The 57,671-nt window shown below is 66.7% G+C and carries 40 protein-coding genes, 2 tRNA genes and 3 rRNA genes (1 of these 45 cut by a window edge); 27 read left to right on the forward strand and 18 right to left on the reverse strand.

All coding sequences use genetic code 11. The annotated features are described in order from the left end of the window. Nucleotides 1-163: 163 nt before the first annotated feature. The gene (locus AK36_RS01210; protein ID WP_011880904.1) at nucleotides 164-1,300 is read right to left on the reverse strand and encodes a branched-chain amino acid ABC transporter substrate-binding protein; all 1,137 of its coding nucleotides are present in this window, start codon (nucleotides 1,298-1,300) and stop codon (nucleotides 164-166) included. Nucleotides 1,301-2,221: 921 nt separating this feature from the next. Here AK36_RS01210 and AK36_RS01215 point away from each other — a divergent pair. Beyond that, complete coding sequence (locus AK36_RS01215; RefSeq protein ID WP_045577671.1) at nucleotides 2,222-3,016, forward strand: AraC family transcriptional regulator; 795 nt, start codon at nucleotides 2,222-2,224, stop codon at nucleotides 3,014-3,016. Nucleotides 3,017-3,089: 73 nt separating this feature from the next. Here the strand turns inward: AK36_RS01215 and AK36_RS01220 are convergent, their stop codons facing one another. Then, entirely contained in the window at nucleotides 3,090-3,353 is a 264-nt protein-coding gene (locus AK36_RS01220; protein WP_011880902.1) for a hypothetical protein, read from the reverse strand. A 305-nt stretch (nucleotides 3,354-3,658) separates the two neighbouring features. After that, the gene (locus AK36_RS01225; protein ID WP_045578383.1) at nucleotides 3,659-5,551 is read right to left on the reverse strand and encodes a bifunctional sugar phosphate isomerase/epimerase/4-hydroxyphenylpyruvate dioxygenase family protein; all 1,893 of its coding nucleotides are present in this window, start codon (nucleotides 5,549-5,551) and stop codon (nucleotides 3,659-3,661) included. 253 nt (nucleotides 5,552-5,804) lie between these two features. On the opposite strand from AK36_RS01225, the gene aroQ reads away from it, so the two are divergent. Genes aroQ through AK36_RS01240 form a run of 3 tightly spaced genes read left to right on the forward strand, consistent with a single transcriptional unit; the run spans nucleotide 5,805 to nucleotide 8,489 of the window. After that, a complete protein-coding gene (gene aroQ / locus AK36_RS01230) occupies nucleotides 5,805-6,260 on the forward strand; it encodes a type II 3-dehydroquinate dehydratase (RefSeq protein ID WP_011880900.1) in 456 nt (151 codons plus the stop codon). Continuing rightward, nucleotides 6,257-7,111 (forward strand): shikimate dehydrogenase, encoded by an 855-nt coding sequence (locus AK36_RS01235; protein WP_014724070.1) that lies wholly within the window; start codon nucleotides 6,257-6,259, stop codon nucleotides 7,109-7,111. Before aroQ ends, AK36_RS01235 begins: the two co-directional genes overlap by 4 nt. Nucleotides 7,112-7,154: 43 nt before the next feature. After that, nucleotides 7,155-8,489 (forward strand): MFS transporter, encoded by a 1,335-nt coding sequence (locus AK36_RS01240; RefSeq protein WP_011880898.1) that lies wholly within the window; start codon nucleotides 7,155-7,157, stop codon nucleotides 8,487-8,489. An 89-nt stretch (nucleotides 8,490-8,578) separates the two neighbouring features. Here the strand turns inward: AK36_RS01240 and AK36_RS01245 are convergent, their stop codons facing one another. Further along, nucleotides 8,579-9,688 carry a 2-aminoethylphosphonate--pyruvate transaminase gene (locus AK36_RS01245; RefSeq protein ID WP_045577672.1) on the reverse strand — a complete coding sequence of 370 codons (1,110 nt, stop codon included), beginning with the start codon at nucleotides 9,686-9,688 and terminating at the stop codon, nucleotides 8,579-8,581. Between the two features lie 254 nt (nucleotides 9,689-9,942). Between AK36_RS01245 and phnS the strand changes: the two genes are divergently transcribed. The 12 genes from phnS (at nucleotide 9,943) to rrf (ending at nucleotide 23,006) form a co-directional block, all read left to right on the forward strand. Then, entirely contained in the window at nucleotides 9,943-11,034 is a 1,092-nt protein-coding gene (gene phnS / locus AK36_RS01250; RefSeq protein WP_011880896.1) for a 2-aminoethylphosphonate ABC transporter substrate-binding protein, read from the forward strand. Between the two features lie 34 nt (nucleotides 11,035-11,068). After that, nucleotides 11,069-12,172, forward strand: a complete 1,104-nt coding sequence (phnT, locus tag AK36_RS01255; protein ID WP_045577673.1) for a 2-aminoethylphosphonate ABC transport system ATP-binding subunit PhnT — start codon at nucleotides 11,069-11,071, stop codon at nucleotides 12,170-12,172. Beyond that, nucleotides 12,150-13,070: a 2-aminoethylphosphonate ABC transporter permease subunit gene (phnU, locus tag AK36_RS01260; RefSeq protein ID WP_045577674.1), complete on the forward strand. Its 921-nt coding sequence runs from the start codon at nucleotides 12,150-12,152 to the stop codon at nucleotides 13,068-13,070. The genes phnT and phnU overlap by 23 nt, the downstream gene beginning before the upstream one ends. Then, entirely contained in the window at nucleotides 13,060-13,920 is an 861-nt protein-coding gene (gene phnV / locus AK36_RS01265; RefSeq protein ID WP_045577675.1) for a 2-aminoethylphosphonate ABC transport system, membrane component PhnV, read from the forward strand. Before phnU ends, phnV begins: the two co-directional genes overlap by 11 nt. Continuing rightward, nucleotides 13,917-15,227: a phosphonoacetate hydrolase gene (gene phnA / locus AK36_RS01270; RefSeq protein ID WP_045577676.1), complete on the forward strand. Its 1,311-nt coding sequence runs from the start codon at nucleotides 13,917-13,919 to the stop codon at nucleotides 15,225-15,227. Before phnV ends, phnA begins: the two co-directional genes overlap by 4 nt. Then, nucleotides 15,224-16,678 (forward strand): phosphonoacetaldehyde dehydrogenase, encoded by a 1,455-nt coding sequence (gene phnY / locus AK36_RS01275; RefSeq protein WP_045577677.1) that lies wholly within the window; start codon nucleotides 15,224-15,226, stop codon nucleotides 16,676-16,678. The genes phnA and phnY overlap by 4 nt, the downstream gene beginning before the upstream one ends. Nucleotides 16,679-16,682: 4 nt before the next feature. Continuing rightward, on the forward strand, nucleotides 16,683-17,234 hold the full coding sequence (locus AK36_RS01280; protein ID WP_034193339.1) for a phosphonate degradation HD-domain oxygenase: 552 nt from the start codon (nucleotides 16,683-16,685) through the stop codon (nucleotides 17,232-17,234). 508 nt (nucleotides 17,235-17,742) lie between these two features. Next, nucleotides 17,743-19,275, forward strand: a 16S ribosomal RNA gene (locus AK36_RS01285). A gap of 64 nt (nucleotides 19,276-19,339) precedes the next feature. Continuing rightward, nucleotides 19,340-19,416 (forward strand) — tRNA-Ile (locus AK36_RS01290). A gap of 89 nt (nucleotides 19,417-19,505) precedes the next feature. Continuing rightward, a tRNA-Ala gene (locus tag AK36_RS01295) sits at nucleotides 19,506-19,581 on the forward strand. A 275-nt stretch (nucleotides 19,582-19,856) separates the two neighbouring features. After that, nucleotides 19,857-22,738 (forward strand): 23S ribosomal RNA (locus tag AK36_RS01300). A gap of 155 nt (nucleotides 22,739-22,893) precedes the next feature. Continuing rightward, nucleotides 22,894-23,006: ribosomal RNA gene (rrf, locus tag AK36_RS01305) — 5S ribosomal RNA — on the forward strand. The 16S, 23S and 5S rRNA genes sit together here with 2 tRNA genes alongside, the layout of an rRNA operon. A 746-nt stretch (nucleotides 23,007-23,752) precedes the next feature. On the opposite strand, the gene istB is transcribed toward rrf, so the two are convergent. Then, entirely contained in the window at nucleotides 23,753-24,526 is a 774-nt protein-coding gene (gene istB, locus AK36_RS01310) for an IS21-like element ISBcen13 family helper ATPase IstB (RefSeq protein WP_011881749.1), read from the reverse strand. Beyond that, nucleotides 24,523-25,551 carry an IS21 family transposase gene (gene istA / locus AK36_RS01315; protein ID WP_041494180.1) on the reverse strand — a complete coding sequence of 343 codons (1,029 nt, stop codon included), beginning with the start codon at nucleotides 25,549-25,551 and terminating at the stop codon, nucleotides 24,523-24,525. Before istA ends, istB begins: the two co-directional genes overlap by 4 nt. Nucleotides 25,552-25,694: 143 nt before the next feature. Here istA and AK36_RS01320 point away from each other — a divergent pair, with 143 nt between their 5' ends. Then, complete coding sequence (locus tag AK36_RS01320; RefSeq protein WP_045577678.1) at nucleotides 25,695-27,122, forward strand: DHA2 family efflux MFS transporter permease subunit; 1,428 nt, start codon at nucleotides 25,695-25,697, stop codon at nucleotides 27,120-27,122. Between the two features lie 533 nt (nucleotides 27,123-27,655). Here the strand turns inward: AK36_RS01320 and AK36_RS01325 are convergent. The 3 genes from AK36_RS01325 to AK36_RS01335 all read right to left on the reverse strand — a co-directional run bounded on the left by AK36_RS01325 (nucleotide 27,656) and on the right by AK36_RS01335 (nucleotide 31,359). Then, nucleotides 27,656-28,399, reverse strand: coding sequence for a 2OG-Fe(II) oxygenase (locus AK36_RS01325; RefSeq protein WP_045578384.1), 744 nt, complete (start codon nucleotides 28,397-28,399; stop codon nucleotides 27,656-27,658). Nucleotides 28,400-28,704: 305 nt separating this feature from the next. Beyond that, nucleotides 28,705-30,297 carry an inorganic phosphate transporter gene (locus AK36_RS01330; RefSeq protein WP_014724061.1) on the reverse strand — a complete coding sequence of 531 codons (1,593 nt, stop codon included), beginning with the start codon at nucleotides 30,295-30,297 and terminating at the stop codon, nucleotides 28,705-28,707. A gap of 153 nt (nucleotides 30,298-30,450) precedes the next feature. Further along, on the reverse strand, nucleotides 30,451-31,359 hold the full coding sequence (locus tag AK36_RS01335; protein ID WP_034194758.1) for a LysR family transcriptional regulator: 909 nt from the start codon (nucleotides 31,357-31,359) through the stop codon (nucleotides 30,451-30,453). Nucleotides 31,360-31,468: 109 nt separating this feature from the next. On the opposite strand from AK36_RS01335, the gene metE reads away from it, so the two are divergent. Next, complete coding sequence (metE, locus tag AK36_RS01340) at nucleotides 31,469-33,772, forward strand: 5-methyltetrahydropteroyltriglutamate--homocysteine S-methyltransferase (RefSeq protein ID WP_045577679.1); 2,304 nt, start codon at nucleotides 31,469-31,471, stop codon at nucleotides 33,770-33,772. 117 nt (nucleotides 33,773-33,889) lie between these two features. Here the strand turns inward: metE and speB are convergent, their stop codons facing one another. Continuing rightward, nucleotides 33,890-34,846: an agmatinase gene (gene speB / locus AK36_RS01345; protein WP_034194754.1), complete on the reverse strand. Its 957-nt coding sequence runs from the start codon at nucleotides 34,844-34,846 to the stop codon at nucleotides 33,890-33,892. A gap of 139 nt (nucleotides 34,847-34,985) precedes the next feature. Between speB and AK36_RS01350 the strand changes: the two genes are divergently transcribed. Next, nucleotides 34,986-35,897 carry a LysR family transcriptional regulator gene (locus tag AK36_RS01350; RefSeq protein ID WP_045577680.1) on the forward strand — a complete coding sequence of 304 codons (912 nt, stop codon included), beginning with the start codon at nucleotides 34,986-34,988 and terminating at the stop codon, nucleotides 35,895-35,897. Between the two features lie 57 nt (nucleotides 35,898-35,954). Here the strand turns inward: AK36_RS01350 and AK36_RS01355 are convergent, their stop codons facing one another. Then, nucleotides 35,955-36,419 (reverse strand): Lrp/AsnC family transcriptional regulator, encoded by a 465-nt coding sequence (locus AK36_RS01355; protein ID WP_045577681.1) that lies wholly within the window; start codon nucleotides 36,417-36,419, stop codon nucleotides 35,955-35,957. 133 nt (nucleotides 36,420-36,552) lie between these two features. Between AK36_RS01355 and AK36_RS01360 the strand changes: the two genes are divergently transcribed. The 3 genes from AK36_RS01360 to AK36_RS01370 all read left to right on the forward strand — a co-directional run bounded on the left by AK36_RS01360 (nucleotide 36,553) and on the right by AK36_RS01370 (nucleotide 40,770). Continuing rightward, nucleotides 36,553-37,176, forward strand: coding sequence for a LysE family translocator (locus tag AK36_RS01360; RefSeq protein WP_045577682.1), 624 nt, complete (start codon nucleotides 36,553-36,555; stop codon nucleotides 37,174-37,176). A gap of 258 nt (nucleotides 37,177-37,434) precedes the next feature. Next, entirely contained in the window at nucleotides 37,435-39,021 is a 1,587-nt protein-coding gene (locus AK36_RS01365; protein ID WP_045577683.1) for a S53 family peptidase, read from the forward strand. Nucleotides 39,022-39,093: 72 nt separating this feature from the next. Next, the gene (locus AK36_RS01370; protein WP_045577684.1) at nucleotides 39,094-40,770 is read left to right on the forward strand and encodes a S10 family peptidase; all 1,677 of its coding nucleotides are present in this window, start codon (nucleotides 39,094-39,096) and stop codon (nucleotides 40,768-40,770) included. 87 nt (nucleotides 40,771-40,857) lie between these two features. Here AK36_RS01370 and nadE read toward each other — a convergent pair whose 3' ends face one another. The 3 genes from nadE to AK36_RS01385 form a co-directional block, all read right to left on the reverse strand. Further along, nucleotides 40,858-41,706 carry an ammonia-dependent NAD(+) synthetase gene (gene nadE, locus AK36_RS01375; RefSeq protein WP_045577685.1) on the reverse strand — a complete coding sequence of 283 codons (849 nt, stop codon included), beginning with the start codon at nucleotides 41,704-41,706 and terminating at the stop codon, nucleotides 40,858-40,860. A gap of 437 nt (nucleotides 41,707-42,143) precedes the next feature. Beyond that, nucleotides 42,144-43,013: a DMT family transporter gene (locus AK36_RS01380; RefSeq protein WP_014724055.1), complete on the reverse strand. Its 870-nt coding sequence runs from the start codon at nucleotides 43,011-43,013 to the stop codon at nucleotides 42,144-42,146. Nucleotides 43,014-43,179: 166 nt separating this feature from the next. Then, entirely contained in the window at nucleotides 43,180-43,365 is a 186-nt protein-coding gene (locus AK36_RS01385) for a hypothetical protein (RefSeq protein WP_011880876.1), read from the reverse strand. 200 nt (nucleotides 43,366-43,565) lie between these two features. Between AK36_RS01385 and AK36_RS01390 the strand changes: the two genes are divergently transcribed. Then, entirely contained in the window at nucleotides 43,566-44,324 is a 759-nt protein-coding gene (locus AK36_RS01390) for a DeoR/GlpR family DNA-binding transcription regulator (RefSeq protein ID WP_014724053.1), read from the forward strand. Nucleotides 44,325-44,428: 104 nt separating this feature from the next. Continuing rightward, nucleotides 44,429-46,213 (forward strand): phospholipase D-like domain-containing protein, encoded by a 1,785-nt coding sequence (locus AK36_RS01395; protein WP_045577686.1) that lies wholly within the window; start codon nucleotides 44,429-44,431, stop codon nucleotides 46,211-46,213. Between the two features lie 133 nt (nucleotides 46,214-46,346). Here the strand turns inward: AK36_RS01395 and AK36_RS01400 are convergent, their stop codons facing one another. Next, nucleotides 46,347-47,021 carry a TetR/AcrR family transcriptional regulator gene (locus tag AK36_RS01400; protein ID WP_034194751.1) on the reverse strand — a complete coding sequence of 225 codons (675 nt, stop codon included), beginning with the start codon at nucleotides 47,019-47,021 and terminating at the stop codon, nucleotides 46,347-46,349. Nucleotides 47,022-47,137: 116 nt separating this feature from the next. Continuing rightward, nucleotides 47,138-48,406 (reverse strand): NAD(P)/FAD-dependent oxidoreductase, encoded by a 1,269-nt coding sequence (locus AK36_RS01405; RefSeq protein ID WP_045577687.1) that lies wholly within the window; start codon nucleotides 48,404-48,406, stop codon nucleotides 47,138-47,140. Between the two features lie 623 nt (nucleotides 48,407-49,029). Between AK36_RS01405 and amaB the strand changes: the two genes are divergently transcribed. Further along, a complete protein-coding gene (gene amaB, locus AK36_RS01410) occupies nucleotides 49,030-50,541 on the forward strand; it encodes an L-piperidine-6-carboxylate dehydrogenase (protein WP_011880871.1) in 1,512 nt (503 codons plus the stop codon). Nucleotides 50,542-50,671: 130 nt separating this feature from the next. Here amaB and AK36_RS01415 read toward each other — a convergent pair whose 3' ends face one another. Continuing rightward, nucleotides 50,672-53,131, reverse strand: a complete 2,460-nt coding sequence (locus AK36_RS01415) for a DUF3772 domain-containing protein (RefSeq protein ID WP_045577688.1) — start codon at nucleotides 53,129-53,131, stop codon at nucleotides 50,672-50,674. Nucleotides 53,132-53,571: 440 nt separating this feature from the next. Here AK36_RS01415 and AK36_RS01420 point away from each other — a divergent pair, with 440 nt between their 5' ends. Next, nucleotides 53,572-54,990 carry an MFS transporter gene (locus tag AK36_RS01420; RefSeq protein ID WP_045577689.1) on the forward strand — a complete coding sequence of 473 codons (1,419 nt, stop codon included), beginning with the start codon at nucleotides 53,572-53,574 and terminating at the stop codon, nucleotides 54,988-54,990. A 261-nt stretch (nucleotides 54,991-55,251) separates the two neighbouring features. After that, the gene (locus tag AK36_RS01425) at nucleotides 55,252-56,499 is read left to right on the forward strand and encodes a hypothetical protein (protein WP_043291950.1); all 1,248 of its coding nucleotides are present in this window, start codon (nucleotides 55,252-55,254) and stop codon (nucleotides 56,497-56,499) included. Nucleotides 56,500-56,509: 10 nt separating this feature from the next. Here the strand turns inward: AK36_RS01425 and AK36_RS01430 are convergent, their stop codons facing one another. After that, on the reverse strand, nucleotides 56,510-57,671 hold the 3' portion of the coding sequence (locus tag AK36_RS01430; RefSeq protein WP_045577690.1) for a penicillin-binding protein 1A. 1,034 nt of this gene lie beyond the right edge of the window; only the last 1,162 of its 2,196 coding nucleotides appear in the window; its start codon lies off the right edge, out of view; it ends in the stop codon at nucleotides 56,510-56,512.

The following is a 57,671-nucleotide window of genomic DNA, read 5'->3' on the forward strand; positions in this document are numbered from 1 at the left end:
CGAAGCGTCAAAAGCGGGTGGGGGGATTCTACAGGAGCGCGAAATGCGTGCGCGGAGCGCGTGTCGACGAATGCTTCGGACGCCGTGACGCCGCAAGGCACGCGGCGCGGCACACGGGGGAGCGTGCCGCGCCGCGGGGGACAGGGGCGGGGATGTCGTCGAATCAGTTGCCGGCGATCGTGTCGACCGGCTTGAAGGCGCCATGCTCGACCTTGTAGATCGTCACCGGCGCGTCCTTCAGGTCGCCCTTCGCGTCGTACGCGATGCTCGGCGCCGACACGCCCTTGATCGACACCTTGCCGAGATACGGCGTATAGACCTTCGGATCGGTCGAGTTCGCGTCCTTCATCGCGGTGAGCAGCGCGATCGTGCCGTCGTACGAGTAAGGCGAATAGGTGATCACGTCCTCGTTGAAGCGCGCCTTGTAGCGCGACGCATAGCTGGCGAAGCCGGGCATCTTCTCCTTCGGCAGCCCGCCCATGTAGACGATCGCGCCTTCGGCCGCTTCGCCGCCGACCTTCAGGAACGTCGGCGAACGCGACATCTCGCCGGTCACGAACGCCGCCTTGATGCCGAGCTGGCGCATCTTGCGGATCATCGGCGACGATTGCGCGTCGCCGCCGCCGTAGAAGATCGCATCCGGATTGACGCCCTTCAGGTTGGTCAGGATCGCGGAGAAATCGAGCGCCTTGTCGTTCGTGAAGTCGCGCTTGATGATCGTGCCGCCCGCGGCCTGCACGGCCTTCGCGAACTCGTCGGCGATGCCCTGGCCGTACGCGGTGCGGTCGTCGATGATCGCGATGCGCTTGAAGCGCAGCGTCTTCACCGCATAGGTGCCGACGATGCGGCCCGCCTGCGCGTCGCTCGTCAGCAGCCGGTAGGTCGTCTTGTAGCCGCGTGCGGTGTACTGCGGCGACGTCGCCATCGAGATCTGCGGCAGGCCCGCGCGATCGTACAGATCGGACGCCGGAATGCTGGTGCCCGAGTTGAAATGGCCGATGATCCCGCGGACGTTGTCGTCGATCAGCCGCTGCGCGACCGTCGTGCCGGTGCGCGGATCGGCCTGGTCGTCCTGCGAGTCGAGCTGGAACGTCACCGGCTTGCCGCCGATCGTCGGATGCGTCGCGTTGAAATCGGCGATCGCGAGCTGCACGCCTTTCTGCATGTCGGTGCCGTAGTTCGATTGCGGCCCGGTCAGCGGCGCGGCGAAACCGATCTTGACGACGTCGGCGGCGAGGGCGTGGGCGCCCGACAGTGCGCAGGCGGCAGCCAGCGCGACGTGCGATACCTTCAGCTTCACTTTCACTTCCCCTTGATGGCGTGGTTGGGCCGCGACCGACCCTGCGACCGGTGCGGTAAACCGGGCGAGACGTGTCGACCCTGCGTGGTGCGGAACGCGCCGCCACGGCGATGCGAATGCGCGGCACGCAGCGCATGCTGTGCCGGAATCGGCGTGGGCTGCGGGGGGCGGATGGACGTCTCGTAACCGTTCATTAAAGTCTAGATAGTGAAAATTCCCGCGTCTTGCGCGTTCGATGCGTGGCGCGCGACGATTTCGGCATATCGTAGATAACCCTGATATATGCTGAAATCGTCATGGGTGATGCGCAGACGGGCCAAGACGCGGGACGTCGTCGTTCCTAGGATGGCGGGTTTGGGTTGCAGGCGGCGGTGGGCGTGGCGATGGGGCGGCGTCGGGGGATGTGTGATGCCGATGAGGGCCTTGCGAGTCTTGCAGCGGTTGCGCGTACAACCTCCTGCTGCGCGGCGCGTTGTGAGCTCCCTGCAACCGGCGATTTGCGAATTGCGACGGGCGACGGGCGACAGGCGACAGGCGACAGGCGACAGGCGACAGGCGACAGGCGACAGGCGACAGGCGACAGGCGACAGGCGACAGGCGGACAGGCGGACAGGCGGACAGGCGGACAGGCGGACAGGCGGACAGGCGGACAGGCGGACAGGCGGACAGGCGGACAGGCGGACAGGCGGACAGGCGGACAAGCGGACAAGCGGACAAGCGGACAAGCGGGCAGGCGACAGTCCGCCCCACGCCCTCCACCCGCCAATCCCGTAGCGATAACGTTCCGCGACGCGAAGCGTGGCGCCCCGGCCCTCGCCATCACCTCCACCGCGAGAACCACCGCACCGCGAACCTTGCGCCGCGCCGGACCGCCCGCTTCTATAATCGACGCCATCAGCCACCCCCTTCGCCGACGCCGGGATGACGACCTTGCTTGCCGCACCGCCCATGAGCCTGTCCGATACGTTGCGCTACCAGCCCGACAACGCCGATCTCGGCGCGATGCTCGCGCATTTCCGGCTGCTCGAGCCGGTGTTCGACGCGCTGCCCGACGTCGCGTTCTTCGTGAAGGATGCGAGCGGCCGCTATGCGCTCGTCAACCGGACGCTGGCGCTGCGCTGCGGCTACAAGGACAAGCGCGACCTGCTCGGCAAGACGACCGACGAGGTGTTTCCGCGCCGCTTCGGCCGCACCTATTTCGAGCAGGACATGGCGACGATCAATGCCGGCCTGCAGTTGATGGATCAGCTCGAGCTGCATCTGTATCCGGGCCGGCTGCCGGGCTGGTGCCTGACCTGCAAGGAGCCGCTGCGCGACGCGTCCGGCAAGGTGGTCGGCCTCGCGGGCATCTCGCGCGACCTGAAGGCGCACGAAGGTTCGCATCCGGCCTACAGCCGGCTCGCCGACGTGGTGCAGCACATCCAGGACCATTACGTGCAGCCGCTGAACCTGAAGCAGCTCGCGCAGATGGCCGGGATGTCGGTCGCGCAGCTCGAGCGTTACTTCCACAAGGTGTTTCATCTGACGCCGCGCCAGGTGCTGCTGAAGACGCGGCTCGAAGCCGCCACCGCGTTGCTGGTCACGCACGACAGGGTGACCGACGTGGCGGCGCTATGCGGTTATACGGATCACAGCGCGTTCACGCGCCAGTTCAAGGCGACCGTCGGCGTGACGCCGAGCGAATATCGGCTGATGCTGCAGGAACGCGCCGGTTGAAACGACGCGCGCGCCGGGGCGGCGGCGCGCAATGACGGGCGTGGGGCGGGTGGGGGAAGGGGAAGCTGACGGCTCAGCGGTAGCCAAGCCCTTTCAGGACGGCCGTGCCGTCCTCGGTCAACCGGAAGCTCGGCGCGGTATCGGGATCGAGCTTGACCATCTCGACGAGGCCAGCCTCCTGCAGCGCCGGCAATTCGGGTTTCGCGTTCGCGCCGATCGGCGCATGCAGCAGCACAAGCAGCGTCGCGATTTCGTGATGGCTGAGCAAGCGGCGCAGCATCGTCTTTTTCGCAGGTGGGGCGGCCGGGCGGCCGGCGGGTGCATCTACGGCGCTCATCGCTGTCCTCCTATTCGAGATGACCATCGGGTAACTGGTTGCGGATGGTGCCGTCGAAGACTTAAGCGATTATTAAAACTGCCGCCGGGCCGCTCATGCTGCGATGCCGCATCCGTTACTGGACGTAACGGCCGCCGTGTGCCGGCCGCCGGGCGCGCGCGTTCGGGCCTTGCCGGACGGGCGTCCGCCGCCGTATTGCTCACATAGATGAGTCCGCGCCGCCGAGCCGGGCCGTGGTATGCCGTGCCACAGCGGCACGCTGGCGATCATGCGATCCGGCGCCGAGCCGGAATCTCGCCGCGTCGCTATTTCCGGCGCTGGGCCTGCGCGGCCAGCCGCACGGCCGCATTGGCCGCGCCGTAGCCGTCGTAGCCGCCGCGCCGCTCGACGATCTCGAACGAGAAGCGGTTGTCGACCAGCTCGGTATACGCATGCAGGAATTCGCCGCCGTGCTCGTCGCGGTCGTACAGCAGATGGTGAGCGCTCAGCGTGTCGATCAGCGCGTCGGGCAGCGCGTAGCGCGCGGCGAGATCGTCGTAGTAGTTGGGCGGAATCCGCAGGAACGGCACGCCGTCGGCCGCGAACGCGGCGATCGTCTTGACGATGTCGTCGGTCCGGAACGCGACGTGGTTCAGCCCCGTGCCGTGATAGCGGTCGAGCGATTCGGCCACGGCCGTATGACGGTCGAGCGACGCATTCAGCGCGATCCGCACCGAGCCGTCGGCGCTGCGCACCGCGCGGCTGCGCATCAGCCCGTACGGATCGGGCACCAGCCAGCTGCGCTCCGCTTCGAAGCCGAACGCGGTCTTGAAGAACAGGATCCACGTATCGAGCGCGTCGGCCGGCAGCGCGAGGCACACGTGGTCGATGCCCGTCAGCGGGCCGACCTCGGTCGGGCCGTCGATGTCGGTCAGCAGGAAGTCCGACTCGTAGAGCGTCGGCGCGTTCGGCGCCTCGTCGACGAAATACTCGAGGCTGCCGTCCGGCGCCTGCACGCTGGGCAGCACGCGCTCGTTCGGGCCGACGCGCCCGGAGAACGGCGCATAGCCGAATCCGGCCGCGCGTTCGAACGCCACTTTCGCATCGTCGACGCGAAACGCCGATGCGCACAGCGACAACCCGTGCTGCTGGAAGAACGCATCCGCGAACGAGTCGTGCTCGGCGTTCAGCACGATCGACGCCGCGCCGTGCTGGAACAGCGTGACGTCCTTCGAGCGGTGGCGGCCCGCGAGGCGGAACCGCATCCGGCTGAGCCAGTCGCCGACGGTCGCGGCCGCCTGCGCGTCGACCGCGAATTCGATGAACTGGAAGCCGACGTGCGCGGGCGGCGCCGGCGGCGCGAACAGCGGCTGGCCGGCAGCCGGCGCGTGCCCTTCCTGCGCGAGCCGCGTGCGCGTCAGGTCTTCCAGATAGAGCAGCGAACGGTGGCCGTCGGCGGCCGTGATCGCGGTCGGCGCGGCGCGAAAGCCGTCGTTGAAGATTTCGAGCGACAGCGGGCCCGTATAGCCGGACTCGATCACGCGCGCGGTGAAGCGGGCGAGGTCGAAGTCGCCCTGGCCGGGGAACGACCGGTAGTGGCGGCTCCATTCGAGCACGTCCATCGCGAGCTTCGGCGCATCGGCGATCTGCACGAAGGCGATCCGCTCGCCGGGGATGGCGGCGATCGCGTCCGGACAATCGTCGAGCGACAGCGTGTGGAAGCTGTCGAGCGCGAGGCCGAGGTGCGGGCTGTTCACCGCGTTCACGAGCTGCCACGCGTGGCCGTAGCGTTTCACGACACGGCCCCACGCGAGCGCCTCGTACGCGGCGACCACGCCGGCCGCGCGCGCGGCCTCGGCGAGCGCGCCGAGCTGGTCGATCAGCAGCGCGTCGTCCGCGATCGTGTCGGGCGACACGTTGCTGCATACCAGGATGCGGTCCGTGCCGAGCGCGTGCATCACGTCGAACTTGCGGCGGATGCGGTCGAGGTTGCGCGCGAGCTGCGCCGGGCTCACGCCCTCGAAGTCGCGAAAGGGCTGGAACAGCACGATGTCGAGCCCGAGATCGGCGGCCATGCGCCGCACGTCGGCGGGCGATCCATCGAAGTAGACGAGGTCGTTCTCGAAGATCTCGACACCGTTGAAGCCTGCGGCCTGGATGGCGGTGAGCTTCTCGGCAAGCGTGCCGGACAGTGACACGGTGGCGATCGAGCGCTGCATGGGCGAGTCCTGCGGAAGGGCGGGCATGGCGCTCGTCGCATCGAGCCGGATGAACCAGTCGTGGAATTTGCGACGAACACCATTTCCCGAATTTACTATGGGAGTTTCGGAAATTATACAAACTAACTAGTTGGTACAAATTAGCGAAAACCCGCAAAGACTTTGCGCTTGCGCAAGCGCACACTAGCGCCGAATCTTGACGTCAGAGGCGGGCCCCGATCAGCGGCCCGCCCGTTCCTGGAGCAAAACCGACATGAGCAAGCACAAGGTGCTGGTGCTGAACGGCCCGAACCTGAATCTGCTGGGCACCCGCGAGCCCCATATCTATGGCGCGGAAACCCTGGCCGACGTCGAGCAGCGGTGCCGCACCGCGGCCGACCGGCTCGGGCTGGAACTCGAGTTCCGTCAGTCCAACGCCGAACATCAGCTGATCGACTGGCTGCACGCCGCGCGTCACGACACGCACGGCATCGTCATCAACCCGGCGGGTTACACGCACACGTCGGTCGCGCTGGCCGATGCGCTGTCGGCGATCGCGAAGCCGGTGATCGAGGTACATATTTCCAACGTGCATCGCCGCGAGGCGTTCCGTCACCATTCGTACGTGTCGGCCGTCGCCGAAGCGGTGATCTGCGGCTGTGGCACCGAAGGCTACCTGTTCGCGCTGCAGCGCCTGGCGACCCTTTTTGCGCAGGGAGCCGCCCGATGAGCCGCCCGTCGTTTCTGATCGGTCTGATCGGCCAGGGCATCGGCGGTTCGCTGTCGCCCGCGATGCACGAGGAAGAAGGCTTCCGCCAGGGATACGGCTATGTATACAGGCGCATCGATCTCGACGCGCTCGGCGTGAATGCCGACGCGCTGCCGCAACTGCTCGATGCCGCGCAGCAGATGGGCTACAACGGGCTGAACATCACGCACCCGTGCAAGCAGCGCGTGATCGAGCATCTGGATGCGTTGTCGGACGACGCGCGCGCCCTCGGCGCGGTGAACACCGTGCTGTTCAAGGACGGCAAGCGGATCGGCCACAACACCGACTGGTCGGGCTTTGCGCGATCGTTCCGGCGCGGGCTGCCGGACGCGTCGCTCGCACGCGTCGTGCAGCTGGGCGCGGGCGGTGCGGGTGCGGCCGTCGCGCATGCGGCGCTGCAGATGGGCGCCGCCGAACTGACGATCTTCGACGTCGACGGCGCGCGTGCCATCGCGCTCGCGGGCGAGCTGCAGCAGCGCTTCCCGGCCGCGCGGGTCGCGGCCGGCGACGATCTCGCGGCCGCGATGCGCGCCGCGACGGGCCTGATCCACGCGACGCCCACCGGGATGGCCAAGCATCCGGGCCTGCCGCTGCCGGCCGAACTGCTCCACGCGGGCATGTGGGTGGCAGACATCGTCTATTTCCCGCTCGAAACCGAGCTGATCCGCGCGGCGCGGGCGGCCGGCTGCGCGACGCTGCCGGGCGGCGGGATGGCCGTGTACCAGGCCGTCGACGCGTTCGAGCTGTTCACCGGCCGCACGCCCGACGACGAGCGGATGTTCGAGCACTTTCAGTCGCTCGTCGCGCGCTGACCCTTCGACTTAGCAGCACGAAAAAAGAAACCAGGAGACAACCATGCAGCACAGCACCCACACGAGCGCGTCGTCCGCGCAGGCGGCCGGTACGGTCCGGCGGACGTCGGCGCGCTACAAGATCCTCGCGCTGCTCGCGATCGGCACGATGATCAACTATCTCGACCGCACCGTGCTCGGGGTCGCCGCGCCGCAGTTGACGAAGGAGCTCGGCATCAACGCGGCCGTCATGGGCATCATGTTCTCCGCGTTCTCGTGGACCTACGTCGCGATGCAGGTGCCGGGCGGCCTGTTTCTCGACCGCTTCGGCAGCAAGATCACCTATTACTGGTCGATGACGCTGTGGTCGTTCTGCACGCTGCTGCAGGGCTTCGTGCCGGGCGTCGCGACGCTGCTCGCGTGCCGGCTCGGCCTCGGCGTGACCGAAGCGCCGTGTTTTCCGACCAATAGCCGCGTTGTCGCGACCTGGTTCCCGCAGAGCGAGCGCGCAATGGCGACCGGCACCTATACGGTCGGCGAATACATCGGCCTCGCGTTCTTCAGCCCCGTGCTGTTCGCGCTGATGGGCGCGTTCGGCTGGCGCTCGCTGTTCTGGGTGGTCGGCGCGGTCGGGATCGTGTTCGGGCTGGTCTGGTGGAAGCTCTATCACGAGCCGCGCAACCATCCGGGCGCGAATTCCGAGGAACTCTCGTACATCGAGGCGGGCGGCGGCCTCGTGCACGGCGTCCGCAAGGACGGCGGCAAGCCGGCGCAGACGCGGTTCAGCTGGGCGATGGCCGGCCGGCTGCTGAAGAAGCGCCAGCTCGCGGGCATCTGCCTCGGCCAGTTCGCCGGCAACTCGACGCTCGTGTTCTTCCTCACCTGGTTCCCGACCTATCTGGCGACCGAACGCCACATGGGCTGGCTGAAGATCGGTTTCTTCGCGGTGATGCCGTTCATCGCGGCGTCGGTCGGCGTGATGTTCGGCGGCATCTTCTCCGACTGGCTGCTGCGCCGCGGCAAGTCGGCGAACCTCGCGCGCAAGCTGCCGATCATCGCTGGCCTGCTGCTCGCCTCGACGATCATTCTCGCGAACTACGTGAAGAGCAACGAAGCGGTGATCGCGATCATGTCGGTGGCGTTCTTCGCGCAGGGCATGGCGGCGCTCGGCTGGACGCTCGTGTCCGACATCGCGCCGGACGGCCTGCTCGGCGTGACGGGCGGCATCTTCAATTTCGCGGCGAACCTGGCCGGGATCGTCACGCCGCTCGTGGTCGGCTTCATCGTCGCATCGACCGGTTCGTTCGTCGGCGCGCTGGTGTTCATCGGCGTGATCGCGCTGATCGGCGCGCTGTCGTACATCTTCGTCGTCGGCGACATCAAGCGGATCGAACTGTAAGCATCGGCTCCACGCACCCACGGTGCATTCGCCCGGCGGTCCCTTCGGCCGCCGGGTTTTTTATTTGGCGCGCCATCGGTGCGCCCGCGCTACGCGCGCTGCATCGCGATGCCGAGCGACTCGACGGCGCGCGCGATCGCCGCGACCGCCCGGCGCATGTCGCCGGCGTCGATCGCGCCGATGCAGCCGACGCGAAACGTGTCCACCTGCGTCAGCTTGCCCGGATACAACACGAAGCCCGCGTCACGCACCGCGTCGTAGAAGCGGCCGAAATCGTAGGCGGGATGGTCGGGCGCATGAAACGTGACGATCACGGGTGCCTGCACGCTCGGATCGAGAAACGGCCGGAAGCCGAGCGCGCGCATCGCCTCGACCAGCGTGCGGCAGTTGTCCGCATAGCGCGCGCCGCGGGCCGGCTGGCCGCCTTCGGCCAGATACTGATCGAGCGCGGCGCGCAGCGCGGCGACGACGTGGGTCGGCGGCGTGAAGCGCCACTGGCCCGTCTGGTGCAGGTAGCGGTACTGGTCGTGCAGATCGAGCGCGAGCGACCGCGCATTGCCCGCGCATGCGTCGAGCGCGTCGCGCCGCACGATCGCGAAGCCCATCCCCGGCACGCCTTCCAGGCATTTGCCGCTCGCCGAGATCAACGCGTCGATCCCGCTGTCGGCCAGCGCGATCGGCAGCGCGCCGAACGAACTCATCGCATCGACGATCAGCCGCTTGCCGTGCCGCCGGCACAGATGCGCGATCGCGTCGAGCGGATTCAGGATGCCGGCGCTCGTTTCCAGATGCACCAGCGCGACATGCGTGATGCGCGGCTCGCGCGCGAACGCCGCTTCGACCGCCGCCGCGTCGACGGTCGCATCCTCGCCGAACGGCAGCGCGATCGCGTCGATGCCGAGCCGGCCGAGGATCGTCAGGATGCGCGCGCAATACGCGCCGTTGTGCGGCACCAGCACGACGCCGTCGCGCGGCACCAGCGTGCCGAGCGCGGCTTCGACCGCGAACGTGCCGCTGCCTTGCAGCGGCACGCACGCGTACGCGTCACCGCCGCCCGCGATCGCCACCAAGTCCGCGCAGACGCCGGCCGTCAGCCGATTGAAGGCGGCGTCCCACGAGCCCCAGTCGTGTTGCATCGCGTGGCGTGTCGTGGCAGACGTGGTGAGCGGGCCGGGCGTGAGCAGAATCGGATCGGACATGGTGGGTTCTCGGCAAGGATCGGACGAAATGCCTGGATGGCAGGTCCGGGCGAATTGCAAGATATTGGCAAAATATGTCATTTTGTGGAATTCAGGGCGGTCGTCACGGGGTTGTCATCGAACGCTGTGATGCTTCGCTTGCCGCGCCATCCCACGCAGCGCGGCAGCGACGCAGGCCGGCTGTCGGGCGGCGTCGACTAAAAGGAGCCGGATCGTCCCCCGGCCGTTTGGTGTTCCGCCTACGGAGAAGTGAGATGACACTGCAGAATTCCTCGCGCGCCGCTGCCGGCGCGTTCCGCAAGCTCGCACTGGCCGCGTGCGCGGCCGGGCTGCTGCAAGGCGCGGCGCTGCCCGCGCATGCGGCGAACGCGGTTGTGCTGTATACGGCGGACGGTCTCGAGAACCTCTATCGCGACGTACTGCCGGCGTTCGAGAAGAAGGAAGGCGTGCGGGTCAACATCGTGACGGCGGGCAGCGGCGAGGTCGTCAACCGCGCGAACATCGAGAAGAACTCGCCGAAGGCGGACGTGATCGTCACGTTGCCGCCGTTCATCCAGCAGGCCGGCCAGATGGGCCTGCTGCAGCCGTACCAGAGCGTCAACTACAAGAACGTGCCGGCGATCGCGAAGGCGGAGGACGGCACGTGGGCGACGTTCGTGAACAACTACTTCTCGTTCGCGATCAACCCCGACGTCGTGAAGAATCAGCCGAAGACGTTCGCCGATCTGCTGTCGCCGAGCTATGCCGGCAAGGTCGCATACTCGAACCCGGCGACCGCCGGCGACGGGATGGCCGTGCTGATCCTGACGACGTCGCTGATGGGCGAGGACAAGGCGTTCGACTATCTCGCGAAGCTGTCGCAGAGCGTGAAGTTCCACACCAAGGGCACGGGCTATCTGAACGTGCTGCTGTCGCGCAACGAGATCAGCGTCGCGAACGGCGACCTGCAGATGGACCTCGACGATGCCGAGCACGGCGCGCTGTCGGTCAAGCCGATCTTCCTGGCCGCCAAGGAAGGCGACCAGCCGACCACGTTCCAGCTGCCGTACGGCATCGGCCTGATCAAGAGCGGCCCGAACCAGGACGCGGGCAAGAAGCTGATCGATTACCTGATGTCGACCGACGTGCAAGCGAAGGTGCCGGACATGTACGGCATCCCCGGCCGTACCGACGTGCCGCTGGCCGGCAAGAACGGCGACGCGGTCAGGAAGGCGATCGCGGGCGTCAAGCTGATCCCGGTCGACTGGAACCAGGTGATGGCGAAGAAGCCGGTGTGGATCGAGCGCTGGAAGAAGGACGTGATCGGCAGCTCCGGCAAGCCGGTCGACGTCGTCAAGCCGAAGTGATGCACGCACGCCGCCCGTATTCGTGACCGAGAGGATGAACCCGGTGGACACCACCCTGACCCATCCCGGCGCGTTCGGCGCCGCCGAGCCGCGTGCGACGCTGCGCGCCGGCGCGCCGGGCGGCGTGCTGATCGAGCATCTGAGCGTGCGCTACGGCGCGCGCACGGTGCTGGAAGATCTGTCGCTGTCGATCGGCGCCGGAGAATTCCTGACCGTGCTGGGCAAGAGCGGCTGCGGCAAGACCACGCTGCTGCGCTTCATCGCCGGGTTCGTGAAGGCCGACGGGCTGACCGGCACGCTGAGCGTCGCCGGGCGCGACCTGACCCATGCGCCGCCGCACAAGCGCAATCTCGGTCTGTTGTTCCAGAATTACGCACTGTTCCCGCACCTGTCGGTGTTCGAGAACGTCGCATTCGGGCTGCGCGCGCGCCGCATGGCGTCGTCGGAGGTGACGCGCCGCGTCGCCGACGCGCTCAAGCTCGTGCAGCTCGGCGACGCCGGGCATCACCTGCCCGCGCAGCTGTCGGGCGGGATGCAGCAGCGCGTCGCGCTCGCCCGCGCGCTCGTGATCGAGCCCGACGTGCTGCTGCTCGACGAGCCGCTGTCGGCGCTCGACGCGAACCTGCGGGCCTCGGTGCGCAGCGAGCTCAAGGCGCTGCACGAGCGCTTGCCGAACCTGACGGTCGTCTGCGTGACGCACGACCGCGACGACGCGCTCGTGCTGTCCGACCGTGCGCTGCTGCTGCGCGACGGCCGGATCGCGCAGCTCGGCACGCCGCAGCAGTTGTACGACGCGCCGCGCGACGGCTATGTCGCGCGCTATCTCGGGCCGGCCAACCTGTTGCCGCCGCACGTGATCTTCCCGCTCGGCGACCCGCGCCACGACGTGCGCGACAAGGTCGCATGCGTGCGCCCCGAGCGGCTGACCGTGATGCCGCTCGCGGCGGGCGGATTGCACGGCACGGTGTCGTCGGTCGAATGGCAGGGCGCGGAGCTGTCGATCGCGGTCGTGCTCGACGCGGCGCCCGACGAACCCGTGCGCGTGACGATGCAGCGCGGCCGCGGCGCGGCCCCGCTGCGCGGCGCCCGCGTGTCCCTGCATTGCGAGGCAGACGATGTCGTCCTTATCGAGCCCTGAAGCCGCGCTGCCGCCGCAGGTGCGCGCGTCGGCCGCCGCGCATGCGGCCGTTGCGCGGCGCCGCAAGCGCCTGGGCGACCTGCATCTCGTCGCGCTCGCGACCGTCGTGCTCGGCCCGCTCGTCGTCTATCCGCTGGCGCGCCTCGTGCTGCTGAGCGTCTCCGGCGATCAGGGGCCGAGCCTTGCCGCGTATCGCGCGTTCTTCGGCAATCCCGAGATGCGCAACGTGCTGCTGACGACTGTCGGCGTGCTGTTCGCGAGCGCCGGCACCGCGTCGGTGCTCGGCGTACTGCTGGCCGCGCTGTTGTTCTTCAGGCCGTTCCCGGGCGCGTCGCTCGTCACGCGCTTCCTCGAACTGTACGTCGCGTTCCCGTCGTTCCTCGTCGCGTTCACGCTGATCTTCCTGTACGGCTCGCAAGGCTCGATCGGCGTCGCGTTGCAGCAGCTGTTCCATCTCGAGCAACCGCCGCTCGATTTTCTGTTCGGCATCGGCGGCGTGATCCTCGCGCAGACCGTGTTCTACACGCCGTTCGTCGTGCGGCCGACGCTCGCGTCGTTTGCGACGCTCGACCTGCGGCTCGTCGAAGCCGCGCGCAGCCTCGGCGCGTCCGGCGCGATGCTCGCGCGCCGGGTCGTGCTGCCGATCGCATGGCCGGGCATCGCGGCCGGCACCGTGCTGTGCTTCCTGCTCACGCTGAACGAGTTCGGGATTCTGCTCGTGCTCGGCAGCGCGCGCCTGGTGACGCTGCCGGTCGCCATCTACAGCAGCGCGACCGTCGATCTCGATTTGCCGACCGCGTCGGCCGGCGCGGTCGTGATGCTCGCGCTGTCGCTCGCGCTCTATGCGGTTTATCGCCGGGTGAACCGGCGTGCGACGGGAGGAAACGATGTCCGCTGAATTCCGTATCGGGCAAGCGGTGCCGCGCCGCCGGACCGACTGGAGCGACACGCTGCTCAAGCATGCATCGCGCGCGGCGCTCGCGCTGGCCGCGTTCGCGTGCTTCTGGCTGTTCGTGCTGCCGGTCGTCGTCGTCGCGCTGTCGAGCGTGGCGACGCGGTGGTCGGGCACGATCCTGCCGGCCGGCTACAGCCTGCGCTGGTTCGAACGGCTCGGCGCGCCGGAATACGACGCGTTGCTGACGAGCCTCGAAATCGGCTTCGGCGTGGCCGCACTCGGCACGATCGTCGGCCTATGGCTCGCGCTCGCGCTCGAAGGGCGCGACCGACGCGGCATCGGCGCCGCGGTCGATGCGCTCGTGATGGTGCCGAACGGCGTGCCGAGCGTCGTGCTCGGGCTCGCGGTGCTGATCGCGTATCACCAGAAGCCGCTCGACCTGTCGAGCTCCGCCGCGATCGTCGTGCTGGTGCAGCTCGCGCTGATTCTGCCGTTCTGCTATCGCTGCGCGGCCGCCGCGCTGCGCCCCGAGTTGACCGTGCTGCGCGAAGCCGCGGCGAGCCTCGGCGCGCCGCCCGCGATGGTGCTGCGCCGCGTGCTGCTGCCGCAGCTCGTGCCGGCGCTGCGCGCGAGTCTCGCGCTCGGCTTCGCGCTGTCGCTCGGCGAGCTCGGCGCGACGCTGACCGTCTATCCGCCCGGTTTCGCGACCGTGCCGATCGTCGTGATCGGCCAGGTCGAGCGCGGTTATTACCTTCCCGCATCGGCGCTGTCGCTGCTGATGCTCGGCGCGTCGCTCGCGGCGCTGCTGCTGATCGCCGCGCGCGTGCCGCGCGGCACGAGGGCTGCATCATGAACGCCGCATTCTCCTTGCGATTGCCCGGTGAGCACGTGCGTGCCGGCAACCTGTCGGCCGATCTCGCGGCGCGCTGCGTCGACGTGAACGGCCGGCGCTATCGGCTGCCGGTCGAGCCGACGGTCGTCGTCTGCGTCGACGGCTGCGAGTACGACTATCTCGAGCGCGCGGTGGCGGCCGGCGTCGCGCCGTTCCTCGGCCGCATGATCGCGGAGGGCACCGCGTGGCGCGCCGACAGCGTCGTGCCGACCTTCACGAACCCGAACAACCTGTCGATCGTTTGCGGCGTGCCGCCGTCGATGCACGGCATCTGCGGCAACTACTTCTGGGACGCGACCGCCGACGGCGGCCGCGGCGCCGAAGTGATGATGAACGATCCGTCCTACCTGCGCGCCGGCACGCTGCTCGCGGCGGCGTCCGACGCCGGCGCGCGCGTGGCCGTGGTCACCGCGAAGGACAAGCTGCGCCGGCTGCTCGGCTGGCGGATGAACGGCATCTGCTTTTCCGCCGAGAAGGCCGCCCAGGCCAATCTCGCGGAAAACGGCATCGTCGACGTGCTCGACTGGGTCGGCCTGCCGTCGCCCGACGTATACAGCGCGGCGCTGTCCGAATTCGTGTTCGCGGCCGGCGTGCGGCTGGCGCAGACGCGGCAGATCGATCTGATGTACCTGTCGACCACCGACTACGTGCAGCACAAGTGCGAGCCCGGCAGCGCGGGCGCGAACGCGTTCTACGCGATGATGGACCGCTATCTCGCGCAACTCGACGCGCTCGGCTGGGCGATCGGGCTCACGGCCGACCACGGGATGAACGCGAAGCACGATCCGGCCACCGGCCGTCCGAACGTGGTCTATCTGCAGGACGCGTTCGACCGCTGGTTCGGCGCGCAGTCCGCGCGCGTGATTCTGCCGATCACCGACCCATACGTCGTGCATCACGGCGCGCTTGGCTCGTTCGCGACGGTCTACCTCGCGCCGGGTGTCGACCGGACCGACGCGATGTGGCGCATCGGCGACCTCGACGGCATCGAGCTCGTGCTCGACAACGCGGAAGCCGCTGCGCGCTTCGAGCTGCCGGCCGACCGGATCGGCGATCTCGTGGTGGTCGCGCGCCGCGACACGGCCGTCGGCACGCGCGAGCGCGAGCACGACCTGTCCGGCCTGACCGTGCCGCTGCGCTCGCATGGCGGCGTGTCCGAGCAGGAAGTGCCGCTGATCTTCAACCGCCGGATCGAGCCGCGCGACCCGGCGCGCCGTCCGCGCAACTTCGACGTCTTCGATTTCGTGCTGAACCGGATCGCGTCATGATCGTTCATCCGCGCCAGGATCATCCGGCGTTCCGCGCCGAGGCGCTGCGCTGGTGCGGCACGCGTGCCTCGCGCGCCCGCGTGTTCGACATCGACGATCCGTACACCGGCGCGCGCGTCGGGACCGCGCCGCTGGCGAGCGTCGACGACGTGCGCGCCGCGTTCGACTACGCGATCGCGTACCGGCCCGCGCTCACGCGCTACGAGCGCTCGCAGATCCTCGAGCGTACGGCGGCGCTGCTGCGCACGCGCTGCGAGGAGGCGTCCGACCTCATCACGCTCGAGTCCGGGTTGTCGAAGCAGGACTCCCGCTACGAGATCGGCCGCGTCGCCGACGTGCTGAAGTTCGCGTCCGTCGAGGCGCTGCGCGACGACGCGCAGAGCTTCTCGTGCGATCTGACGCCGCACGGCAAGGCGCGTCGCGTGTTCTCGCAGCGGCAGCCGCTCGACGGCGTGATCGTCGCGATCACGCCGTTCAATCACCCGATGAACCAGGTCGCGCACAAGATCGCGCCGGCGATCGCCACCAACAACCGCGTGATCGTGAAGCCGTCGGAGAAGGTGCCGCTGTCGGCGTTCTATCTGGCCGATCTGCTTTACGAAGCCGGCTTGCCGGAGCCGATGCTGCAGGTGCTGACCGGCGACCCGCGCGAAATCGCCGATGAGCTCGTCACGCATCCGCACGCAGCGCTGATCACGTTCACGGGCGGCGTGTCGATCGGCAAGGCGATCGCGGCCCGGGCCGGCTACCGGCGCATCGTGCTGGAGCTGGGCGGCAACGATCCGCTGATCGTGCTCGACGATGCGGATCTCGAGCGCGCCGCATCGCTGGCCGTGGTGGGTTCGTACCGTAACTCCGGGCAGCGCTGCACGGCGGTCAAGCGGATCCTGGTGCAGCGCTCGATCGCGCCGGCGTTCACCGAGCTGCTCGTCGAAAAGACGCGCGCGTGGAAGTACGGCGATCCGTTCGACGTCGCGAACGAGATGGGAACGGTGATCGACGCCGCGGCGGCGCGCCTGTTCGAGGCGCGTGTCGAAGAAGCCGTCGCGCACGGCGCGCGGCTGTTGACGGGCAACGTTCGGCGCGGTGCGCTGTATGCACCGACCGTGCTCGACGACGTCGATCCGTCGATGACGATCGTGCGTGAGGAGACGTTCGGTCCCGTGTCGCCGGTGATCGCGTTCGACACGATCGACGACGCGATCCGCATCAGCAACGGCACGGCGTTCGGGTTGTCGTCGGGCGTGTGTACGGACAGCACGGCGGCGGTCGTGCGGTTCGTGAACGAACTGAAGGTGGGCACAGTGAACGTGTGGGAGGTGCCCGGCTACCGGATCGAGCTGTCGCCGTTCGGCGGCATCAAGGATTCGGGGCTCGGCTACAAGGAAGGCGTTCAGGAGGCGATGAAGAGCTTCACGAACCTGAAGACGTTCTCGCTGCCGTGGGAGTAGGCGGATGGCACTGACCGTGGACGAGATCGACGGGCTGTATCGCGCGCACGGTCATGTCGCGTACAGCGGCGAACCGGTGACGCAGCTGGAGCATGCGCTGCAGTGCGGCTTGCTGGCGGAGGAAGCCGGCGCGGACGACGCGCTGATCGCGGCGGCGTTCCTCCACGACCTCGGGCATCTGCTGAACCGCCAGGGCGACACGCCGAGCGCACGCGGCATCGACGATCTGCACCAGTATTACGTGCTGCCGTTCCTGCGGCCGCTGTTCGGCGACGCGGTGCTGGAGCCGATCCGGCTGCACGTCGACGCAAAGCGCTGCCTGTGCCGTACGGAAGCGGGCTACGTCGACGGCCTGTCGGCGGATTCGGTGCGCAGCCTCGCGCTGCAGGGCGGAATCTTCGATGACGACGAGGCGGCGGCATTCCTGCGGCGCCCGTTCGCCGCGGATGCGCTGCGCCTGCGCCGCTGGGACGACAGGGCCAAGGAGCAGGGCAAGGTCACGCCGGGCCTTGATCACTATATGGAAATCGTGGCCCGCCAGGCGCGGACGGGCTGACTGCTCGACTGTTTGTATATAAAGCCCCGCACGCGGCAGCGTGCGGGGCTTTATATATTTCACGAAACCCCTTGCGCGATTGCCGTGAGCTGCATAGAATCACGCCTCTTTCGCGCTACCGGAAACGCGGCGCGGGAGAAGAAGGGAAGCGGTGCGGTTGGGGTGGTTGTAGTGACCCGAACGCACACGAAGCTGAACCCCTCACCGTCACAACGAAGCAGTTCAAAAAGTTGTTGACGAGTGAAGAAAGACGGTTCATAATCTCGCTTCTCTGCTGCTGAAAACGCAGCGCTGCTGAGAAACACGAAGTTCCTCGCAGAAATGCTCTTTAAAAATTAACAGCCGATAAGTGTGGGCGCTTGATGGAAGCGGGCTGATCTTCGGATCAGAAAGCGAAAGTATCAAGAGTCTCACACTAAAGTAAGTCAGGTTTATGAAGAGATTCATATACCTGTCAGCTTTGAGTGAGCGACCGGTTCTTAACGGAACCGAAAACAGTAACAGGTTTAAACTGAAGAGTTTGATCCTGGCTCAGATTGAACGCTGGCGGCATGCCTTACACATGCAAGTCGAACGGCAGCACGGGTGCTTGCACCTGGTGGCGAGTGGCGAACGGGTGAGTAATACATCGGAACATGTCCTGTAGTGGGGGATAGCCCGGCGAAAGCCGGATTAATACCGCATACGATCTAGGGATGAAAGCGGGGGACCTTCGGGCCTCGCGCTATAGGGTTGGCCGATGGCTGATTAGCTAGTTGGTGGGGTAAAGGCCTACCAAGGCGACGATCAGTAGCTGGTCTGAGAGGACGACCAGCCACACTGGGACTGAGACACGGCCCAGACTCCTACGGGAGGCAGCAGTGGGGAATTTTGGACAATGGGCGAAAGCCTGATCCAGCAATGCCGCGTGTGTGAAGAAGGCCTTCGGGTTGTAAAGCACTTTTGTCCGGAAAGAAATCCTTGGCTCTAATACAGTCGGGGGATGACGGTACCGGAAGAATAAGCACCGGCTAACTACGTGCCAGCAGCCGCGGTAATACGTAGGGTGCAAGCGTTAATCGGAATTACTGGGCGTAAAGCGTGCGCAGGCGGTTTGCTAAGACCGATGTGAAATCCCCGGGCTCAACCTGGGAACTGCATTGGTGACTGGCAGGCTAGAGTATGGCAGAGGGGGGTAGAATTCCACGTGTAGCAGTGAAATGCGTAGAGATGTGGAGGAATACCGATGGCGAAGGCAGCCCCCTGGGCCAATACTGACGCTCATGCACGAAAGCGTGGGGAGCAAACAGGATTAGATACCCTGGTAGTCCACGCCCTAAACGATGTCAACTAGTTGTTGGGGATTCATTTCCTTAGTAACGTAGCTAACGCGTGAAGTTGACCGCCTGGGGAGTACGGTCGCAAGATTAAAACTCAAAGGAATTGACGGGGACCCGCACAAGCGGTGGATGATGTGGATTAATTCGATGCAACGCGAAAAACCTTACCTACCCTTGACATGGTCGGAATCCTGAAGAGATTCGGGAGTGCTCGAAAGAGAACCGGCGCACAGGTGCTGCATGGCTGTCGTCAGCTCGTGTCGTGAGATGTTGGGTTAAGTCCCGCAACGAGCGCAACCCTTGTCCTTAGTTGCTACGCAAGAGCACTCTAAGGAGACTGCCGGTGACAAACCGGAGGAAGGTGGGGATGACGTCAAGTCCTCATGGCCCTTATGGGTAGGGCTTCACACGTCATACAATGGTCGGAACAGAGGGTTGCCAACCCGCGAGGGGGAGCTAATCCCAGAAAACCGATCGTAGTCCGGATTGCACTCTGCAACTCGAGTGCATGAAGCTGGAATCGCTAGTAATCGCGGATCAGCATGCCGCGGTGAATACGTTCCCGGGTCTTGTACACACCGCCCGTCACACCATGGGAGTGGGTTTTACCAGAAGTGGCTAGTCTAACCGCAAGGAGGACGGTCACCACGGTAGGATTCATGACTGGGGTGAAGTCGTAACAAGGTAGCCGTATCGGAAGGTGCGGCTGGATCACCTCCTTTCCAGAGCTATCTCGCAAAATTGAGCGCTCACGCTTATCGGCTGTAAATTTAAAGACAGACTCAGGGGTCTGTAGCTCAGTCGGTTAGAGCACCGTCTTGATAAGGCGGGGGTCGTTGGTTCGAATCCAACCAGACCCACCATTGTCTGACGTGTCGGTGATCGTTAGCGCTTTAGCGCTTACGAGTACCCCAAGCCGACCGGCTGAAATACCTGAGGCATCTGTACTCATGGGGGCATAGCTCAGCTGGGAGAGCACCTGCTTTGCAAGCAGGGGGTCGTCGGTTCGATCCCGTCTGCCTCCACCAATCCTCAATGACAAGCGTTCGACGCGTCGAGCTTTTGTCATTGGCGATTGAGCCAGTCAGAGTGATATGAGTAACACCATATCGGCTGTCGTTCTTTAACAATCTGGAAGAAGTAAGTAATTTGGATAGCGGAAGCGTCTTGAGATGGACGTGAAAACTATCCGGGTTGTGATTGTATCGATGTATCTCAAGATGATTCGAACTTCATTGTTCGGCTCAATTGGAATACGGCACAACGCGAGAACTCAACCTGTAACGAGACAGACTCGTTATAGGGTCAAGCGAACAAGTGCATGTGGTGGATGCCTTGGCGATCACAGGCGATGAAGGACGCGGTAGCCTGCGAAAAGCTACGGGGAGCTGGCAAACGAGCTTTGATCCGTAGATGTCCGAATGGGGAAACCCGGCCCTTTTGGGTCATCCTGGACTGAATACATAGGTCCAGAGAAGCGAACGCGGTGAACTGAAACATCTAAGTAACCGCAGGAAAAGAAATCAACCGAGATTCCCAAAGTAGTGGCGAGCGAAATGGGATGAGCCTTGCACTCTTTATTTGTATTGTTAGCCGAACGCTCTGGAAAGTGCGGCCATAGCAGGTGATAGCCCTGTAGGCGAAAACAGTATGAAAGAACTAGGTGTGCGACAAGTAGGGCGGGACACGTGAAATCCTGTCTGAAGATGGGGGGACCATCCTCCAAGGCTAAATACTCGTGATCGACCGATAGTGAACCAGTACCGTGAGGGAAAGGCGAAAAGAACCCCGGGAGGGGAGTGAAATAGATCCTGAAACCGCATGCATACAAACAGTCGGAGCCTCGTAAGGGGTGACGGCGTACCTTTTGTATAATGGGTCAGCGACTTACGTTCAGTAGCAAGCTTAACCGTATAGGGCAGGCGTAGCGAAAGCGAGTCCGAATAGGGCGTTCAGTTGCTGGGCGTAGACCCGAAACCAGGTGATCTATCCATGGCCAGGATGAAGGTGCGGTAACACGTACTGGAGGTCCGAACCCACTAACGTTGAAAAGTTAGGGGATGAGCTGTGGATAGGGGTGAAAGGCTAAACAAACCTGGAAATAGCTGGTTCTCTCCGAAAACTATTTAGGTAGTGCCTCGTGTCTCACCTTCGGGGGTAGAGCACTGTCATGGTTGGGGGGTCTATTGCAGATTACCCCGCCATAGCAAACTCCGAATACCGAAGAGTGCAATCACGGGAGACAGACATCGGGTGCTAACGTCCGGTGTCAAGAGGGAAACAACCCAGACCGCCAGCTAAGGTCCCCAAATATAGCTAAGTGGGAAACGAAGTGGGAAGGCTAAAACAGTCAGGAGGTTGGCTTAGAAGCAGCCACCCTTTAAAGAAAGCGTAATAGCTCACTGATCGAGTCGTCCTGCGCGGAAGATGTAACGGGGCTAAGCTATATACCGAAGCTGCGGATGCGTGCTTTGCACGCATGGTAGGAGAGCGTTCCGTAAGCCTGCGAAGGTGCCTTGTAAAGGGTGCTGGAGGTATCGGAAGTGCGAATGCTGACATGAGTAGCGATAAAGGGGGTGAAAGGCCCCCTCGCCGTAAGCCCAAGGTTTCCTACGCAACGTTCATCGGCGTAGGGTGAGTCGGCCCCTAAGGCGAGGCAGAAATGCGTAGCTGATGGGAAGCAGGTCAATATTCCTGCACCATTGTTAGATGCGATGGGGGGACGGATCGCGGAAGGTTGTCCGGGTGTTGGAAGTCCCGGTCGCTGCATTGGAGAAGGCACTTAGGCAAATCCGGGTGCGCAATTCAAGGGTGTGGCGCGAGCTCCTTCGGGAGCGAAGCAATTGGAAGTGGTTCCAAGAAAAGCCTCTAAGCTTCAGTCTAACGATGACCGTACCGCAAACCGACACAGGTGGGCGAGATGAGTATTCTAAGGCGCTTGAGAGAACTCGGGAGAAGGAACTCGGCAAATTGGTACCGTAACTTCGGGATAAGGTACGCCCTTGTAGCTTGACTGGCCTGCGCCAGGAGGGTGAAGGGGTTGCAATAAACTGGTGGCTGCGACTGTTTAATAAAAACACAGCACTCTGCAAACACGAAAGTGGACGTATAGGGTGTGACGCCTGCCCGGTGCCGGAAGATTAAATGATGGGGTGCAAGCTCTTGATTGAAGTCCCGGTAAACGGCGGCCGTAACTATAACGGTCCTAAGGTAGCGAAATTCCTTGTCGGGTAAGTTCCGACCTGCACGAATGGCGTAACGATGGCCACACTGTCTCCTCCCGAGACTCAGCGAAGTTGAAGTGTTTGTGATGATGCAATCTACCCGCGGCTAGACGGAAAGACCCCATGAACCTTTACTGTAGCTTTGCATTGGACTTTGAACCGATCTGTGTAGGATAGGTGGGAGGCTATGAAACCGGAACGCTAGTTTCGGTGGAGCCGTCCTTGAAATACCACCCTGGTTTGTTTGAGGTTCTAACCTTGGCCCGTGATCCGGGTCGGGGACAGTGCATGGTAGGCAGTTTGACTGGGGCGGTCTCCTCCCAAAGCGTAACGGAGGAGTACGAAGGTACGCTAGGTACGGTCGGAAATCGTGCTGATAGTGCAATGGCATAAGCGTGCTTAACTGCGAGACCGACAAGTCGAGCAGGTGCGAAAGCAGGTCATAGTGATCCGGTGGTTCTGTATGGAAGGGCCATCGCTCAACGGATAAAAGGTACTCTGGGGATAACAGGCTGATACCGCCCAAGAGTTCATATCGACGGCGGTGTTTGGCACCTCGATGTCGGCTCATCTCATCCTGGGGCTGTAGCCGGTCCCAAGGGTATGGCTGTTCGCCATTTAAAGAGGTACGTGAGCTGGGTTTAAAACGTCGTGAGACAGTTTGGTCCCTATCTGCCGTGGGCGTTGGATATTTGAAGGGGGCTGCTCCTAGTACGAGAGGACCGGAGTGGACGAACCTCTGGTGTACCGGTTGTCACGCCAGTGGCATCGCCGGGTAGCTATGTTCGGAAGAGATAACCGCTGAAAGCATCTAAGCGGGAAACTCGCCTTAAGATGAGATATCCCTGGGGACTAGATCCCCTTGAAGGGTCGTTCGAGACCAGGACGTTGATAGGTCAGGTGTGTAAGCGCAGTAATGCGTTCAGCTAACTGATACTAATTGCCCGTAAGGCTTGATCCTATAACAAGTCTGCCTTGTAGATCGGCGCCGTGCGAAAGCACTGGCCGCGATCCGGAGCGACATGTTGGATTCTCGTGTGTGATACACACAACTCAAGATTACTGCTTCTTCCCAGATTGGTTCTGTTGGCCACGCCAGCAGAACAACCCTCTTTGCCTGATGACCATAGCGAGTCGGTCCCACCCCTTCCCATCCCGAACAGGACCGTGAAACGACTCTACGCCGATGATAGTGCGGATTCCCGTGTGAAAGTAGGTAATCGTCAGGCTCCCCTAAGCCAGAAACCCCCGCCCGAAAGGCGGGGGTTTTTGCATTGGCGCGGCAGAAAGAGCACTCGGCCAGGTGCATCGGCTTTCGAGTCGGCGGGATCGAACGAACCCGGCCGGTTTGCGATAGCTCGGTGATGTGCCCAGGACCGACTCGCTAGAAGCCACGCTGCTCACCAGGTTCACGACGAGTCGGCCCATATCCCCTGATCGTCATGCTGCCGCGGAACTGCTCATCGCCGGAACGCGCGATGCATCAAGCTGGCGATATCTGCGATGCATGTCCGGCGGCCACGCGCCAACGATCTCCTACTGGGCGCCACAGCCGCGTGTAGGCGAACCTGCCGCTGAACGCCGTGCCATCGAAATCACCGGCAAGCACGACCGTTGTCGCGGTGACGATGCCGCGTACGGGATTCCGCGCGTCCCCGGCGTCGCGATATAACGGGTGATAGCGTCGACGTAGAAGACGATGCTGCGCGTTGAGCGGAAATGGCCGCTAGATGCTCAATCACGTCGCCGACGTAAGTGCGATTCGCCGGTCTTGCGGGGCTTCACCTAGCGGCCGGTATATCCCAATAAAAATCTATGCGCATAAAGTCCCCGAGCGCCAGATGTCATCGGCGAGCTTCCCGCCATTCACGGTAATATCACCGTTCGTCCGACTGCCGGCATTCGTCTGTGTCAAACGCATTTGAAATCTGAGCCACTTCGCGCCTGATCGCGCAAAGTAAAACTGAGCCAGTCGTTACTTCTTCGATGTCGGGACGTGCCCGGCTTTGCGTTGCTGTTTCAGTCTGTAGCTGTCTCCTTTGATCTGGATGATGTGGGCATGGTGGAGGATGCGGTCGAGCATCGCTGCAGTGAGGGTGGTGTTGCCGCCGAAGGTTTCGTCCCACTGCGCAAACGGCAGGTTGCTGGTCAGGATCATCGAGCCACGCTCGTAGCGCTTGGCGACGATCTGGAAGAAGTGACTGGCCTGATCGCCCGAGAGCGGTAGATAGCCGATCTCATCGACGATGAGCAGCCTCGGGCCGAGAATGTTGTGCCGAAGAACGGCGTCGTATCGCTCCTGTCGGCGTGCAGCCTCGAGCTGTAACATCAGATCCGCCGCCGTGATGAACTTCGTCTTGATGCCGGCCTGCGTCGCTGCATATCCGATGGCGATCGCGAGGTGCGTCTTGCCCACGCCCGACGGACCAAGCAACACGGCGTTCTCGCCTCGCTCGATGAAGCGTAGCGTGGCAAGCTCGTCGATTGCCTCGCGTGGGACCCCGACGGCGAAGCTGTAGTCGTAGTCATCCAGTGTCTTGATGGCGGGAAACCCGGCCATGCGCACCAGTGTTTGCCGCGAACGAACTTGCCTCGTCTCTCGTTCGTGCGCGAGCGCGTTCTCGAGGAAGTCGAGGAAACTCCATTGCTTGGCCGCCGCGTCGCTGGCCAGAGCGACGTATCGGTGCATGAGTCCCTCGAGCTTCAGGCTTTGGCAGTGCCCGTCGATGCGTTCCTGCTGCAAGTTCATGCGCGCACCTCGGTCAGTAATTGCTGGTAGACGGACAACGGGTGCTGGATCGACATCGCGGGATCAACGCGCGGCCGAGCGACGGCGCGAGCCGGCAATCGGGGCAATGTGTAGCCAGGCATATCGAGCAAGCAAGCCCGTTCTCGTTGCTCCAACAGAATCGCGGGTGCCTGCCCGGTAACCGGATGCACGCGCTGGTTGGCCACGTCGCGCAGCCATTTACTCACCTCGACGTTCGCAGTCGCGGCATCGAGCATCAAGCCGGATTGTTTAAGCTGGCTTGCCAGCGGCACATAGAAATTGCCGCGCAGATAGCGGTGGAATCGCTCGACCTTGCCCTTGGTCTGCGCGCGGTACGGTTGGCACAATCTGGGCAGGAAGCCGTACCGCTTGGCCAGATCGAGCAGGCCGGCGTGCCAGCGATGTTGGCCGTCGCCATAAGCATCGCGTTCGACAACGATGGTCTTGGCGTTGTCGTAAAGGATCTCGCGAGGAATGCCACCCAAGGCTTCGAACAGCGCATGATGACAGGCAACCAGCGTCTCGGCGCGTTCATCGGTGGTGAAGTGTGCCCAGCGCCAACGACTGAAGCCGAGCGTGGCGGTGAAGGCGTAAAGCGGGTCGGTGCCTCGTCGGAAGACAACGAAATCGCACTGCATCTGCCGACCGGGCTCGGTCTCGAACCTTACGACTGGATCGGGCTTCGGCATGGGCTTATGCGTGTTCATGAAAGCCTGCAGGCTTCGCAGTTGGCCCTCGTAGCCGCGCGCCCGCAACTCGCGCAGCAGCGCCGGCGCTGCGATGATCTCCGGTGCTGCGGCCCTCATGCGCTCGATGATGTACGCCTCGAAGGCTCCGAGCTTGGTTGGCCGCGGTTCACGCGGCTTGTAGCGCGGCACTTCCTCAGCCGACAGGTACCGCGCCACCGTGTTGCGAGAAATGCCCAGGCGCCGCGCGATCTCGCGCTCCGATACGCCTTGGGCTTTGAGCACATGGATTTGCATCCACTGTTCCTTCTGGAGCATCGCCAGCCTTTGCGCGCAAAAGGCTGACTGTACTGAAAGGTGGCTTAGATTTACTTCGCGCGAAGTGGCTCATTATTACTTTGCGCCCAACATCTGCCTGCCACTGCTCGGTGTTCCTACAACTCATTCCCGCACATTGATTCATGACCGACCGCGCCGCCGCTTCATGTCGTCGGACGACCGACTTCCTGCCTTATCTCGTCGCCGCGACGTTTTTCATGGAGTACCTCGATACGACGGTGATCGCCACCGCGCTGCCGCAGATGGCACAGTCGTTTGGCGTCGGGCCGAATGCGCTGAGTGTCGGGATAACGGCCTACATGCTGGCGCTCGCCGTGTTCATCCCGATTAGCGGCTGGATCGCGGATCGCTATGGTTCGCGTACCGTCTTCGCCACCGCGATCTTCGTCTTTTCCGGCGCATCGGTGCTGTGCGGGCTCTCCGATGGCGTGCTCACGTTCACGGCCGCGCGTCTGCTCCAGGGTGTCGGTGGGGCAATGATGGTGCCGGTCGGGCGAATGATCGTCGTGCGCAGCACGGAGAAAGCCAAACTGATGCGTGCGATCGCGACGATCACGTGGCCGGGCATCGTCGCGCCAGTCGTCGGGCCGCCGGTCGGCGGCTTCATCACCACCTACGCGTCGTGGCGCTGGATCTTCCTGTTGAACGTTCCGTTTGGCATAGCCGCGCTGGTTTGCACTTGGCTTATCGTCCGCAACACGCGCGCCGATGAGCGGCGGCCGCTCGACTGGGTCGGCTTCGTGCTGGCCGGCGCGGCGCTGACTTGTCTGTTGATCGGCACCGAAGCGGCGGGCCAGCAGGACGTCGATTTCACGCGCGCAGGTATCCTGTTCGCCGCGAGTGTGTTGTTCGGCATTGCCGCATGGTTGCATGCGCAACGATGCGCGCATCCGCTGCTCGATTTCACGACGCTGAAGGTGCCGACGTTCTCGGTCACCGTCATCACCGGTTCGATCACGCGGATAGCGATCAACGCCGTGCCGTATCTGCTGCCGCTGTTGTTCCAGATCGGCTTCGGGCTGTCGCCATTCCAGTCCGGCCTGCTGTTGCTCGCCAGCGCGATCGGCAATCTCGGGATGAAGGCAGGCACGTCGTGGATACTCGATCGCTTCGGTTTCCGGCGCGTCGCGCTCGTCGACGTGACGATCGTCGGCCTGTTCACGATCGCGTGCGGCTGGCTGACAGCGTCGACGCCGTTGGCCGTCACCTTGTTGGTCGTGTTCGTCTACGGGCTCACGCGATCGATGCAGTTCACGACGCTCGCGACACTCGCGTACGCGGATATTCCGGCGCGGCAAACCAGTGCGGCCAGCACGCTGTGGAGCGCCGCGCAGCAGATGACGATCGGAATGGGCATCGCATTCGGCGCGTTGTCGCTGCGGGTCGCGGCGTTGGCGCGTGGCGACGCCGCCAGAGTGCATTATGTGCTCGACGATTTTCGCTGGGCGTTCATTGCGGCCGGCGTGCTCGCTCTGCTGACGTTGCCCGGCTATGCGGGACTCGCCGCCGATGCCGGCGATCGGCTTCGCGCAAATGTGGCGCGCGGGTAGAGCGTCGTTCTGATCGCGGCGGTCGCGCGAAGGCCGGCGGTCAGCGATTCGTCGCCACTGCGGACTGAGTCGAGACGCCGCCCCAGCAATGAGCAGCGGACCGCGCGTATGGAGCAGCCAGTCGTCGGTTGCAGTTTACGGCGCGCGAACTCTAAATCGCGTGGCGTTGCCCGCTTATAACTTCACGCCGTCCGGGCTGCTGCCGGCGACAGGCAACCGGCGAGTGGCAACCGGCAACCCGCAACGGGCACTCGGCACTCGGCAAGCGGCAAGCGGCAACGGGCAACCGGCAACCGGCAACCCGCAACCCGCAACCGGCAACCGGCAACCGGCAACCGGCAACCGGCAACCCGCAACCCGCAACCCGCAACCCGCAACGGGCACTCGGCACTCGGCACTCGGCGACCGGCGACCGGCGACCGGCAACTTCCAATCGGTAATCGGCAATTGGCCACCGCCAACCGCCAACCGCCCGCCCACGCTCCCCCAACGTGCCGAGTCCCATCTCCACCTCATCCGCACCACCAACACCCTCACAACGCATCATGAAAGATGATGCCGACCGTATGGCGGTGACCGCTGCGAATCCTGCTCACCCCGTGGCGCAAGTTCACGCGGTAGATGCCGCGTGTTCCCTGCACGGGCCTGCCATGCACCGCGAAGACCACCGCGTCGCCTTGCATCAGCGGCACCACTTCCGCACGCGACTGCATACGCGGCCGCTGCTCCGTCAGCACGAATTCGCCGCCGGTGAAATCCCGCCCGGGCGCTGACAGCAGAATCGCCACCTGCAGCGGAAAAACGTGCTCGCCGTAGAGATCCTGATGGAGACAGTTGTAGTCGTCCGCGCCGTATTGCAGGATCAACGGCGTGGGTCGCGTCTGTCCGGCGTCGTGGCAGCGGTCGAGAAACGCCGCATGGTCGAGCGGATAGCGCACGTCGATCCGCAGCGCGTCATTCCAGCGATTGGCAATCGGCGCGAGATGCGGGTAGATCGTTGCGCGCAGCGCGTCGACGACTGCGGGCAGCGGATACGCGAAGTACTTGTACTCGCCGCGCCCGAAGCCGTGACGTGCCATCACGACACGCGAACGATAGAGCGCATCGTGCGGATAAAGCGCGCGCAGCGCATCGCATTCGCCGCGCGACAGCAGGCTCGACACGTGCGCGCAGCCGTAGCGATCGAGTACGGCCTCGACGGTCGACCAGTCGATTGCGTCGACGCGCGCCGCGATGTCCTGCAAGTCGGCGGCAGGTTGCAGATCGGCGATATTCACGGACATTCCCCGGTTCGTTTGCGACGTCGCATCGCGCGTACCCGCGGCGTGCTTCGCAGGCATGCAGCACACGCGGGGCGTCGCGATGCATGTCGATGAACCGAGTCTAGCGACCGGCGCGCGCCGTTGCACTCCGGATGTTGCGCTTCAATTCGCGAAGCGACGGCGAGCCGCGCGACGACGGCACGCCGATTGCGGCGACGTGCCCGAGCGCAGCGACAAAGAAGAATGAACCCACTGCCGAACCCGCCGCGGCAACCGCCCGGCCGTGAGCCGTCGCCGCCCGCCCGCTCGCCGTTATCCGCTCAAGCCAGCGCGCGGAACAACCAGTACAGCCCGCCGGCCAGCACGATCGACGCCGGCAGCGTGAGAATCCACGCGAGCACGAGGCTGCGCACGGTACTCCACTGCAGTCCCGATCCATTCGCGGCCATCGTGCCCGCGACGCCCGACGACAGCACATGCGTCGTCGATACGGGCAGCCCGTATGCATCGGCCGCGCCGATCGTCAGCATCGCGACGAGTTCGGCCGACGCGCCCTGGCCGTACGTCAAATGCTGCTTGCCGATCTTTTCGCCGACGGTCACGACGATCCGCTTCCACCCGACCATCGTGCCGAGACCCAGCGCAATCGCGACGGCCACCTTCACCCAGGTCGGGATGAACTTGGTCGCGTGATCGAGCTGCTTGCGGTAGTTGTCGATCGCGAGCTTGTCGTCGGCGGCAAACGCGGGCTGCCCGGACTTCTCGATCAACCGGATCGCCTCGGACACCAGGTACATCGTGTTGCGCACGTTGTCGACGTCGTTTTGCGGCACGGCCGCCATCGATCCCGATGCGCCGACGGCGCGCGCGAGCGACGTCGACAGCTGCTGCACCGCGGGCAGCACGGCTGGCGTGAGCTTGCGGTGCTGCACGAACTGCTCGACGTCGGCGCGCGGATTCGCGGACGGCGCGACGCCGTTCGAGTATTTCGCGAAGGTGGACGCGGCGTGCGTCGCGACGGCGACGAAGGTCTGCGACTCGGCCGGCGTGACGGCCTTGTTCAGCGCATACGCAGTGGGTACGGTGCCGATCAGGATCAGCATGATGAGCCCCATGCCCTTCTGTCCATCGTTCGATCCGTGCGCGAACGACACGCCGGTGCAGGTCAGGATCAGCAGGCAGCGAATCCAGAACGGCGGCGGCTGATCCTTCGGCGGCTCCTGATACAGATCCGGCACGCGCACGACGGCGCGCAGCACGAGCAGCAGCAGCGCCGCGCACAGAAAGCCGACGAGCGGCGAGAACAGCAGCGACTTGCCGACGCCGAGCGCCTGCCCCCAGTCGACGCCGCTCGTGCCGTTCGGGCCGTGCATCAGCTGGTTCATCAGCCCGACCCCGATGATCGACCCGATCAGCGTATGCGAGCTCGACGACGGCAGCCCGAAATACCACGTCGCCAGGTTCCACACGATCGCGGCGATCAGCAGCGCGAACACCATCGCGAAGCCCGCGCCGCTGCCCACCTGCAGGATCAGCTCGACGGGCAGCAATTGCAGGATGCCGAACGCGACGGCGCCGCTCGATACCATCACGCCGAGGAAGTTCCACATGCCCGACCAGATCACCGCGACGTTCGGCGTCAGCGAATGGGTGTAGATCACGGTCGCCACCGCGTTCGCGGTGTCGTGGAAGCCATTGACGAACTCGAAGCCGAGCGCGATCAGCAGCGCGGCGCCGAGCATCAGGTATGGAAACAGCGACCCTTCGCGCACCGGCGCAAGATCGGCGATCAGATGGGTGGCGATATAGACGGCACCGACCGACAGCACCAGCAGGAACACGGCATAGCCGGCACGTCGGGCGCGTTCGGTGGAACCGGGATGGTGTGCGGCGGGCGAAGCAGGTTGATTCATGGCGGCATCTCGCAGTGGAACCGCGTCCGATCCTAGCTTCGGCTGTCCGTCAGTTTGATGACAGTACGGACCGCGAAACGCCGTTGTTCACGCCGTCGTCCATATAGTGAGCACGCTCATGCATCCGGGCCGCTTCGCGCCTTGCGCGCGCGCCTATCGCAGCATGCGTGGCGCGTCCGACGCCGAGTCGCGTGCGAGCGCGAGAAATGCGGACAGGTAATCGATCGATGCGTCGGCGTCGCGGATGCCGAGAAAGATCTGTTTCGCGATGCCTTGCTTGCCGAGCCTGACCGGCACGACCGGCATGCGGTCCGCGTATTCGTCGGCGAGCCACTTCGGCAATGCGGCCACGCCGCGTCCGCTCGCGACCATCTGCAGCATGATGTCGGTCGTCTCGATCGACTTGTGGCGCCGCGGCACGATGGCGGCCGGCGTCAGGAACTGGTTGTAGATGTCGAGCCGGTCGGTCTCGACCGGGTACGTGATCAGCACCTCGTCGGCCAGTTGCTCGGGCGTGACGTAGTCGGCGTTCGCGAGCCGGTGCGCGTCGGCGACCACCAGCACCTGCTCGTAGTCGAACACCGGATCGAAGCGCAGGCCCGGCTTGTTCAGCGGGTCGGGCGTCACGAGCACGTCGATGTCATGGCCGAGCAGCGCGCCGATCCCGCCGAACTGAAAGCGCTGCTTCACGTCGACGTCGACGTCCGGCCAGCGCGCCAGATACGGCGACACCACCTTCAGCAGCCACTGGTAGCACGGATGGCATTCCATCCCGATGCGCAGCGTGCCGCGCTCGCCCTTCGCGTACTGCTTCATCCGCTCCTCGGCGAGCTCGAACTGCGGCAGCAGCCGGTTCGCGAGCTTCAGCAGATATTGCCCGCCCTGCGTGAGCCGCAGGCCGCGTCCTTCCCGATCCCAGATCGGCGTGCCGAGCTGCTGCTCGATTTTCCGCACGGTATGGCTGAGCGCCGACTGCGTGAGGTGCAGCGCGTTGGCAGCCGCAGTCAGCGAGCCCTGGCGCTCGACTTCGCGGATCACGACGAGATGGAATCGCTCGAGCATCAATACATGAACAAAGTTAATGGATGAATGAAATAATGCCATTTTATTTCATGGGGCGAAATCCCTATGATGGCTGCTGAATCTTCTATTACTTCTGGACGGCGGCTTCATGGTCAAGACCCACAACCTCGGTTTCCCGCGCATCGGCGCACAGCGCGAACTCAAATTCGGCCTCGAACGCTACTGGAACGGCGACGCCACGCGCGACGAGCTGACGGCCCTCGGCGCCGCGCTGCGCCGGCGCCACTGGAGCGACCAGCACGACCTCGATCTCGCGCCGCTCGGCGATTTCGCGTTCTACGACCACGTGCTCGACATGAGCTTCACGCTCGGCAATCTGCCGAAGCGCGTGCAGGACTTTCACGGCGACGCGCTCGACAACTATTTCCGCGTGGCGCGCGGCCGTTCCGCGCATTCGGCGCACGAGCATGCGAGCTGCTGCGGTGGCGTGGCGGCCGGCGAGATGACGAAGTGGTTCGACACCAACTATCACTACATCGTGCCGGAGTTCCACGCCGACACGAACTTCTCGCTCGACCCGTCGCGACTGCTGCAGCAACTGGCCGAGGCGAACGCGCAGCGCGTAAGCGCAAAGCCGGTGATACTCGGCCCCGTCACGTATCTGTGGCTCGGCAAGGCGAAGGACGATTCCGACCGGCTCGCGCTGCTGCCGAAACTGCTGCCGGTGTACGGCGCGCTGCTCGATACGTTGACCGCGCAGGGCGTCGAATGGGTGCAGATCGACGAACCGATCCTCGTCACCGAGCTCGACGCCGACTGGCGGCGTGCGTTGCGCACGGCGTACGAGGCGCTCGAGACACGTCGTATCAAGCTGCTGCTCGCGACGTACTTCGGCCCGCTTCAGGACAATCTGGAGCTTGCCGTTTCACTGCCGGTCGATGGACTGCACATCGACGCCGTCAATGCGCGCGACGAAGTCGACGCGCTGGCGCGCGCGCTGCCGCCCACACGCGTGCTGTCGGTCGGCGCGATCGACGGCCGCAACATCTGGCGGACCGACCTGAACGCGGCGCTCGACTGGCTCGAGCCGCTCGCGCGGCAGCTGGGCGAGCGACTGTGGCTGGCGCCGTCGTGTTCGCTGCTGCACGTGCCGGTCGATCTCGCGAGCGAGCAGAAGCTCGACGCCGAGATCCGCTCGTGGCTCGCGTTCGCGCTGCAGAAGCTCGCCGAACTGAAGCTGCTCGCGACCGCGCTGAACCAAGGGCGCGACACGGTGGCCGACGCCCTCGCTGAGAATGCGGCCGCGATCGAGTCGCGGCGCCGCTCGCCGCGCGTGCACAACCCGGCGGTGAAGGCTGCCGTCGCGCGCATCGACGCGCGGCTCGGCAACCGTGCGAGCGCCTATCCGCAACGCGCGGCCGCGCAGTCGGCACGCCTGAAGCTGCCGCTGTTCCCGACCACGACGATCGGCTCGTTCCCGCAGACTGCGGAGATCCGCGACGCGCGCCGCCGCTTCAAGGCCGGCGAGCTCGACGAAGCCGGCTACCGCCACGCGATGCACGCGGAGATCGAACGCAGCGTGCGCGAACAGGAAACGCTGCAGCTCGACGTGCTGGTGCACGGCGAAGCCGAGCGCAACGACATGGTCGAATATTTCGGCGAGCAGCTGGATGGCTACGCGTTCAGCCAGTTCGGCTGGGTGCAGTCGTACGGATCGCGCTGCGTGAAGCCGCCGATCCTGTTCGGCGACATCAGCCGACCGAGCGCGATGACGGTCGAGTGGATCGCCTACGCGCAGTCGCTGACGAGCAAGCCGATGAAAGGCATGCTGACCGGGCCGGTGACGATCCTGAACTGGTCGTTCGTGCGCGACGACCAGCCGCGTTCGGTGTCGTGCTACCAGCTCGCGCTGGCGATCCGCGACGAAGTGCTCGATCTCGAGCGGGCCGGGGTGCGCGTAATCCAGATCGACGAGGCCGCGCTGCGCGAGGGGCTGCCGCTGCGTCGTGCGCAATGGCCGGCCTACCTGAAGTGGGCGATCGACGCGTTCCGGATCGCCGCGAACGGCGTGCGCGACGACACGCAGATCCACACGCACATGTGCTATTCGGAATTCAACGACATCATCGCGTCGATCGCCGAAATGGACGCGGACGTGATCACGATCGAGACGTCGCGCTCGGACATGGAGCTGCTCGACGCGTTCGACGGCTTCCGGTATCCGAATGAAATCGGGCCGGGCGTGTACGACATCCATTCGCCGAACATCCCGACGCAGGAGCACATCGTCGGCCTGATGAGGAAAGCCGCCGAGCGGATTCCGGCGCATCGGCTGTGGGTGAACCCGGACTGCGGGCTGAAGACGCGCCGCTGGGCGGAAGTGCTGCCGGCGCTGACGAACATGGTCGCCGCGGCGAAGACGTTGCGCAGCGAGCTGCGCAACGGGCTCTGATAAAGCGTTCCGATAACCCGCCGGCTCGGGCTCCGGCTCCGCGCTCGCGCAACCCGTGCCTGCGCGAACGCTCCCGGCGCAGCGCCGCCCCGGAACCCGCCCTATGCCGCGCCGCGATCAATCGCGATACGCGACGCCCGGCAGCACGCACAGCAGCTCGTACGCGAGGTTCGCGCCGAGCAGCGCGGTGGTGCCGAACGGGTCGTACGGCGGTGCGACTTCGACGAGATCGCAGCCGACGATGTTCAGCCCCTTCGCGCCGCGAATGATCTCGAGCGCCTGCGGCACCGTGAGGCCCGCGATTTCCGGCGTGCCGGTGCCGGGCGCGTAGGCGGGGTCGATGCCGTCGATGTCGAAGCTGATGTAGACGGGCGTGTCGCCGACGCGCGCGCGCACTTCCTCCATCAGCGGCACGAGCGACTGGTTCCAGCACGCCTCGGCCTGCACGACGCGAAAACCCTGGTCGCGGCACCAGTCGAAATCCTCGGCCGCATAGCCGGTGCCGCGCAGGCCGATCTGCGTGACCTTGTCGCCGTGCAGCAGGCCTTCTTCGACCGCGCGGCGAAACGGCGTGCCGTGCGCGATCTTCTCGCCCATCATCGTGTCGTTCACGTCGGCATGTGCATCGACGTGGATCAATGCAACCTTGCCGTGCTTGCGATGGATCGCGCGCAGGATCGGCAGCGCGATCGTGTGGTCGCCGCCGAGCGTGATCGGCTTGCAGTCGTGCGCGAGGATCGCGTCGTACGCGGCCTCGATGCGGGCGATCGAATCGTGCAGGTTGTACGGATTGATCGCGACGTCGCCGATGTCGGCGACCTGCAGCGAATCGAACGGCGCCGCCCGCGTGGCCATGTTGTACGGGCGCAGCAGCACCGACTCCGTGCGGATCTGGCGCGGGCCGAAGCGCGCGCCGGTACGGTTCGACGTGCCGAGATCGAACGGCACACCGACGAAACAAGCGTCGAGCCCTGCGGCGCTCGCGACGTGCGGCAGGCGCATCATCGTTGCGATGCCGCCGCTGCGCGGCATTTCGTTGCCGCCGAGCGGCTGGAAATGGAGAGGGTCGTTCATGGGCTGTTCTCTGTCGATATGGGGTTGCCGTATCATTCGACGCGGCCTGGCGCATAGTTTTGCGCGCCGCGCGCGAAAGAAGAATGCGAACATGTCGACGTAAACATCGACGTCCATCGATGTATCGGAGGGGAATAGCGTGCTCGGGAATCTGTCGACGCTCGATTTGCGGCTGATCCGCGTGTTTCTCGCGGTGACCGATGCGGGCGGCGTGTCGGCCGCGCAGACGATGCTCAACGTCGGCCAGTCGACGATCAGCGCGCAGTTGTCGTCGCTCGAGACGCGCCTCGGCTACCGGCTCTGCGAGCGCGGCCGCAGCGGCTTCCGGCTCACGCCGAAGGGCGAGCGGTTCCATGCGATGAGCCGCAAGCTGCTCGCCGCGCTCGACGAGTTCGGGATGGCGGCGCGTCACATGGACCGCCAGCTGGTCGGCACGCTGAACATCGGCTTGATCGGCCATACGCCGGTGAGCCAGAACGCGCGGATCGCCGAGGCGATCGCCGCGTTCCGCACGCGCGACGAAGCCGTGCGCTTTGCGATCTCGGTGCGCACGCCGGGCGATCTCGAGGAGAAGCTGCTGAGCAACGAGATTCAGATCGCGGTCGGCTACTTCTGGCACCGCGTACCGTCGCTGCACTACACGCCGCTGTTCGTCGAACACCAGATCGCGTATTGCGGGCGCGGCCATCCGCTGTTCGAGCGCGCCGGCCAGCTGACCCCGGCCGACGTCGCGGAATTCGAATGGGCGTGGCGCTCGTATCCGCTGCCGGAGGCCCATATGTCGACGACGCCCGATCGCGTGACCGCCACCGCCGACAACATGGAGGCCGTCGCGCTGCTGATCCTGTCCGGCCATCACCTCGGCTACCTGCCGCAGCACTTCGCGGCGCCGTACGTCGCGCACGGGCTGCTCGCGCCGCTCAACCCCGAGCAGTTGCGCTACGACGTGACGTTCCACATGGTCGTCGCGCGCGACGCGCGCGGCGATCCGCTCGTCGCCGCGTTTCTCGAAGACCTCGAGCGCGCGCACCAGCCGGGCGATGCCGGATGACGGTGATCTTCCCGATCACCTGGGCCCGTGTCGTGCCGGCGCGCCCGGTCGCTCGCATCAAGGCACCGGCAAACCCGCGTCGTGCTTCACTTCCCGCAGCGACAGCGCCGATTCGATCGACGTGACGCCCGGCAGCGTGCGCAGCGAATCGCGCAGGAACGTGCCGTAGTCGTCGAGATCGCGCGCGACCACCTGCAGCAGATAGTCGGCCGTGCCCGCGACGTTGTGGCACGCGAGGATGCGCTCGATGCCGATCACTTCCCGTTCGAAGCGGTCGGCGACCTTGCGGTCGTGCGTCGCGAACCGCACGAGCACGAACGCGACGACGCCGAAGCCGAGCGCCTGTCGCGACAGCTGCGCGCGGTAGCGCTCGATGTAGCCGTCGTTTTCGAGGCGCTTCAGACGCCGCGCGCACGGCGTTTCGGACAGCCCGACGGCGTCGGCGAGGCGCGCGATCGGCAGCCGGCCGTCGCGCTGCACGGCCGCGAGGATCGCGCGGTCGGTTTTGTCGAGTTCGGTCATGGTGGCGGAATCCGTTTGTAGATCGGCCAATTGTGGGGGATTCCGCCGCGAAGCGGCAATACGGAACGAAAGATGGCCAATAAGCGCTCCGCCTTCGACGGCAACATATCGTCATCGAAGGACGAGCCCGACCATGATTTCCACGCATTTGCTATTGATCTATCTCGCCGCGCTGGCGGCCATTTACGCGGTTCCGGGGCCCGACATGGCGCTCGTGCTGCAGACCAGCATCGGCCGCGGCGTGCGGCCGGGCCTCGCGGCGGCGGCCGGCCTGTCGCTGTCGCGTGCGGTGCACGTGACGCTGTCCACGTGCGGCGTCGCGGCGCTGATTCGCAGCGCGCCGTGGCTGTATGAAGTGATCCGCTACGGCGGCGCGCTGTATCTCGCGTACGTCGCGATCCAGGTGTTCCGCTCGCCGGTATTCGCGCTCGGCGACGCCGAAGCGGCCGCCGCGAGCGCGCTGCGCCAGTCGTTCTTCAAGGGACTGCTGACGAACCTGCTGAACCCGAAGGCGCTGTTGTTCTGCTCGGTGCTGCTGCCGCAGTTCGTGCGCACCGACGCCGGGCCGGTCGTGTGGCAGATGTTCGAGCTCGGCGCGCTGCTCGTCGCGGCCGGCGTGTGCTTCGATCTCGCCTGCGTGTTCGGCGCGTCGCGCATCGCCGCGTGGATGCGCGCGCACCCGCTCGCGCAGACGGTGCAGCGCTGGACCTTCTCGGCCGCGCTGATCGGCTTCGCGCTGCGCTTGTCGATGGACTGAGCGGTGCCGTCGCAGGCTGGCCGCGCCGCTCGACGGGCAGCGTGGTGCGATGCGTCATCGAACGCGCGCCGTGCGCGCGGCCGGCCGGCCAAGCGCTGCGCCGGCCCGCCTGGCGCCGCGCGCAAATCCTCTGACTGTTCTAAACTTCCTTGAACTTCGCCGCGTGGCGAACCGACTGACCGAACGGAACCGTCTTCCGCTGGCCCTGTCCGATTTCCTGGCTGTTCCGTGCAACGCGGTACATAGGAGGGTCTGAACATGGCAAGGCATCTTCAAGCCGACCGTGAACCCCGCATCGTCGCCGAGTCGACATGCCTCGGCCAGTGCGATCCGGCAGAACGCATCCACGTCACGATCATGTTGCGGCGGCGGGAAGAAGGGCAACTCGATGCATTGGTTCACCAGCTCGCGGCCGGCGACGCGAGCGCCAAACCGCTGTCGCGCGATGCATTCGCGCAGCGTTTCTCCGCCGATCCCGACGACATCCGCAAGACCGAGGAATTCGCGCACCGTCATCAGCTGACGGTCGATCGCGTCGATCCGGTCGAAAGCGTCGTCGTGCTGTCCGGCACGATCCAGCAGTTCGAAGCGGCGTTCAGCGTGAAGCTCGAGCGGTTCGAGCATCGCGCGATCGGCCAGTATCGCGGCCGCACGGGCCCGATCGCGCTGCCGGACGAGCTTGGCGATGCCGTCACGGCGGTGCTCGGCCTCGACAGCCGTCCGCAGGCACGGCCGCACTTCCGGCTGCGTCCGCCGTTCAAACCCGCGCGCGGCGCCGCGGTCACCTTTACCCCGGTGCAGCTCGCGTCGCTGTACGGCTTTCCGGCCGGCGACGGCGCCGGCCAGTGCATCGCGATCGTCGAGCTGGGCGGCGGCTATCGCGCGGCCGACATCGCTCAGTATTTCCGCGGGCTCGGCATCGACAAGCCGCCGACGCTCGTCGACGTGAACGTCGGCACCGGCCGCAACGCGCCGACCGGCGAGGCGAGCGGCCCCGACGGCGAAGTCGCGCTCGACATCGAAATCGCCGGCGCGATCGCGCCAGCCGCGAAGATCGCCGTCTACTTCGCGCCGAACAGCGACGCGGGCTTCATTCAGGCGGTCAACGCGGCCGTCACCGACAAGACCAATCGGCCGTCGGTCATCTCGATCAGCTGGGGCGGCCCGGAAGCGATCTGGCAGGCGCAATCGGCGCACGCGTTCAACCGCGTGCTGCAGGCCGCCGCCGCGCAAGGGATCACGGTGTGCGCGGCATCGGGCGACAGCGGCTCCGGCGACGGGCTGCAGGACGGCGCCGACCACGTCGATTTCCCCGCGTCGAGCCCGTACGTGCTCGGCTGCGGCGGCACGCAGCTCGATGCGCTGCCGGGGCAGGGCATCCGCAGCGAGGTCGCGTGGAACGACGAGTCGGCCGGCGGCGGCGCGGGTGGCGGCGGCGTCAGCACGATGTTCGACGTGCCGGCCTGGCAGCAGGGGCTCAACGTCGCGCGCGTCGACGGCGGCCGCGCGCCGCTTGCGAAGCGCGGCGTGCCGGACGTCGCGGGCGATGCGTCGCCGCAGACGGGCTACGAGGTGGCGGTGGCCGGCACGCCCGCGGTAATGGGCGGCACGAGCGCGGTCGCGCCGTTGTGGGCCGCGCTGATCGCGCGGATCAACGCGGCGTCCGGCACGTCGGCCGGCTGGATCAATCCGGTGCTGTACAAGCATCCGGACGCGTTGCGCGACATCACGACGGGCTCGAACGGCACGTATGCGGCCGCACCGGGCTGGGATGCGTGCACGGGCCTCGGCAGCCCCGACGGCGCGAAGCTCGCTGCGCTCCTCGCGCGCAAGCCGTCGAGCTGACGCATCGGCATTGCCTTTCCTTCCGACGCGGGTCGTCTGCCCGCGTCTTTTTTCACCTCCAGGAGCAGCACGATGGGCATCGATTCCGCATCTTCCGGCGGCGTGTATCCGCTGCATCACGGCGACCACAACTCACATGGCGTGCCGCCGAGCGTCGCGCCGGTTGCGCTCGCTCGCGGCCGCGACCAGCCGTTCTTCGATCCGGTCGCGTACGGCAACGGCCCCGACGATTCGGTGACCGACACGACCGAAGCCGCCGCCATCACGCACCATACGATCCTGCTCGACGGCAAGCGCATCGCGTACACGGCGACCGTCGGCCACCTCGTGACGGTGGACCCGAGCAGCTCGCAGCCGGCCGCGAAGATCTTCTACGTCGCGTTCACCGCCGACGAGGCGAAGGAGGAGACCCGCCCCGTCACGTTCTTCTACAACGGCGGGCCGGGTTCGTCGTCGGTGTTCGTGCTGCTCGGCTCGTTCGCGCCGAAGCGCATCAAGACGTCGATGCCGGGCTTCACGCCGCCCGCACCGTACCAGATCGAGGACAACCCGGACAGCATGCTCGACCATAGCGACCTGGTGTTCATCAACCCGGTCGGCACCGGCTATTCCGCGGCCGTCGCGCCGAACAAGAACCGCAATTTCTGGGGCGTCGACCAGGACGCGGACTCGCTGAAGCAGTTCATCAAGCGCTATCTGACGAAGAACAACCGGTGGAATTCGCCGAAGTATCTGTTCGGCGAGTCGTACGGCACCGCGCGCAGCTGCGTGCTCGCCTACAAGCTGCACGAGGACGGCGTCGACCTGAACGGCATCACGCTGCAGTCGTCGATCCTCGACTACCGGCAGGCCGGCAACCCCGTCGGCGCGCTGCCGACCGCGGCCGCCGACGCGTGGTATCACAAGAAGCTCGGCATCGAGCCGGCGCCGGCCGATCTCGGCGCGTTCGTCGAGGAGGTCGCGCAGTTCGCGCGCACCGACTACCTGAGCGCGTTGCGCAACGTGCCGCATGCGGACGCCGCCGCGGTGCAGAAGCTGTCCGACTACACGGGCATCGATACCGCGACGCTGCAGGCGTGGGGGCTCGACATCGCCGGCTACGACGCGCGCGGCAACTCGGTGTTCCTAACGACGCTGCTGCATGCGCGCGGGCTCGCGCTCGGCTCGTACGACGGTCGCGTGACGGGGATTTCGTCGGGCATCGCCGGCAAGATCGATCCGAACTCGGGCGGCAACGATCCGACCATGACCGCCGTGACGGGCGTCTATACCGCGATGTGGAACAGCTATCTGAACGAGCAGCTGAAGTTCACGTCGACCTCGGCGTTCACGGACCTGAACGACCAGGCGTTCCGCAACTGGGACTTCGGCCACATCGACCCGACCGGCGCGCAGCAGGGCACCGATGCGAACGGCAACGTGATCCTCTATACGGCCGGCGATCTTGCCGCGGTGATGGCGCTGAACGTCGACCTGAAGGTGCTGTCGGCGAACGGCCTGTACGATTTCGTCACGCCGTTCTACCAGACCGTGATCGACCTGCAGCAGATGCCGCTCGAGGATCAGAAGGTGCGGCAGAACCTGTCCGCGCGCTTCTATCCGTCCGGGCACATGGTGTATCTCGACGGCGGTTCGCGTACCGCGCTCAAGCGCGATCTCGCGACGATGTACGACGCGACCGTCAGCGATACCGGCGCGCGGATGCGGATCCGCGCACTGCAGGCGAAGAAGGGCGGCGGGCGCGCGTAGCGTCGCCGGGCGCGCGCGCCGCGCGTGGTGTGCATGGTGTGCGTGGCGCGTGCGGGGCGCGCGGCGTCGCCAGCGAGCCGGGCCGGCTTACGCGGCCGGCCAGTCGAACGGCGTGTAGGGAAGCGCGCGCTTGTGGCGCGAACCGTCGTAGAAGCGCAGCACGGTTTCGTACACGTTGTCCGAGACCGGCTTGCCTTCGAGGAAGTCGTCGATCTCGTCGTAGGTGACGCCATAGGCGTGCTCGTCGGGGCGCAGCGGACGCAGTTCCTCGAGGTCGGCCGTCGGCACCTTCATCACGATCAGCTCGTCGCCGCCGAGCGCGCGAGCGACGGCGCGCACGCGGCGCTTGCTCAGGCCGGCGAGCGGCAGCACGTCCGCGCCGCCGTCGCCGAATTTCGTGAAGAAGCCCATCAGCGATTCGGCTGCGTGGTCGGTGCCGATCACGATGCCGTGCCGCGCGCCGGCCACCGCGTATTGCGCGATCATGCGCTCGCGCGCCTTGATGTTGCCGTGCACGAAGTCCTGCTGGGCGGCGGTTTCGAACGCATGACCGGACGCGACCAGCGACGCGAGCATCGCGTCGGCGGCCGGCTTCACGTCGACCGTGAAGGTCTCGTCGGCGCGCACGAACGCGAGCGCGCGCTGCGCGTCGGCTTCGTCGTTCTGCACGCCGTTCGGCAAGCGCATCGCGATGAAGCGCGCGTCGTAGCCGTCGGCGCGCAACTGCTCGACCGCGAGTTGCGCGAGCCGCCCGGCCGTCGACGAATCGACGCCGCCGCTGATGCCGAGCACGTAGGTCCGCATGCCGCTCGAACGAAGATAGCGCGCGAGGAAATCGACGCGGCGCGTGATTTCGGCGTCGACGTCGAAGTGTGCGGCGACGTTCAGTTCGGCGATGATCGCGCATTGGCGGCTGGCGTAATCGGCGGATGTCATGTCAGTGGTTCCGGAACGAAAATTCGAGGCGCTCATCATAAGCGCAATCGCGGGCGGGTGCCGCGCGGCGCGTGCACGTGGGGAGGGTGAGTTGCATCGGGGAGATGCGTGGGGGCGTCAGGGGGCGGGGCTTGGTTGCGTGCAAGGACGGTGGCGTGGTGGCGGGCGCCCGCTTGCGCCGATGCTTCGGTTGCGTGCAATGGCGTACGGCCGCGCACGCGAACGGCGCTCCGTCTGCGTGCGACGACGGCGGCGACGGCGCGCGCCTCACGCGTGCGCCGGTGCGTCGCTTGCGGCAGCGACGGAAGCGGTGGCGCGCGACCGTGCACATGCACGTGCGCCGGTGCTGCGCCTACGTGCAGCGACGGCGTCGATGGCGTACGACCGCGCACATGCGTCGGCGCTTCGCTCGCGCGCAACCGCGCGCCGACCTCGCATCAGCGCCGCGCGAGCACGACGCCCACCAGCGCGAGCGCGAACCCCCCGAGCTGGACGGCCGCGAGCGTCTCGCCAAACAGCAGATAGCCCTGCAGCGCGGCGAGCGGCGGCGCGAGGAACAGCAACGACGTCGCGCGCGCCGCATTGCCCCGCCGGAGCATCCACATCAGCATCGTGACCGCGCCGCCGGACAGGAACACGACGCCCCATGCGAGCGACACCCACAGCGCCGGCGCGCCGATCCAGCGCGTTTCGTGCAGCAGCACGACGAACAGCGCCGCGACGATCGCCGCGCCGAGGTTCTGCACGGCCACGGCGGTACGCAGGTCGTTCTGCGCGAGCTTGCCCTTCTGGTACAGCGAGCCGGCGGTGATCGAACCGACCGACAGCACCGACACGGCGACGACGAACCATGCGGGCGCGGCGCCCGGCGGCGGCGCGACGCCGCCCGTCACCTTCGGCGCGAGCACGAGCGCGACGCCGGCAAGTCCGAGCGCCATTCCCAGCCAGCCGCGCGCGGGCAGCCGCTCGTTGAACAAGGGCACGGCGAGCACGGCGGTGGCGAGCGGCTGCAGCGCGCCGAGCAACGCCATCACGCCCGCATTGAGCCCCTGCGCGACGGCCCAATAGCTGGCGCCGAGATAAACGCCTTGCAGCAACGCGCCCGCGATCAGATGGCGCGGCCATTCGCGGCGCGCCGGCCACGGCGCGTGCGCGACGAGCGCGACCGCGCCGAACAACACGGCCGTGCCCGCGAAACGCGCGAGCAGGAACAGGTTCGGATCGGCGTAGGGCTTGATCGCGCGAGCGACGATGAAGCCGGTCGACCATAGCGCGACGAAAGCCGCGGCGACGATGGAGTTCAGCATGCGTGGCGGGCCGCGATACGGCCGGACGGAACGTGGAGCCGGTCAGTATCGGACAGGGCGGCGTCGGCGTCTTGTCGGATTCTGCACTCGGCCGGTCGCGTCGCCGCGTGCGACGATGCGCTCGCCGCTCGCCGCTCGCCGCGCATCGGGCGCGCCGAAGCGGGGATCAGTCGAGCGAGAACGTATCGAGCGGCTGATTCGCGCGCGCCTCGGTCGCGAAGCGCGCGGCGAGTTGTTCATACAGGCGGCGCGCCTCGTCGAGCGTCAGGTCGATCCAGTACGGATCGCCGGCGCCGTCGTTGAGTCGTTCCGGCGGAAACTGGATTTCGAGCACACTGCCTTTGCGATACATTGCGCGAGCCCCTTGATGGCTGTCGGTCGGCGGAACGCAAGAGTGTAGCAATCGCGCGCCGTGCCGATTCACGCACATCGGGCAATACAGAATTTCGCATTCGTCGCGCGCGCCCGCGCACCGATGCCGTCAAATGCCCGTCAAACCGCCGTAATACAATGACCGGCTCTTTCACCACCAGTCGCCTCGGGCGTCTTGCGATGCTGGCGGAACAACGTCATCAATACATCCTGTCGGAGCTCGGACGCGCGGGTGCGCTGTCGGTCGCCGAACTGGTGCGCTCGCTCGACGTGTCGCGCGAGACCGTGCGGCGCGACCTGAACGCGCTCGCCGCACGCGGATTGCTCGTGATGACGCACGGCGGCGCACTGGCGGCCGAGCGGCGCGAGCCGAGCCTGTCCGAGCGGGAGGCCGCGAACGCCGCCGCGAAGCGCACGATCGGGCGGCGCGCGGCCGAGCTGGTGCCGGACGACGCGTCGGTGCTGATCGACTCGGGCAGCACGCCGCATGCGGTCGCGCTCGCGCTCACCGACCGGCACCGGCTGTCGGTCTACACCAACGACTGGCGCACCGCCTTCGTGCTGGCGCGTCGCAACGGCAATCGCGTGACGCTGCTCGGCGGCGAACTGTCCGACGACGAAGACGCCACCTTCGGGCTCGACACCATCCAGCAGCTCGCGCAATACCACGTCGACTTCGCGTTCGTCGGCGCGGGCGGGATCACCGTCGACGGCGATTGCACCGATTACTCGCGGCTCGCGGCCGAAGTGCGCAGCCGGATGATCGCGGCGGCCGGTACGGCGATCATCGTCGCCGATCACTCCAAGTTCGGCCGCGTGACGCCGGTGCGGATCAACGGCACGTCGGCCGCGCGATATCTCGTCACCGAGCGCGCGCCGGACAAGTCCGTGCGCCGCGCGCTGACCGCTCGGGGCATCGAGCTGCTCGTCTGCGACTGACGCGGCGCGGACACGGAACCTTCATCCGACCGTCATCGCACGGGAAGAACCGCCGCCGACACTGACTCCTTCCTCTGGCCCGGCCCGCACGGCAGGAGCAATGAATGACCGTCAGCGTACGCAGCTATCTTTCCCCGACCCTGGTGCTGCTGGCCTTCGACTGGCCCGACGCCGCGTCGCGCAGCGACTTTCTCGGCTTCGCGATCCGGCGCACGCCGGGATTCCGCTCGGCCGACGGCCGCACGCGCGCACCGGACAGCTGGCTGCCGAACCGGCTGACGTTCGACGGCCCGGCCGCCGACACGCAGGGCGACGCGCCGACCGATCAGGCGCCGATCCAGAAGTTCATGTGGTGGGACGCGCGCATCGACCCGCAGGATCGCGGCGCATCGTTTCGCTATGACGTGTTTCCGGTGGTCGGCACGCCCGAGCGTCTGCAGGTGCTCGACGCCGAGGCCGGCGCGTGCGACGTCGTGCTGCCCGCGCACATCGTGGACGGCATCGGCACGTGGTTCAACCGCGCGGTGGTGAGTTCGCAGGCGTTCGCGAAGCAGGTCGCGGCGCTGGGCGTCGCGCCGAACCACGCGCCGAGCGCGGCGCAGGCGCTGAAGCTGCGCACCTGGCTCGCGAACGACATGGAGCAGGTGTTCGCAAACATGCTCGACCGCGCATCGCGCGCGGCATCGGCCGTCTATCACCTGACCGACACGTTGTGGGCGCTGCCCGCATTCGAAGCGTTCGGGCGCAGGCATGGCGACGCGTCGCTCGCGATCGTCTATGACGCGCACGCGATCGCCCGCAAGAACGAGCCGCCGCTGCCGTCGCCGAATCAGCCGGTCGTCGACGCGCTGCGGGGCCTCGCGACGCTCGCGCCGCGCGACCGCACGCACATCATGCACGACAAGTTCATCGTGACCGACACGCCGGCGCATGCGGCGCTGCCCGCGCGCGTGCTGACCGGTTCCGCGAACTTCACGACCGAAGGGCTGACCGAGCAGGCCAACGTGCTGCATGCGTTCGACTCGCCGGCGCTGGCCGCGTTGTACGAAGCCCGTGCGCATGCGTTGGCCGCGAATCCGTCGATCGCCGAGACGGCGAAGTTGTCGCCGGGCTGGTCCGAGGCGCTCGCGATCGGCAGTGCGCAGGTGCGCGTCGCGTTCTCGCCGGAGCCGGCGGGGCAGCGCACCGCGATCGATGCGATCGTCGCCGCGATCGCGGCCGCGAAGCACTCGGTGTCGTTCTGCCTGTTCATGCCGACGGACGCGGCGCTGCGCGACGCATGCTTTGCCGCCGGCGATCGCGGGCTGATGATGTTCGGTCTGGTGAACCGCATCAACGTCGCCGGCGCGGCGAACGCAGAGGCGGCGCAGCACGACGGCCGCACGCTCGATGCGGCGACGCTCGCGAATCTGGAGCTCTACCATCGCCGACGCGATCATCGCGACGTGATCGACGCCGCGTACTTCTCGCCGGCGACGGTGCCGCAGGGTTTCGAGCCGGAGCTGCGCCTGTTCCCCGGCGAGCCGGCGCCCGCCTATCCGCCGGTCGTGGTCCACCACAAGTTCATCGTGATCGATGCGGAAGGCGCGAACCCGGTCGTGTACACGGGCTCGGCGAACATGAGCCGCAATTCCGAGCAGTACAACGACGAAAACCTGCTCGAGATTCGCGACGCGCGGATCGCGGCGATCTATCTCGCGGAATTCCTGCGGCTCTACGAGCACTATCGCGCACGCGCGCTGTCGATCGACACGAAACGGCGTGGCGGCGGCGCGCAGCGGCGGCTTGCACTGGCGCCCGACGCGAGCTGGGCGCAGAAGTACTTCGTGGCGGGAAGCCCGGAACAGAAGGCGCGGATCGCGCTGGCGTCGGTCGCGCCGACGGACTGACGCGCTACGTCGCGAACCCGCCGCGGGTCATTCGGCGGCACGCGGCGCCGCGCTCGTTGCGGGAGGGGAAGTGCGTGCGATTGCGCGCACGAGGCGCCCGCGGCACGTGGCTCGCGGACGCGTTCGCGCGGTGTCAGGCGGCGACGTAGCGCAGCACGGAGTCGGCGATCGTCTCGCGATGCCGCACGCGCAGCCGCGGTGCCGACGGATCGCGGCCGAACGCGGCGCCGAACGTGTAGCGGTTCGACACGCGGTGAAAGCAGAACGAGCTGATCAGCAGATGCAGGTCGAACGCGTCGATGTCCTGGCGGAACGCGCCGCTCGCCGCGCCGCGCTCGAGCAGTTGCTCGAGCGTCTTGATGATGCTGACGTTGCGGCTCTTGAACGATTTGAGCTGTTCGAGATACTTCGCGCCGTGGATGTTCTCGATCGACACGAGGCGCACGAAGTCGCGATGCTTGTCGTGATAGTCGAACGTGAATTCGACGAGCCGGCGCAGGCCTTCGCGCGGCTCCATGTCGCCGACGTGCAGTTCCTGCTCGAGCGCGCGGATGTCGCCGTATACCTTTTCGAGCACGGCCTCGTACAGGCCTTCCTTGCTGTCGAAGTAGTAGTAGAGCATCCGCTTCGTCGTGTTGGTGCGCTCGGCGATTGCGTCGACGCGCGCACCGGCGAGGCCCATCGCGGAGAATTCCTGCGTGGCGACGTCGAGGATGTTGCGTTTGGTCTGCTCGGGATCGTATTTGCGCCGCGCTTCGGTCGCAAGCGCTCGGCTTTCGGACGTGGCGGTCTTGCTTCCAGCTTTCATGTGATTTGTTTTGGGTTCGCGGCGGCGGGAAAAAATCATTCTAGCATGCAGCAAATGGCCGCCACGCCGATCTTCCGCTCTAATCGGCCGCGCGCTTTCGGCCGCGCGGCGGCCGTTCAGCGCCGCCGCGACGCGAGCGCGTCGCGGGCCTGGTACGCGCTGTACGTGAGCTGCGCGGCGGCGAGGCCGGCGAGCCCGTACGTGCGCGTCAGGCCGAACGCGGCGAAGCCGGCCGGCACGGGCCGCTCGCCGGCCAATGCGGCGGCGAGCGCTTCGCCGGCGACGGTGGTCGGCGCCATCCCGTGACCGCCGAAGGCGACGGCGTGCCACACGCCGTCCGCGTCGCGGCCGATCTGCGGCATCTTGTGTCGCGCGTAGCTCATCAGGCCGCCCCACGCATGGTCGATCTTCACGCCGTCGAGCTGCGGATACACGCGCAGCAGGTCGCGCCGCAGCAGCCGCGCGATCGCGTCGGGGCCGCGGTCGAGCACCGAGATGCGGCCGCCCCACAGGATCCGTGTGTCCTGGAGCGGCCGGTAGTAGTCGAATGCGAAACGCGTGTCGTAGATCGCGTACGGCGCGTCGATCGCGTCGGCGAGCCGCGCGCCGAGCGGTTCGGTCGCGATCACGTAGGTCGCAATCGGCAGCACCGCGCGCTCGATGCGCGGCGACACGCCGCGCGCATAGCCGCCGCCGGCGAACACGACGTGCTGCGCGCGCACCGAGCCTTGCGCGGTGCGCACGACGTAGCCGGCGCCGTCGCGCGCGATGCCGAGCGCGGCCGAGCGTTCGTACACGCGCGCGCCGCCGTGCGCCGCGGCGGCCGCGACGCCGAGAACGTACTTCAGCGGATGGAAGTGGAACGCGTTCGGCTCGAACAGGCCGCCGTGATAGCGGGCCGTCTTCAGCTGCGCGCGCAGCGCGTCGCGCGCGACCGGCGCCCAGTCGACGTCGAATTCCTGCTTCATCAGCGTGCGCACGCCGTCGAGCCGCGACGGATCGTCGAACCAGTTCGCGAGCATCACGCCGCGATCGACGATGTCGCAGTCGATGCCGTAGCGCGCGATCCGTGCGCGGATCAGGTCGACCGCATCGACGGTGAGCCGGTACAGCCGGCGCCCTTCGTCGCGGCCGAGCGTGCGCAGCAGCGCCGCGTTGTCGAGGCTGTAGCCGCCGAACACGAAGCCGCCATTGCGGCCCGACGCGCCGAAGCCGACCCGTTCGCCGTCGAGCACGACGACGTCGCGCACGCCGCGCTCGACGAGGCCGAGCGCGGTGCACAGGCCGGCGAGGCCGCCGCCGACGATGCAGACGCGGGTGTCGATCGGGCCGCTCAGTTGCGGATAAGGCTGGCGCGTAACGGTGGCTTCGTAGAAGTTTTGCATGCGTTTTCGGTGACGATGGACGACGAACGGGGCGCGCGGCGCGCGTCGATCTTGCCTGAACGTGGGCGCCGCGTCGAATGGCGGGTCCGTATCGCGGCGGGTGGGCTGTCGTCGTGGAAGCGAAGGGCGTCGTGTCGCCATTGGCCGACGGCCGTGGGCGCGCCGGATGCGGAGCATGCCGGCGCCACCTCGTTCGTGTGTGCAAGTCGCCCGCACGGCGAACGAAATTTGCACACCGGGTAATGCCGCATCGTCATCAAGTTGCTGCGCGCGGCACCGGCACATGCGTGCCGCCCATCCGCCCTAAACATGTCGGCTCGGCGCGCCGACACGCCCCGCTTCGGCCAGCCCAGTTGTTGCGTTTTGCGCATGAAGTCGTGAGTTAATATCAATAGCGGCGCGACTTGTGGCCATCGACAATGTGATGCATGGATCGTGCGTTACGGCGCGCGGGTTTGCCGTCCTCCACGGCCCGGCGACGGCATCCACCCGAGGCGCGACACAGCGCTGCCGTACTCGCCCCGCCGTGCGTGCGCTTGCACGCGGCGCGCGAACGCGCTCCAATCGAATCACGCGGGCGGCGTCGCCGCCGCACCGATCAATCTGTCCCTGAAGAGGAAGTGATGCAATTCAACGACATTCTTGCCGCGCTCGACATCGATCTCGCCCAGTGGAAGGGCAATGCGCTGACCGCGCGTTCGCCGGTCGATGGCGCGACGCTCGCGACGCTGGCGGTCGACTCGCCCGCCGACGCCGAGCGCAAGATCGACGCCGCGCATGCCGCATTCCTCAAGTGGCGCACGGTGCCGGCGCCGGTGCGCGGCGAACTCGTGCGCGTGTTCGGCAACGTGCTGCGCGAGCACAAGGCCGAGCTGGGCCGCCTCGTCACGCTGGAAGCCGGCAAGATCACGTCGGAAGGCCTCGGCGAAGTGCAGGAAATGATCGACATCTGCGATTTCGCGGTCGGCCTGTCGCGCCAGCTTTACGGCCTGACCATCGCATCCGAGCGTCCCGGCCACCGGATGATGGAGACGTGGCATCCGATCGGCGTGTGCGGCGTGATCTCGGCGTTCAATTTCCCGGTCGCGGTGTGGGCGTGGAATGCGGCGCTCGCGTTCGTGTGCGGCGATCCGGTCGTGTGGAAGCCGTCGGAAAAGACGCCGCTCACCGCGATCGCATGCCATCAACTGCTCGCCAAGGCGCTGCGCGAATTCGACCGGACGCATCCGGGCGTCGCGCCCGAAGGGCTGCACCAGCTGGTGCTCGGCATGCGCGACGTCGGCGAGGTGCTGACTTCGTCGAAGAAGGTGCCGGTCATCAGCGCGACGGGCAGCGTGCGGATGGGCCAGGAAGTCGCGAAGGTGCTGAGCCAGCGCCTCGCGCGCGGCATCCTGGAACTCGGCGGCAACAACGGGATGATCGTCGCGCCGAGCGCCGACCTCGATCTCGTCGTGCGCGCCGTCACGTTCGCGGCGGTCGGCACGGCCGGCCAGCGCTGCACGACGCTGCGCCGTCTGATCGTCCATCGCAGCATCGTCGATCAACTGTTGCCGCGCATCGAGAAAGCCTATGCGTCGGTGAAGGTCGGCAGCCCGCTCGAGGAAGGCACGCTGGTCGGCCCGCTGGTCGATCGCGCGGCGTTCGACGCGATGCAGAAGGCGCTGGCCGATGCGCGCGAGCAGGGCGGCGAAGTGAAGGGCGGCGAGCGCGTCGACGTCGGTCATGCGGATGCGTATTACGTGCGTCCGGCGCTGGTGCGGATGCCGAAGCAATCGGCTGTGGTCGAGCGCGAGACGTTCGCGCCGATTCTGTACGTGCTCGTTTACGACGACTTCGAACAGGCGATCGACGTGCACAATGCGGTGCCGCAAGGGCTGTCGTCGGCGATCTTCACGAACGACATGCGCGAGGCCGAGCAGTTCATGTCGGCGGCCGGCAGTGATTGCGGGATCGTCAACGTGAACATCGGCACGAGCGGCGCGGAGATCGGCGGCGCGTTCGGCGGCGAGAAGGAAACGGGCGGCGGCCGCGAGTCGGGTTCGGACGCGTGGAAGGCGTACATGCGCCGCGCGACGAACACGATCAACTACAGCCGTCAGCTGCCGCTGGCGCAAGGGGTGAAGTTCGACGTCTGACGCCGCGCGCGCGATAGCGCGCATCGGGTTCGACCGACGAGGGCCGGTTGCCGCGCAAGCGGCAGCCGGCCTTTTTCATGGCGACGGGCGCGCGCGTACCGCCAAGACCGGGCGGTGCGCGTGCGGCCGGTCATTCGTGCGGCGCGGCACCGTCGCTCGTCGGCATGTTCTGCACGACCAGCACCTGCGGCGTCGAAAGCGTGATCTTCGCCGCGCGCAGCTGCTTCAGGATCTCGAACAGCAGGTCGCTCTTCGTCGAGCTCGCGATGCGCGGGCTCGCCACGTACCCGGTCACGCTGAGCGTGATGCCGTCCGCCGTCAGCTGGCTGAAGGTGACCGACGGCGCCGGCTTGTCGAGGATCGCCGGGTGCTCGCGATAGGCGTCGAGCAGCAGGTCGCGCACCTGCTCGGGGTCGGTGTTCAGCGGGAACGTCAGCATCAGCGTCGCCACGCCCTGGGTGCTGTTGCCCATCGTCACGTTGCGCACGTTCTGCGAGATCAGCTGCGAGTTCGGCACGATCACCGTCGAGCGGTCGCTGAGCTGGATCTCGGTCGCGCGCACGTTGATGCGGCGAATGTCGCCTTCGACGCCCGCGATGCTCACCATGTCGCCCACTTTCACCGGACGCTCGGTCAGCAGGATCAGCCCCGACACGAAGTTCTTCACGATCTCCTGCAAGCCGAAGCCGATGCCGACCGACAGCGCGCTGACGATCCACGCGAGATTGCTCCACTTGACGCCGAGCAGCCCCAGCGTCATCAGCACGAGCAGCACGTAGCCGACGTTGGTGAACAGCGTGACGAGCGACACGCGCATGCCCGCATCCATGCCGAGCGCCGGCATGAACTCGTTGTCGAGCCAGCGGCGCACCGAGCGCAGCAGGTAGAAGCCGATCGCGAAGCCGATCACCGCGTTCATGATGCGGTCCGGCATGATGTTCAGGCGTTGCAGCCGCTCGCCGCCGATCATCGCGACCGCGCTGTCGAGCAGGTCGCCCGGCGTCGTGCCGAAGCCGCCGGTCACCAGCGCGATCGCGGCCACCAGCATCAGCAGGCTCGTGCCGAGGCCGGACACGACGGTGTGCGCCTGTTCGAGATGCCGGTCGTCGAGCGCGAACAGATGCTTGATCTGCTTGCCGGTCGACAGATTCGCGGAGAACAGGCTTTCGCTCGCGTCGCGCGTCAGCTGGATCAGGATGTAGACGCTGCACAGCACGATCTCGAACCACACGAGCTCGTACGTGATGAAGCGCGCGACCGTGATGTAGCCGATCAGCAGCGCGCCCAGCGAAGCGACGATCGCGAGCGTGACGCCGGCATGGATCAGCCCGGCGAGCGTCGAGCGCTGCTCGGGCGCCTCGCCGGCCGCCGCGAGCGCGCTGCGCACGCGGTTGGCGCGCAGCAGCGACGCGCCGACGGTCAGCGCGACGACGAGCGACACGATCCCGCGGCCGAGCAGCGTGACCGACAGGCTGGTGTCGGCGATGCGGTTGATCGATTCGAGCGCGCCGGACACCAGCAGCAGCGCGGCCAGCACGCCGGGGAACGGCTTCATCGCGAGCGCGACGGAATCGGCGAGCGCCGGCAGCCGCCACGACGGATGGCGGGTGCAGAGCAGCGCGCGGCCGAGGCCGGCGATCAGCGCGCAGGTCACCGCGAGCTTCGCGAACGCGTCCCACAGATCGCTCATCGCAGGCGTGAGCTCGTAATGGCGGGCGAGCGCGAGATAGAGGATCTGCACGGCCAGCGCGGTGGCGAGCAGCGTCGAGAGCGCGGTCGCCAGCGCGAGCGCGCTGCGCCGCAGCCGCGTGGCGGGCAAGCGGTTCAGGCACACCCAGGCGAGGCCGCGCTCGACCACGCGACGGCCGCCGAGCCACGCCGCGAACGCGGCGAGCACCAGCAGCGTGGTGATCGCGCGCTGGCCCGGCGTCCACGACGAGCGCAGCATGTCGCGCAGCTCGGCGTCGAAGGCGTCGAGCCGCTTCACGTCCTCCGGCGCCAGATGAAACAGCGGTAGCCAGAACTGGGCGCCGAAGATGCTGCCGGAGCGGAACGCGAGCTGGTTCCGCAGCAGGCTGCGGTGCAGCTTCGCGAACTGGTCGGCCAGGTTCGCGAGATTGGCTTTCTGGTCGGCGGCCTGCTTCAGCGCCGCGTCGATCTGCGTCTTGCGCGCGTTCAGCGTCGCGCGCTGTTGCGCGACCGCCGGCGTTTCGGGCGACGCGCCGGGCGCCGGCGGCGGACCGAGCACGTCGAGCTGCGCCTGCACCTGGGTGCGCTGCGGCGCGAGCTCGCTCTGCAGCTTGTCGACGTCGGCGCTCAGCTCCTGGGTCGCGTCGCCGAGTTCGTCGAGCTCCTTGCTGTTGGTTGCCGTCGACGTCTGCTGCTTGATGCGGTCCTGCTGAAGCTGCATCTGCTTGAGCTGCGCGAGCGCGTCGTTCACCGAAATGGTCGGCACCGGGACGCCGACGCCGCTCGCGCCCGGTGCGGACGCGGCCGCCGGAAACGCGGCGGCCGTCGCGATCGCCGCGAACTGCAGCAGTGCGATCAGCGCGATGCGGCGTGCGTAGGTGGAAAGTCGTGGTATTGACATGGAATGCTTGCGTTTTGCTGACGACCCCGGCCGCCGCATGGCGCCGGGGAGGCGGGAAGTTGGACCGCTAGCATGTTACCGGGCGCGGCGCGGGCGGTGGCGCAGGTCGTGCCCGCGCGGCCTCGGCGCGCAGGCATGCGCCGGCGGACGCGCGCGGGCGCGCGGCGACGCCGGACGCCCGTGCCGACGGGGCCGCGCCGGCTTTCGCGGGCGGCTGCGGCGGCGCATGGCCTGCGCGCACCGATGGCGATGCGCCGACACATCGTTACGCAATTTACACATCGTCCGGCTGCGAAGCGGTGTGCCCGCGCGGCGTCGCGCTCCTCGGACCATCCGAGCCGGCGCGTGCGGCGTGCCGGTACAATGCAGCGAATCGTCGACGCGGCGGCCGGCCGGCCGGCGAACAACAACATACGACACGATCAGGAGACACGACCAAGATGGTCTCATCGGAAAGCATTCCACGGGCAGCCGCCCCGTCCTCCACCATCGACGCGGGCGCAATCTCGGCCCGCCTCGACCGCCTGCCGCCCACCCGCAGCGTCTGGAAGCTCGTCGTGCTGCTGAGCCTCGGCTTCTTCTTCGAACTCTACGATCTGCTGTACAGCGGCTACGTCGCGCCGGGCCTCGTGAAGAGCGGCATCCTGTCGGCGACCACGCACGGGCTGTTCGGCACCACGGGCGTCGCGAGCTTCATCGCGGCGCTGTTCTCGGGCCTGTTCATCGGCACGATCGCATGCGGCTTTCTCGCCGATCGCTTCGGACGCCGTGCGATCTTCACGTGGTCGCTGTTGTGGTACACGGCCGCCAACGTCGTGATGGCGTTCCAGGACACGGCCGGCGGGCTGAACTTCTGGCGCTTCGTCGTCGGTCTCGGCCTCGGCGTCGAGATGGTGACGATCGGCACGTACATCTCCGAGCTGGTGCCGAAGCAGATCCGCGGCCGCGCGTTCGCGTGCGAGCAGGCGGTCGGGTTCGTCGCGGTGCCGGTGGTCGCGTTCCTCGCGTACCTGCTGGTGCCGCACGCGCCGCTCGGCCTCGACGGCTGGCGCTGGGTCGTGCTGATTGGCGCGCACGGCGCGCTGTTCGTCTGGTGGATTCGCCGCGAGCTGCCGGAAAGCCCGCGCTGGCTGGCGCAGCAGGGGCGCGTCGACGAGGCCGACCGCATCATGCGCGCGCTCGAGGCGAAGGTGGAAGCCGAATACGGCCGCTCGCTGCCGCCGCCCGCGCCGCCCGAGCCGGTGCCGCCGCGCGGCCGCTTCCGCGACATGTGGGTGCCGCCGTATCGCAGCCGCACGATCATGATGACGATCTTCAACGTGTTCCAGACGGTCGGCTTCTACGGCTTCGCGAACTGGGTGCCGACGCTGCTGATCAAGCAGGGCATCACGATCACGTCGAGCCTGATGTATTCGAGCGTTATCGCGCTCGCGGCGCCGCTCGGTCCGCTGATCGGCCTGGTGATCGCGGATCGCTTCGAGCGCAAGTCGGTGATCGTCGCGATGGCGGCGGCGATCGTCGTCTGCGGGCTGCTGTTCAGCCAGACGACCGTCGGCGCGTTCCTGATCGTGCTCGGCATCGGCCTCACGCTCGCGAGCAACATCATGTCGTACAGCTTCCACGCGTATCAGGCCGAGTTGTTCCCGACGTCGATCCGCGCGCGCGCGGTGGGCTTCGTCTATTCGTGGAGCCGCTTTTCCGCGATCTTCTCGTCGTTCGTGATCGCCGCCGTGCTCAAGGGCTTCGGTACGTTCGGCGTGTTCGCGTTCATCGCCGGCGCGATGGTGATCGTGATGGCCGCGATCGGGTTCATGGGGCCGCGCACCCGCGGCATCGCGCTCGAGGCGATTTCGAAGTAGTTGTCGCGCGGGTGTGGGGCAGGCGGCCGGGCGGCGCGCTACGTTGCGCGACGCTTGGTGCTTCGTGCAGGGCGAACGGCGTCCGAAGCCCGAAGCCCAGAGTAAAGCGCTCGGTGCGCGCCCCACGCCCCGCCACGCTGCCGTTCAATGCGTGCGCAGGTAGAATGAAAGACCTCACGACTCATTGACCGCCATCGGGCCGAACGTGTTGCCCGCACGAGCGGCTTCGCCCCGGCGAGACGTCGGCGCGGCGCGCATGCGATGCGTTCCACGTACCGGCGAAGCTCGCGCGCGTTGCGCCGCTCGCTATGTCCGGCGGCCGGATCGGCCGATGGCTCCGATCGCATGATGCTTTCCGACCTGACGCGGCGATTCCCCGTGCCGCGTTGCAGTACGCGCACCGTCGCCGCCTTCGTGTGGCTCGCCGCCGCGCTCCCCGTTTCCGTTCTCGTCCCGCAGCCGGCCTTCGGCGCATCCGACGTGCCGGCGTCTGCCGCGCCCGGCGCCTCATCGGCATCGTCTCCGGCTCGGCATGCCGCCGCGGCGCATCCGGCGTCGTCGGCGGCGCCGTCGTCCGCTGCCGCCGCGCATCACGCGCATTCCGCCAGCGGCGCATCGGCTGCTTCGGCCGCATCCGCCGCCTCGGATACCGCAGAAACTTCCGCGAGCGAAGCCGAAGCACCGGCGCCGACGCCGCCGCGCCGGCATCCGCCGTTGTCTGCGGAACAGGCGAAGGAGGCGACCGCGCGTGCGCTCGACATGCGCGAGCGTTTCGCGCAGGAAGTGACGCGGCGGCTGAACGTGCCCGCCAACGACCAGCGCGCATACGCCGATCGCCTTCAGCGCGCACTGACCGACGCCAATCTCGGCGACCTCGCCGGCGAGTACGTCGCGATGGTCGACCGCGCGCCGAACGTGCAGGCGCTGTTCATCTACTTCCGCGCGACGCCGGACAACGCATGGCTGTTGATCGGCGCCTCGCCGGTCGGCACCGGCTGGCCCGGCCAGTACGATCACTTCCTGACGCCGCTCGGCGTGTTCCACCATTCGCCCGACAACATGGATTTCCGTGCCGAAGGAACGATGAACGACCACGGCATTCGCGGCTATGGCGCGCACGACATGCGCATCTACGATTTCGGCTGGGTCGAAGGCGAGCGCGGTTGGGGCAAGGGCGGCAAGTCGCCGATGCGCTTCCAGATGCATGCGACCGACCCCGATCGTCTGGAGCCGCTGCTCGGCATCCGGCATTCGAAAGGCTGCGTGCGGATTCCCGCTTCGCTGAATACGTTCCTCGACCGTCACGCGATTCTCGACGACGACTATCAGGCGCGCGTCGAGTCCGGCCGGTCGCTGTGGGTGCTGCGCCACGATCGCGACATCACGCCGATCGCCGGGCGCTATCTGGTCGTGATCGACAGCGAACGCAGTACCCGTCCGGCATGGTCGCCGGCGCCGGGCCACAAGGCGCGGTCGAAATTGCCGAAGAACGGCGACACGGCGGATTGACGCGCGCCGGTCAGCGGAAGAATTTCAGCCAGTCGAACAGGCCCGAATGCGGCGCACGCCGCTTCGGCGCCGGCGCGCTGCGCGGCCGGAAATCCGGCGAGAACTGCACGCGCGGGTCGATCGCGCGCGCACGCAGCGCCGCATCGAAGAACGTGCCGACGATCGGCAGCGCGCTGTGCGCGCCTGCGCCCCAGTAATCGCTGCGCAGCGTCACGCTGCCGTCGTCGAAGCCGACCCACGCGCCCGCCACCAGTTGCGGATGCATCAGGATGAACCAGCCGTCCGTGTTGTCCTGCGTGGTGCCGGTCTTGCCGGCGACGTCGATGCGGATCCCGTAGCGTTCGCGGATGTCGGCGCCGGTGCCGTAGTCGACGACGCCGCGCATCACGTCGATCAGCGTCTGCGCGGCCGCGACCGGCAGCGCGCGTTCGGGCGGCGCGCTGCCGAACGTCGCGAGCACCTTGCCGTCGCGGTCCTCGATGCGCGTGATCATCTGCGGCGCGACGTACACGCCGCGGTTCGCGATCGTGCCGTACGCGGACACCATTTCCTTCAGCGTGACGGGGCTCGTGCCGAGCGCGAGCGACGGCACCGCGTCGAGCGGGCTGTCGCGCACGCCCATCGCGCGCGCGAGCTGCGCGACCCGCGCCGCGCCTTCGCGCTGCATCACCTGCGCGGTGATGCGGTTGCGCGACAGCGCGAGCGCGTCGCGCAGCGTCATCGGCGCGTCCGTCGGCGGCTCCGCGTCGGTCGGACGCCACTGCGCGTGCGCGCCGATCGGGATCGCGACCGGGCGATCGACGAACGTGTCGTCCGGGCGCATCCCGTCCGCGAATGCGGCGCCGTACACGAACGGCTTGAACGTCGAGCCCGGCTGCCGCCGCGCCTGCGCGACGTGATCGAACGGCTCGCTGTCGAAATCGGGGCTGCCGACCCACGCGCGGATCGCACCGTCGCGCGGGTCGAGCGCGACGAAGCCGGCCTGCACGCGCGTCTTGCGCTCGCACAGCGCGCGCATGAACGCGCGGTTCGCGCCGAGCTGCTTCACCGCGGCCGCGTCGGCGAGCCCGGCGTCGCGCGCCGCGCGGTAGTCGGCGCTCTGCCGGATGAAGCCGCGAAACAGGTCGTTGCGCAGCCCGCAACCGGACGCGCCGCGCCACGCGCCGTCGGCG

This window comes from Burkholderia vietnamiensis LMG 10929 (assembly GCF_000959445.1).
GTDB classification, from domain to species: Bacteria; Pseudomonadota; Gammaproteobacteria; order Burkholderiales; family Burkholderiaceae; genus Burkholderia; species Burkholderia vietnamiensis.

Excerpts from the sequence above, each read along its gene's own strand:
- AK36_RS01215 (WP_045577671.1), top strand. The coding sequence starts at position 2,222 with ATGACGACCTTGCTTGCCGCACCGCCCATGAGCCTGTCCGATACGTTG.
- AK36_RS01220 (WP_011880902.1), bottom strand. The coding sequence starts at position 3,353 with ATGAGCGCCGTAGATGCACCCGCCGGCCGCCCGGCCGCCCCACCTGCG.
- AK36_RS01225 (WP_045578383.1), bottom strand. The coding sequence starts at position 5,551 with ATGCAGCGCTCGATCGCCACCGTGTCACTGTCCGGCACGCTTGCCGAG.
- aroQ (WP_011880900.1), top strand. The coding sequence starts at position 5,805 with ATGAGCAAGCACAAGGTGCTGGTGCTGAACGGCCCGAACCTGAATCTG.
- AK36_RS01235 (WP_014724070.1), top strand. The coding sequence starts at position 6,257 with ATGAGCCGCCCGTCGTTTCTGATCGGTCTGATCGGCCAGGGCATCGGC.
- AK36_RS01240 (WP_011880898.1), top strand. The coding sequence starts at position 7,155 with ATGCAGCACAGCACCCACACGAGCGCGTCGTCCGCGCAGGCGGCCGGT.
- AK36_RS01245 (WP_045577672.1), bottom strand. The coding sequence starts at position 9,688 with ATGTCCGATCCGATTCTGCTCACGCCCGGCCCGCTCACCACGTCTGCC.
- phnS (WP_011880896.1), top strand. The coding sequence starts at position 9,943 with ATGACACTGCAGAATTCCTCGCGCGCCGCTGCCGGCGCGTTCCGCAAG.
- phnT (WP_045577673.1), top strand. The coding sequence starts at position 11,069 with ATGAACCCGGTGGACACCACCCTGACCCATCCCGGCGCGTTCGGCGCC.
- phnU (WP_045577674.1), top strand. The coding sequence starts at position 12,150 with ATGTCGTCCTTATCGAGCCCTGAAGCCGCGCTGCCGCCGCAGGTGCGC.
- phnV (WP_045577675.1), top strand. The coding sequence starts at position 13,060 with ATGTCCGCTGAATTCCGTATCGGGCAAGCGGTGCCGCGCCGCCGGACC.
- phnA (WP_045577676.1), top strand. The coding sequence starts at position 13,917 with ATGAACGCCGCATTCTCCTTGCGATTGCCCGGTGAGCACGTGCGTGCC.
- phnY (WP_045577677.1), top strand. The coding sequence starts at position 15,224 with ATGATCGTTCATCCGCGCCAGGATCATCCGGCGTTCCGCGCCGAGGCG.
- AK36_RS01280 (WP_034193339.1), top strand. The coding sequence starts at position 16,683 with ATGGCACTGACCGTGGACGAGATCGACGGGCTGTATCGCGCGCACGGT.
- istB (WP_011881749.1), bottom strand. The coding sequence starts at position 24,526 with ATGAACTTGCAGCAGGAACGCATCGACGGGCACTGCCAAAGCCTGAAG.
- istA (WP_041494180.1), bottom strand. The coding sequence starts at position 25,551 with ATGCTCCAGAAGGAACAGTGGATGCAAATCCATGTGCTCAAAGCCCAA.
- AK36_RS01320 (WP_045577678.1), top strand. The coding sequence starts at position 25,695 with ATGACCGACCGCGCCGCCGCTTCATGTCGTCGGACGACCGACTTCCTG.
- AK36_RS01330 (WP_014724061.1), bottom strand. The coding sequence starts at position 30,297 with ATGAATCAACCTGCTTCGCCCGCCGCACACCATCCCGGTTCCACCGAA.
- AK36_RS01335 (WP_034194758.1), bottom strand. The coding sequence starts at position 31,359 with ATGCTCGAGCGATTCCATCTCGTCGTGATCCGCGAAGTCGAGCGCCAG.
- metE (WP_045577679.1), top strand. The coding sequence starts at position 31,469 with ATGGTCAAGACCCACAACCTCGGTTTCCCGCGCATCGGCGCACAGCGC.
- speB (WP_034194754.1), bottom strand. The coding sequence starts at position 34,846 with ATGAACGACCCTCTCCATTTCCAGCCGCTCGGCGGCAACGAAATGCCG.
- AK36_RS01355 (WP_045577681.1), bottom strand. The coding sequence starts at position 36,419 with ATGACCGAACTCGACAAAACCGACCGCGCGATCCTCGCGGCCGTGCAG.
- AK36_RS01360 (WP_045577682.1), top strand. The coding sequence starts at position 36,553 with ATGATTTCCACGCATTTGCTATTGATCTATCTCGCCGCGCTGGCGGCC.
- AK36_RS01365 (WP_045577683.1), top strand. The coding sequence starts at position 37,435 with ATGGCAAGGCATCTTCAAGCCGACCGTGAACCCCGCATCGTCGCCGAG.
- AK36_RS01370 (WP_045577684.1), top strand. The coding sequence starts at position 39,094 with ATGGGCATCGATTCCGCATCTTCCGGCGGCGTGTATCCGCTGCATCAC.
- nadE (WP_045577685.1), bottom strand. The coding sequence starts at position 41,706 with ATGACATCCGCCGATTACGCCAGCCGCCAATGCGCGATCATCGCCGAA.
- AK36_RS01380 (WP_014724055.1), bottom strand. The coding sequence starts at position 43,013 with ATGCTGAACTCCATCGTCGCCGCGGCTTTCGTCGCGCTATGGTCGACC.
- AK36_RS01385 (WP_011880876.1), bottom strand. The coding sequence starts at position 43,365 with ATGTATCGCAAAGGCAGTGTGCTCGAAATCCAGTTTCCGCCGGAACGA.
- AK36_RS01390 (WP_014724053.1), top strand. The coding sequence starts at position 43,566 with ATGCTGGCGGAACAACGTCATCAATACATCCTGTCGGAGCTCGGACGC.
- AK36_RS01395 (WP_045577686.1), top strand. The coding sequence starts at position 44,429 with ATGACCGTCAGCGTACGCAGCTATCTTTCCCCGACCCTGGTGCTGCTG.
- AK36_RS01400 (WP_034194751.1), bottom strand. The coding sequence starts at position 47,021 with ATGAAAGCTGGAAGCAAGACCGCCACGTCCGAAAGCCGAGCGCTTGCG.
- AK36_RS01405 (WP_045577687.1), bottom strand. The coding sequence starts at position 48,406 with ATGCAAAACTTCTACGAAGCCACCGTTACGCGCCAGCCTTATCCGCAA.
- amaB (WP_011880871.1), top strand. The coding sequence starts at position 49,030 with ATGCAATTCAACGACATTCTTGCCGCGCTCGACATCGATCTCGCCCAG.
- AK36_RS01415 (WP_045577688.1), bottom strand. The coding sequence starts at position 53,131 with ATGTCAATACCACGACTTTCCACCTACGCACGCCGCATCGCGCTGATC.
- AK36_RS01420 (WP_045577689.1), top strand. The coding sequence starts at position 53,572 with ATGGTCTCATCGGAAAGCATTCCACGGGCAGCCGCCCCGTCCTCCACC.
- AK36_RS01425 (WP_043291950.1), top strand. The coding sequence starts at position 55,252 with ATGCGTTCCACGTACCGGCGAAGCTCGCGCGCGTTGCGCCGCTCGCTA.